Genomic DNA, 53,928 nt, shown 5'->3' on the forward strand with positions numbered 1-53,928 from the left:
ATGGCCGGATCGAGCAGCGCACGGTCACGGTCGCGCGCGAGGTCGATTGGCTGAGCGGCGCACGGCGCTTTCCCGGCGAAGTCCGCCTGCCCGCGGTCGCCGCCATCGTTCGGGTGGTCGGCAACGTCGAGCTGAAGGATCGCTGCCGCACCGATACGCTCTATTACATCACCTCCGCCCCGCTCGCCGCCCAGGCGGCGGCCGAAGCCGTGCGTGGCCATCGTCCGCCACTTCGCCATCAACCTCGTCCGCAAGGCCGCCGAACCCACCCGGCCACGCTCCGGGTTACGGCGTGCCACCAAAAAGCCGGCCGCCACACCAAGACCCACCAGCATCAAGCTCCGACGGAATCTGGCCGGCTGGGACACCGATTACCTCGACGCTATCCTTGCCGTTAAAATCCGTTAACCCGGATTCGGAGCCCCATGAGCCCGGTGTAGCGCTCGCCTTCGCGCAAGGTGTCTAGCATGCTAGGTTCCTGGGATCGCAAAAGGCTTCGCGACCGGCCGGCCGCCTGCGGAAATCTTCACGATCCTACAAAAAACTTCAAGAATCGAACGTTGTCTTAAAAAACCTTCACGCTGGCCCAGCCCTGGACAGCACGGTCTGTCTGCAGCAATCCCAATCCTATGCCGCGGGGTGGCTTTGGTGCACGGATGGCAGCGAGGGCGCACTGGGCCTCTTCGCGACCTTGGTTCAGGTGGGGCGACGGAGTTCGGGCGCGCTTGATCGATCATCCGATTCAGGATGGTGACGCCGATGGTGGGCCTCGGCTTGCTGGCCAAGCAGCGTGCGGGCACGAAGCTGGCTACCAAGGATGCGCTTGTAGCGCGCCATCGCGGTTTCCGCCTTGCTCCGCCTCCCATAGTTGCCGGCAGGGATGCGGCCGTCTTCGAAACACTTGATTTTATCGGCCTTGCGATGGGAACAGGCTCTCCGATTCAAGCATATTACGGGGAGTGTCGGGAATTTCGTGCTCGGCGGGGTTATCCTGAAGCAGAAGGAGACCCAATATGTCCCGACGCAAAGACCCGATGATCCCCGACGCGATCCTCGACCAGCTTCTGGCGGGGGCGGATGCCAAGACGGCGTTCGACCAGAACGGCTTGCTCGACCAGCTGAAGAAAGCCCTGACGGAACGGGCGCTGAAAGCGGAGCTGGATCATCATCTGGCCGGTGACGAGAGCGGCAACCGTCGCAACGGCTACGGCCGCAAGACGGTTCTGACCCAGGGCGGGTCGATGGACTTGTCGATCCCGCGTGATCGGGCGGGAACATTCGATCCGGCGCTGATCGGCAAATACCAGCGGCGATTCCCTGGCTTCGACGAAAAAATCGTGTCGATGCACGCGCGGGGCATGTCGACGCGGGAGATCACCGGGCACCTGCGGGAGCTCTACGGCATCGAGGTGTCGGCCGACCTGATCTCCACGGTGACGGACGCGGTGATCGAGGAAGTGACGACGTGGCAGAACCGGCCCTTGGAGACGATCTATCCCCTGGTGTTCCTGGATGCCATCCGGGTCAAGATCCGGGACGAAGGCTTGGTGCGCAACAAGGCGATCCATGTGGCCATCGGCGTGCGGGCCGATGGCGCCAAGGAGGTGCTGGGCCTGTGGATCGAGCAGAATGAAGGCGCCAAGTTCTGGCTGCGTGTCCTGAACGAACTGAAGAACCGCGGCGTGGAGGACATCCTGCTGGCCGTGGTCGACGGGCTGAAGGGTTTCCCCGAGGCGATCGCCGCTGCCTATCCCGAGACGATCGTCCAGACCTGCATCGTTCATCTGTTGCGCCACAGCATGGAGTTCGCGTCCTGGAAGGACCGCAAGGCCATCGCCGCCGCGCTGAAGACGGTCTACGACGCCGTCGACGACAAGGCCGCCGAGGCGGCTCTGACTGCCTTCGAAGACGGACCCTGGGGCGAAAAGTATGCAGCCATCGGCAAGGCGTGGTGGCGGGCGTGGCAGGAGGTCATTCCCTTTTTCGCCTTCCCCCGCGAGGTCCGGCGCATCCTCTACACCACCAACGCCATCGAAGCCTTGAATTCCAAGCTGCGACGGGCGGTGCGGGCCAGGGGGCATTTCCCCAATGACGAGGCCGCGCTGAAGCTCCTGTTTCTCGTCTTGAACCGCGCCGAGAAAGATTGGAAGATGCCGCCGCGAGAATGGACGGCCGCCAAGGCACAGATGGCCGTCATCTTCGGTGAGCGGTTCGCAAAGGCTATGAACGCCTGATACTCAATCCGCCCCGCCGAGCACGAAATTCCCGACACTCCCCGTGGCCTTCGTCATCGACGCCTTCGCCCGCCGCATCGTGGGCTGGCGGGTGTCCAGCGCAGCCCACGCCGCCTTCGTGCTGGATGCTCTGGAGCAGGCGCTCCACGACCGTCGGCCGATCAAGGGCAGCGGCCTCATCCATCACTCCGACCGCTTGAATCCGCCCAGTAGGCGTCCCTGGATTACCGGGATCTGTTGCGGGCGGCCGGGATGCGGCAGTCCATGTCGCGCAAGCGCTGCTGCCACGACGATGCTGCCATCGAGAGCTTCTTCCACACACTCAAGGTCGAGTTGGTCCACCGTACTCGGTCCGAAACCCGCGACCAAGCGCGCCGGGAGGTCTCTGCCTACATCGAGACCTATTACAATCGCCAACGCGCCCATTCGGCGATCGGATACATCACCCCCGAACAAGCCGAGCTAAGATCTCCGTAAACCCGTCTCCACCGAGCCGGGGCAACTCCACACCTTAATACCGCATGGCGATGGACAGGCGGTTGTCGCCGGGCTGGGCGATGAATCTTGCGGACTCATAGCTCGGGATGCCCATCATCGTCGCGGCGTCGTTGGAAACGCCGTAACCTTCGACAGGGTAGCCGATGGCGTTGCGCGTGAAGCGGCGGTCGCCATCCTCGTCGTGATAGAGGGCGATGGCGTAGGACCGGCGCAACGGCACCGCGATGCACAGGTTGGTCGTGCCAAGCGTGGCGGCGACGCGCACGCGTGCCAGCTTCTTGCCCGACGCCAGGAAATCAGCGGGATTGTCGCCGTACACCGTGAGCGTCAGCATCCCGTCGGAACTGCGCAGCCCGGAAACCGCCACATGCAGGCGAACCGGGTTCGCGCCGCTGGAGCATGATGCCCCTTCTCCGGTGAAGTCTGGCTGTCCGGCGGACGCCGGCCCGGCCGAGGTGGTTCCAAGCCCGGCAGAAAGCACCAGAACCCCAAGCAGGAAAAGCCTCAATCGCATCACGCTAGTCTCCAGTCGTCGCGAATCGCGACGGTTTGGCGTGGTCCGGCCCGTCCCCGGCGTTGACCCGCAGCCAGTCGGCCAGCAGCCGGGCGTTGTGGAGGCCGGGGCGGGAATGTGAGAGGTCGAAGGTCCTCGCCACGGCCTTTTCCTGGACCTCGCGCCAGGGAGACGGATCCGCCACCAGAGCCTCCAGGGCGGTGGATAAGCCGGCCAGGTCCGACAGGACCGGCCCGAGCGTCCAGAAGAGATAGCGCGGGTTGTCGCGCCATGCCGCCCCATGAGCGTCGAGGAACAGGCACGGGCGCGGCGATGGCAGCAGGAACTCGTAGACTTGGCTCGACACGTCGCCGATGTAGACATCGGCGCCGAGGGTGTAGGTCATGTCGATGCTGCGCTCGCTGCCGAGATCGATGATGATGTTCGGCAGCCCCTTGTATCTGGAAAGATCCGCCTGCGCGCGGTTCGCCGGAGGCGGGAACAGGCGGACGTGGGGGGCGAAGATCAGGTTGTAGCGGTCGCTGGCCGCGAAGAAATCGAGCAGCGCGAAACCGAACCGGCGCCACGACGACAGCTTTGGGCGGAAATGGGGGTTGTAGAGGACCGTCGGGCGGCCGTTTGCGAACAGCGGCCGGTTCGTCCGTTGCAGGCGCTCGACGATGTCGAGCTTGGTATAGGAGCCGACCGCGTGATGGCCGGAACGGATCAACCCACCCTCCAGCAGCCAATCGGCCGTCTTCGGGCTCGGAACGAGGGCGAAGTCGAACCGGGCGATGCGCCGGTCCACCGTCGCCGCCCGGTCCCCCGCGCCATGGGAGGTGTGGACGAATTTGGGCCGGTGGACGCCGAACCCCTTCAGGGCGATGCTGGTCCTCTCGGGCACGACGATGGCGTCGTAGCCGTCGAACAGCGCCCGGTTGTGCCAAAGGGCCGGCAGCTTGGGGGGCAGACCGCTCCGGCGGAACCGGTCGTACAGCCGGACCGGCCAGGGCTGCGCCAGCAGGCGGTGGCTCACCCGCGCGTCCGGGTAGAGGCGCTGGAGGTCGCGGACGAAGTCGAGGTGCCCCGGCGTCGAGGCGACGATTTCCACGGCAAACCCCGGCATCGTGGACAGCTCGAAGGCGATCGGCAGGCTGTGCAGAATCTGGTGGTGCTGGGCGTTGTAGAGAAAGCAGACGTTCACGGTTCCCGGCCTCTCGTGCATTCCATATCCTTCTCCACCCCCGTCCCGGCGTCCGGTCAGGCGGTCCGCGCGCGGAACCAGCGCAGGACCGGAATGAGGAACGCGACGCCGGTCAGCGCCGCGGCGAACAGCCGCGCCCAGCCTGCCCCGACCAGCCCCCAATGCTGGACTGACAGCAGGAGCACCGGCAGGTAGAGCGCCGCGCTCCACAGCCGGGCGTGCAGCGCAGCGCCAGCCTCCCCGCCGCTGATCAGGACCGGCTCCAGCGGAAAGGCTGCGACGGAAACCGCGGCCGCCGCGACGAGCCACAGCATGACCGGGTAGGCCGCCACGAAATCCGGCCCGAGCACCGCTCCGAGCAGCCAGTCACCGCCGCCCCAGGCCAAAACAAGGCTCAGGACGCCTCCCACCCCGGCAATCAGGGCGGAGCGCTGGATCAGGGCGCGCATAACATGGTGCTCGCCGTCCGCACACAACCTCGCCAACTCCGGATAGATGGCCGGAACCAGCAGCTTCGCCGGCTTGGTCAGCGCCTCCCCGATCTGCCGGGCCACCCGAAACAGCGCCGCGTCGGCTGCTCCCAGCAGCCCGCCCACGACCAGCGTGCTGATGTGGGTGAAGACCAGTTCGAGCGTGATGCCGAGGTTGGTGGACCAGACGAAGCCCCAGATGCCGGGAAACCCTGCCGTCCACGCGCCGCCGCGCCAGCGGTATCCGTCCAGCAGGCCGCGCCTCTTCAACTCCCGCCGACCGACATGGAACAGGTGGAGCCCCGCCGCCGCCGTGCCCAGGTACCACACGGCCAGGAACCACTCCAGCCCGCCGCCGGCCAGCCAGACCAGCGCGCCGGCCAGCAGCCGCACCAGATTGCCCAGGCTGCCCTGCATGGACAGGAGGTCGAAGCGGTCCACCAGACGCAGCACGCCCGTAGGGGTGGCCGTCACCATGAACAGCATGGAGGTTGCATAGAGGATGACGGTCGACTGCCGGTCCGCCGGCCACCCGAACCAGGAGCCGGCCAGCCAGACCAGGGCCAGCGACAGGAGCATCCCGACGACGGCACTGAGCCCGTCCAGCGCGACGGTGAAGCGCAGGAGGCGCTGGAAGTCCGTCAGCCGCCCCTCCCGCACCGCCGGGGTGCCGTAGCGCAGCACCGCCTGCCAGGACTGGAACTTGGCAATCTCCCCCATCGCCTGGGTGAAGCTGTGGATCAGGACCAGCGTGCCGAACTGTTCCGTGCCGAGCCCGCGCGCCGCCACGGCAATGGCGCCGAGGCTGAAAAGGGCATTGAGGCCCTTGCCGCCCAGCAGGATGCCGGCGTTGGCAAAGACCTTTTTCAGCCGTCCGTCGCCGTTCCATGGAATGCGGTGCGGCGCCGGCGACGCTTTCGGAAAATCGGAAGCCATGAGACCTGTCCGTAGCGGGATCGCTGCCCCTTGCGGTGTAACGTCCGTTACGTTACGGTAATCAGAACGATACATTCGGACGAGCCGAGCACGCAATGGAGATCCGCGTCGCCTGATCGGGGGCAGCCAGAAACGCTGGGCGTGCAGCCAGCCCATCCCGCAGGAAAGCGACGGATCCGTCACAGCGCCTGACATCGGCTCTTGCGATTCTGCAAGAGCGGAAAGAATTTGTAATGTTGATACGCTGCCAGTTCCTAATCTCCGCCGCGTTGTTCGGGGCGGTTGTCCGGGCATCCGCTCCGGCCGTAGCGCAGAGTGGCGACGTGGGCGCCGGTGCGTTCATTCAAGGGTTGGGCGATGAAGCCACCCGGACATTTTCCGCCAAGGGCCGGACGCGCGAACAGATGCTCGAACGCTACCAGGCACTGCTGCACAAGGGCTTCGACATCCTCTACATCGGGCGCTGGGTGCTGGGCCGTTACCGGAACGCGGCGACGGAGCAACTGCAGGCGGACTATCGGAACCGGCGGCAGCAGGGCCGGTACAGGATCATCGATGTGATGGTCGAGGGCATCAGCATGGGGATCACCCAGCGCCGGGAATTCGGCTCGGCCATCCAGCAGAACGGCGGCAAGGTCGACGGGCTGCGCCAGGCCCTCCGCCAGAAGCTGGGTTGAGGATCGTGACGATGCCGTCCCCGACGCCATCCATCTGTCCTATGCCTCTGCGCAAGGCGGACTTCGCAACGTTGACCGAGGCGCTGGACTATGCGTCGGGAAGCGAACGCGGCCTCAACTTCTATTCGGGCAACGGCCAGCTCCTGGAAAGCCTGCGCTATCGGGACCTGCGCGACCAAGCCCGATCACTGGCCCGCCGCCTGCTGGCGGCCGGCTTCGTGCCGGGCGAGGAACGGATCGCGCTCGTCGCCGAAACCGGCGGCGATTTCGTGCGCTTCTTCTTTGCCTGCCTCTACGCCGGCATCGCGCCGCTGCCGCTGCCGCTGCCGATGGCCTTCGGCGGGCGCCAGGGCTATGTCGGCCACATCCGCCGCATGCTGGGCGCGGCGCGGGTGTCCGGGTTGTTCGCCCCGGCGTTCCTGGCGGACTGGGCGTTGGAAGCGGCCGAAGGGCTGCCGCTGCGCGTCGCCGGCGGCTTCGGCGCGCTTGACGGGCACATGGAAACCGCCGACGCGCTGCCGGCCATCGGCCAGGACGACGTCGCCTATCTGCAATTCTCGTCGGGCAGCACCCGCTTTCCCTCGGGCATCACGGTCACCCATCGCGCGCTGATGGAAAATGCGCGCGCGATCGTGAGGCATGGCCTGCAGATCGTCGAGGGCGACCGCGGCGTCTCGTGGCTGCCCTTCTACCACGACATGGGGCTGGTCGGTTTCCTGCTCGCTCCGCTCGCCGCCCAGATCTCCGTCGATTACCTGCCGACCGGCGAGTTTGCCCGGCGGCCGTTGACCTGGCTGTCGCTGATCGCCCGCAACCGCGGCACGCTCTCCTACAGCCCGAGCTTCGGCTACGAACTGTGCGCCAAGCGCGCGGCAGCGACCGTCCCGGAGGGGCTTGACCTCTCGTCGTGGCGCGCCGCCGGGATCGGCGGCGACATGATCCGTCCGCAAGTCCTCGCCGGATTCGCCCGGAGCTTCGCCCCCTGCGGCTTCGATCCGCGCGCCTTCGTCCCAAGCTACGGGATGGCCGAAACCACCCTGGCGGTGAGCTTCGCTCCCCTGCGGACGGGAGTGGAGGTGGACCGGGTGGATCTGGACGTGCTGGAGGGCGACGGACTCGCCGCGGCGCCGCGGGCGGCCGGAGGACGGACGCGCGACTTCGTCCTGTGCGGGCCGCCCTTGGCGGGCCACGAGGTCGAGGTCCGGGATCCCGGCGGAGCGCCCCTCGGAGAGCGCCGCCTGGGCCGCCTCTTCGTCCGTGGCCCGAGCCTGATGCACGGCTATTTCGACCAGCCCGAGGAAACCGCGCGGGTCCTGTCGGCCGACGGATGGCTCGACACCGGCGACCTCGGCTACCGGGTCGGTGGAGCACTGGTGATCACCGGGCGCGCCAAGGATCTCATCCTCATCAACGGCCGCAACATCTGGCCCCAGGATCTCGAATGGAGCGTGGAGCGCGCGGGCGGACTGCGCAGCGGCGACGTCGCCGCCTTCGCCATCGAGCAGGACGAGGCGGAGCGCATCGTCCTGCTCGTTCACTGCCGCACGTCCGACCCGGACGCGCGGCGGGCGCTGAAGTCCACCGTCGCCGGCACCCTGCGCGCGGAACATGGCGCCGAAGCGCAGGTGCTGCTGGTTCCGTCGCACAGCCTGCCGCAGACCTCGTCCGGCAAGCTCAGCCGCAGCCGGGCCCGCCAACTCTTCCTCGCCGGAGCGTTCGGAGACGGACTTTGATGCGCATCGCAGCGGTCACCGGCGGCACCGGCTTCCTGGGGCACGCGGTTGTCGCCGCCCTGGCCCGAAGGGGATGGCGCGTCCGCCTGCTCGTCCGGCGCAGCGCCGGGCATTGGCCATGCCCCGACCAGGAGCTGGAACTGGCGTTCGGCGATCTCGCGGACGGCGGGGCGCTCCGTCGCCTGGTGCGCGGTGCCGACGCCGTGGTGCATCTGGCGGGCCTGATCAAGGCACGCGCGCCGGCCGACTTCCTGACGGTCAACCGCGACGGCGCCAGCCGCCTCGCGGCGGCGGTGGCGGCGGCGGCTCCCGCCGCACGGCTGGTCCATGTCTCCTCGCTGGCGGCGCGGGAGCCGGACCTGTCCGACTATGCCGCAAGCAAGCGCGCCGGCGAGAACGCCATCCGCGCGAATTGCGGAAGCGCGCCCTGGGTGATCGTCCGCCCGTCCGCCGTCTATGGGCCACGGGACGCGGAGACCCTGGCCGTGTTCCGCGGAGCCAGCGGTCCCGTGCTGCCGCTGCTCCACGGGCCGGACGCCCGCGTCTGCCTCATCCACGCGGAGGACGCGGCGGCAGCGGTCGCCGCGCTGTGCGCCGACGGCCCACCAAGCCGCATCTTCGAGCTCAGCGACGCGCGGCGTGACGGCTATTCCTGGCGTACCGTCCTAGACGAGGCGGTGCGGGCGGTTGGCGGGGCGCCATGGATCGTCCGCCTTCCGACGCCGCTGGTCCGGCTGGCCGGCTCGGCAGCGGGTCTGGCAGGGCGGCTTGCCGGCCGCGCGTCGATCCTGACGCCGGGCAAGCTGCGGGAGATGCTGCATCCGGACTGGTCCTCGGCCAACGACCGCCAGCCCCCGCCGGCGGTCTGGACGCCGCGCATCCCCTTGCCGGAGGGGTTCGCCGGCACGGTCCGCTGGTATCGCGACGCCGGGTGGCTGCGATGATTCCGGCCCCCTTCCCGGCGCTTCCCAAGGAACCCCGTCCCGGCCGCGCGAGGCGGTCCGGGGCCGCCGCACTCGACCAACAACCGGTGCATGCCCAATGATCAGAACTAGCGACATCGTTGACGTCATCGTCGGTATGGTCACGGCCTTGCCGCAGGCCCCTCGGGAGGTGGACGCCGGGACGAACATCGCGCGCGACCTCGGCCTCGACTCCCTTGCCGTCATGAACTTCGTCATGCAGCTCGAAGATCGGTTCGACGTCTCCATTCCCATGGACAGGCTGGCCGGGATTCAAACCATCGGCGATCTGGCCGTCGCCATCGCGGATCTCAAGGGACGCTGACCTGAATGACCATTCTCGATAAGTTCCAGCCCCTCCAGGGAGCCTACGATGCCGTTCGGGCTGCCGGCCAGGATCCCTTCACCGTGTGCTTCGACGCGGTGCTGTCGCCGAGCGAGGCGACGCTGAAGGGGCGGCGGGTCATCCTGCTCGGCACCAACAACTACCTCGGCCTGACCTTCGACGGAGAGTGCATCGAGAGCGCCGTCGAGGCACTGCGGCAGGGCGGCACCGGCACCACCGGCTCGCGCATCGCCAATGGCACCTACGACGACCATGCGGTGCTGGAGCGGCGGCTGGCGGAATTCTACGGCTGCCGGTCGGCGATGCTGTTCTCCACCGGCTACCAGGCCAACCTCGGCATCCTGTCCACCATTGCCGGGCGCGGCGACCACATCCTGATCGACGCCGACAGCCATGCCAGCATCTACGACGGCTGCCGGCTGGGCCAGGCCGAGGTCATCCGTTTCCGCCACAACGACCCCGACGACCTGGCCCGCCGCCTGAACCGGCTGAAGGGCGCGCCCGGCAACCGCCTCATCGTGGTCGAGGGCATCTATAGCATGCTCGGCGACACCGCCCCACTGGCGGAGATCGCCGCCGTCAAGCGCGAATGGGGCGCCCATCTGCTGGTCGACGAGGCCCATTCGCTGGGCGTGCTCGGCCGCAACGGGCGCGGCTTGGTCGAGCAGGCCGGAGTGGAGGCGGACGTCGACTTCATCGTCGGCACCTTCAGCAAGAGCCTCGGCGCGGTCGGCGGCTTCTGCGTCTCGGATCTGCCGGACTTCGACGTGCTGCGCATCGCCTGCCGGCCATACATGTTCACCGCGTCGCTGCCGCCGTCGGTGATCGCCTCGGTCACGCGGGCGCTGGCCCGCATCCAGGAGGAGCCCGGTCTGCGCGCCCGTCTGACCGGCAACGCCGAGCGCTTCTACCGCGGCCTGCGGGCCGAGGGCTTCGTCCTCGGCCCGCAGGCCGGCCCGATCGTCTCGATCCGCATGCCCTCGACGGAGGTCGCCATCGCCTTCTGGAACGCACTTCTGGAGGCGGGGGTCTACCTGAATCTCGCTCTGCCGCCGGCCACGCCGGACAACGCGCCGCTGCTGCGCTCCAGCGTCAGCGCCGCCCACAGCGAGGCCCAAATCGGAGCCGCCCTCGCCGCCATCACCGCCATCGGCCGCGAGTTGGGCGTCGTCGCGGCGCCGGCCAGCCGTGCCGAGCCGCTCCGGCCCCAGGGGGACGGACCCCGGCGGGCTTCCATGGCGGCCGCCCCCATTCCGGTAGCCCCGGCTGCAGTTGCGGAGACCACGCTGTGAAGGCGATCGTCCTCAGCGCCGGGCAGGGGAAGCGGCTTCTGCCGTTGACGGAGGCCCGGCCGAAATGCCTGCTGCCCTTCGCCGGCCGTCCATTGCTGGAGTGGCAGCTCCGCGCACTGGCGATGCAGGGCGTCACCGAGGCGGTGGTCGTCGTTGGCTTTGCCGCGGCGGCGGTTGAGGAGGAGCTGGAGCGGCTCGACCTGCCGGGGCTGCACGTGCGCACCCTGTTCAACCCCTTCTACAGCGTCGCCGACAACATCGGCAGTTGCTTCGTCGCCCAGTCGGCGATGACCGGCGACTTCCTGATCCTCAACGGCGACACGCTGTTCGAGCCGGCCGTGCTGGGCACGCTGCTGTCGCGGGCGACCGCGCCGGTGACGGTCACCATCGACCGCAAGCCGCGCTACGACGCTGACGACATGAAGGTCAGCCTGGCCGCCGGCCATCGGCTGCGTGCCATCGGCAAGACCCTTTCGGCGGACAGCGTGGACGGCGAGTCCATTGGGATGCTGCTGTTCCGCGGAGACGGCGGGGCACGATTCGTCGACTCGATCCAGTCCGTGCTCCGGGAGCCGGACGGACGCTCGCGCTGGTACCTGTCTGCCGTCGACCGGCTGGCGCGGACCGATGGCGGGGTGGTGGAGGCCGTGTCCATCGAAGGGCATCAGTGGGGTGAGGTCGATTATCCCGCCGACGTCGCCTGCGCCCAGCGGTTGATCGAGGGGTGGATCGCGGCCGGTCGCTTCGCGCTGCCCACGGCGGAGCAGCGGCTGTCGGCGTGAGCACCGCGCGACGACCGTGACGGTGTCGAAGGGAAAGAGGCCATGACGAACGCGACGATGCGGACATTCGGACATCCGCGAACTCTGGTGGCGGAAACCGCCCATTGGGCGGTGCTCGTCCGCCCGCGGCAGGTCGCCCTGGGAGCGCTGGTCCTGGTCTGCCGGGAACCGGCGACGGCCTTCGGGCAGGTGAGCGCCGCAGCATTCGCCGATCTGCGGGAGGTCGTCGCCGGCACCGAGGCGGTGCTGGGGGATTTCGTGTCCTACGAGAAGATCAACCACTTGATGCTGATGATGGTGGACCCGGACGTCCATTTCCACGTCATCCCGCGCTATCGGGAGACGCGCCGCTTCGATGGGCTGGAGTTCCCGGATCGCGGCTGGCCCGGCCCGCCCGCCCTCGGCCACTTCGTCGAGCCGCCGCCCGCGACGCTCGACCGGATCGTGCAGGCGCTGCGCGAGCGGTGGACCGGTCTTGCCGTCTAGGATTCGCCGCCCGTGCGCCTGATCGACCGGTACATCCTGCGCCAGACGGCGACGCCGCTCGGCGTCTCGCTGGGCGTCGTGCTGGCGGTGCTCGTCCTCGAACGGGTCCTGCGCCTGTTCGATCTGGTGGCGCAGCACGGCAAACCGTTCGGCCCGGTCCTCACCATGGCCGTCAATCTGGTGCCGCATTATCTGGGGCTGGCGCTGCCAGCCGCCTTCTTCACCAGCATCTTCCTGGTGACGGCCCGCTTCAGCGAAGACTGCGAACTCGATGCGCTGCGCGGCTGCGGGCTGTCGATCCGGCGTTTCGCCCGGCCCCTGCTCGGGCTCGGGTTGCTGCTGGCCCTGTTCGGCATCGCCCTCCATGGCTATATCCAGCCCTACTCCCGCTACGCCTACCGCGCGATCTTCCATGCCGTGACCAACGCACCTTGGGACGCGTCGCTCGTGACCGGCACCTTCATCGACGCGGACGACGGCTACACCCTCTACGCCGACCGGCTGGATAGCGTCAGCCAGCGGCTGGAGCGCGTCTTCGTTCACGAGCGGCAGGAGGGCGGGGGGGAGGTCACCACCACGGCGCGGAGCGGCGACCTGCAGGTGAACGATGACGGCACCCGTATGACCATCCTGCTTCAGGACGCCGTACAGATCCGCCGGACCCCGGACGGGCACGACGCGGTTCTGGCGTTCGACCGGCTGCTGCTCGGCCGCCCCTTCACCCTGGAAGTGCCGCTGTTCCGCGGGCGCGGCGAAAGCGAGCGCGAACTGACGCTGACGGAACTGCGCGACGCCTGGACCGATCCGCCACCCACGATTCCGCGGGCGCGGCTGACGGCCGAGTTCCACGCACGGCTGGTCCGCTCGGCCTCCCTGCTCGTGCTGCCCATGCTGGCCGTTCCGATGGGGATGGCCGCGAAGCGGAGCTTCCGGTGGCAGGGGATCGCCGTGGCGGCGGTCATCCTGCTGCTCTACCACCACGCCGTCCAGTTCGGCGAAAGCCTGGCCCATCTCGGGCGGGTCGATCCGCTGCTCGGCCTGTGGGGGCCCTTCGCGGTCTTCGCGGCCGGCTGCTGCGCCCTCTTCGTGAACACGGAACGCCGGGCCGGGGCCAACCCGTTCGACGCGCTTTACGAAGGCGTCGAGAGCCTCGCCCGACCGGTCCGCCACTTCGTCCGCCGCCTCGTCCGGTCCAGGAGGGCGCCGACGTGACGCTCGTCCGCTACGTTTCCAAGGCCTTCGTCGGGCGTTTCCTGGCCGTGCTGCTGGCCTTCGCCGCGCTGCTGCAACTGCTCGACCTCCTCGACAAGATGAGCGCGGTGCTGGAGCGCGGGCAGGGGTCCGCCGACCTGCTGACCTATGTCGGGCTGCGCCTGCCGCTGTTCGTGAACCAGCTCGTACCGCTGGCGGTGCTGATCGGCGCGCTCACCGTCTTCCTGTCGCTCGCACAGCGCAACGAGATCGTCGCCCTGCGCTCGGTGGGCGCCTCGCCGTGGCGGCTCCTCGGGCTGCTGGTACCCGCCGTGACCGTCATCGTCCTGCTGCACGGCCTGCTGCTCGACCAGGGGGTGCCGCGGGCTGAGCTGGCCCTTCAGGACTGGTGGGCGCTGCGCCCGGCGCCCAGGGAGCGGACCGAGGCCCCCGCCAAGCCGGTGTGGATGCTCGCCGGTGGCGGCATCGTCTCGATCACGACGGTGGAGGACAACGGACACCGCCTCGCCGGCGTGACCATCGTGCCGCGCGACGAGGAAGGACAGGCGACCGGCCGCACCGTCGCGCGCAGCGCCGAATGGGAGGACGGTCGCTGGGTGCTTCGCGACGCCGAGGTCCTGACGCTGAGGAACGGCATCCAGAGGACGGAGCATCGCGATGCGCTGCCCTGGCCGGACGGGCCGTCCCCCGCCAATGTCGCCTTCGCCGCCAACCCCACGCAGTTCCTGCCGCTCCGGCGGATCCGGGCCATCCTGGAAGGTGCGTGGTCCGGCACCAGGCATCGCGCTTATTACGAGACACAGATGCAGAAGAGCTTCTCCATGCCCGCCTCGTCCTTCGTCATGCTTCTGCTCGCCCAGCCGGCGTTGCACGGCATCCGCCGCAGCCGGCGGTTCGGGTCCGGGCTCGCCGTCGGCCTTCTCCTCGGGTTGGCCTTCCTGCTCTGCCAGGGACTGCTGTCGGCGCTGGGGGAGGCGAACACGCTCCCTCCCGCCGTCGCGGTCTGGTTCCCGCTGGTGCTGTTCGCCGTCATCGGCGCCGCCGTTCTTGTCTCGCTGGAGGAGTGAGCGATGCTCGACCAACCCGTGGGAGCTGCGCGATCGTCCATTCCCGGCCGGCGGGTTGCGGCCGTGGAGTCCGGGCCGGAGGCCGCCATCGAGATCGTGCCGGTCGCCGGTCGCGCCGCCATGGAGCGATTCATCCGGGTGCCCTTCGCGCTGCATCGCGACGATCCCCTGTGGGTGCCCCCGCTGCTGATGGAGCGCCGCGCCGCTCTGTCCGCGGCCGGCAACCCCTTCTTCCGCCACGCGGACGCGGCTTTCTGGATCGCGCGGCGGCATGGCCGCGACGTCGGCCGGATCAGCGCGCAGATTGACCGTCTGGGGGAGGCTGGCACCGGCCATTTCGGCCTGCTCGCCGCGACGGACGACGAAGCCGTCGTCGGAGCCCTGGCCGCGACGGCGGAGCGGTGGCTGCGGGAGCGGGGTGCCCACCGCGTCCTCGGCCCCTTCAACCTCTCGATCAACGAGGAGACCGGACTGCTGGTCGAGGGATTCGACACGCCGCCGATGCTGATGATGGGGCATGACCGCCCCTATCTCGGCCCGCTGCTGGAGCGCGTCGGCTACGCCAAGGCCAAGGACGTTCTCGCCTATCTCAGCGACGATCCCGGCCTGCCTGCCGGTTTGGCGGCGATCCTCGGGCGGCCGCTGCCGCCCAACGTGCGTGTCCGCCGGCTGCGCATGGCCGATTACCGGCGCGAGGTCGGCCGGCTGACCGACATCTTCAACGACGCCTGGAGCGGAAACTGGGGCTTCGTCCCGCTGACCCCGGACGAGGTCGACCACATGGCCCGGCAGATGAAGCCGCTGATCGACGAGCGGCTGGTCTGGTTCGCCGAGGTGGACGGGGAGCCGGCGGCCTTCGCAGTCTGCCTGCCCAACCTGAACGAGGCGATCCGCGATCTCGACGGCCGGCTTCTGCCCTTCGGCTGGGCCAAGCTGTTGTGGCGGCTGAAGCTGTCCGGCGTGCGCAGCGCCCGCGTCCCGCTGATGGGGGTGCGGCGCCGCTACGCCGACAGCCTGCTGGGCGGCCTGCTCGGCTTCCTGATCATGGCCGCGATCCGCCGCGAGGCGGCGGCGCTGGGCCTGCGCCGCATCGAGATGTCCTGGATCCTGGAGGACAACCAGCCCATGCGCCGCATCGCCGAGGCCGTCGGGGGGCGACCCTACAAGACCTATCGCATCTATGGGAAGGCGCTGTGAGCAGCGTCCCCTCCACCGAACGCCCCCCCACGGCGAATCTCACCGCCATCGTGCTGGCGGGCAGCCGCGGCGCGGCCGATCCGGTGGCCGCCGCCGCCGGTGTGTCCCATAAGGCGCTGGCCCCGGTGGCGGGGGTTCCCATGCTGGTCCGCGTCCTGGAGACGCTGGCCGCCGTCCCCCGCGTCGGCCGCGTGGCCGTGGTGATCGAACGCCCCGGCCTCGTGCTGGAGGATCCCGCCTTCGCCGGCTTCCTGGCGCGGGGCACGCTGGAGGTCGTTCCGGCGGCCTCCTCGCCGAGCCGCAGCGTGCTGGCCGCCCTGGAGGCGGTTCCCGACCCTTTCCCCTGCCTCGTCACCACGGCCGACCACCCGCTGCTGACGCCGGCGATGGTCGAGCATTTCTGGACCCAGGCACCGCCCGACGCCGATGCGGCCGTCGGGCTCGCCCGGGCGGAGACGATCCGCGCCGCCCACCCCGACACCCGGCGCACCTATCTGCGCTTTGGCGACGGCGCCTGGAGCGGCTGCAACCTTTTCGTCCTGCGCACGGAGACCGCGCTCTCGGTCGTGTCGTTCTGGCGCCGGGTCGAACAGGACCGCAAGAAGCCCTGGCGCATGATCGGGCTGCTTGGTCCCGGCATGCTGCTCTCCTATGTCCTGGGACGCCTGAGGCTCGGGGCGGCACTGGCGGCACTCGGCCGGCGCACCGGCACGCGGCTTGCCGCGGTCGAGATGCCCTTCGCCGACGCGGCGGTCGATGTGGACCGGCCGGACGACCTCGCCCTTGCCGAGGCGATCCTGGCACGGCGCGTCACCGGGCAGGTCGGGGCACCTCAGGGTCGGGCCGCCACGTCGTGATGTCCGCAAACCATCGCATAGCGTGCTTCGGTGCGAAAGCCGCCAGCGTCATAGCCACGGACCTGGGCCGACAGGCGCCAAGCGCCGTCACCCCGCCGTTCGACCGTGAACTGGATCCAGCGGGCCGGGTCCGCCCGCCCGCTTGGCGCCGCCGAGGCGGATGCCACGCCGAACAGCGGGATCGGGTTGCCGGGGCCGGGCAGGGAGGCGATGTGATCGCGATGGTGATGCCCGTGCAGCACCAACTCGGCGCCCGCCCGCGCCAGCACGTCCTGGACGCGGCGGCGATCGGTCAGCGCCTTGCGTTCCGACCGGCCGATCCGGAGCGGCGGATGGTGCATGAGCACGACGCGGAACAGCCCCCGCCGGTCCAACTCGGCGAGGATCGCCTCCAGTCGTGCCGCCTGTCTGGCCCCAACGCTGCCGATGGCCAGAAGCGGCGGGCTCGGCACAGCCGTGGAGACTCCCACGAAGGCGACCGGTCCCCGGACACGGACGAACGGAAATCCCTCGGCCGGCGCGTCGCCGCTCATCCACGGCTGCCAGCGGCCAAGTCCGGACTCCCAGAGCACCGCGACGGTGGCGTCGTGGTTGCCCGGCACGACGGTGACACGGTTCGGCGGCCCCGCCTGCGCCAGCCAGGAGCGCGCCTGCTCGAACTCGTCCGGCAGGGCGATGTTGGTCAGGTCGCCCGTCACCGCGACATGGTCCGGGGCGTGCGCGGCGACGTCGGCCATCAGCGCTGCCAGGATCTCCGGCCGGTGGATCGCCTGCCGCTTGCGCCGCCAGGACAGCAGCCCCAGCGACCGCTTGCCGGCAAGCGCCCGCAGCCCGGCCGGCCAGCCGGAGGGCAAGGGCAGGTGAGGGTCGGAGAGATGAGCGAAGCGGAAACCCGTTGGCATGATGAGGAAGACACCTGGTGAGCGACGTCGTTGACCATGCATGGACCGCCACGGACGGCCTTGTCGAGTCCGCAGAGCCCCCCGTGGCTCTGCTCTTCGGCGCGTGCCCGCTGCGACTGTGGGGCATGACCTCCGCGGAGCGGTTGGCGCGCTCCCTGCGCCGCGCGGGCGTGACCGACATCCGGCCCTGGACCGGCACCGTGGTTCCGGGCCGCCGGCATCTTCTGGTGCGTGACGACCATGTCTACGATGCGGTGCTGATCGCCGACCTCGCCGGCGCCCGCAACGTCGCGCTGGCCAGCGGGGACGGCCGGCCGGTCGCCGCCGCTGTCGACGCGGAGACGGCGGAGTCCGCCGTCGCAATGCTGATGCAAGGGGCGCCACTTCCCGCCGGGGTGCGCGCCGTCACCCCGGCGGATCTGAGCTCCGCCTACAACAACGCCCTGCGCAAGCGCGAGGCGCCTTATCTGCTGCCGCTCACACCCGAAACGCTGACCGACGTGGAGCGGCGCATGTTCGCCGGCTCCTACAAGGGCGTGACCGACCTCGTCACCAAGCATGTCTGGCCGGCACCGGCCCTGCGGGTCACGCGCTGGTGCGCCGGACACGGCATCACCCCCAACGCGGTGACGTGGCTCAGCCTCGTGCTCGTGCTGCTCGCCATGCTGGCTTTCTGGCAGGGCTGGTTCCTGTCCGGCCTCGTGGCGGCCTGGGGCATGACCTTCCTTGACACGGTGGACGGCAAACTCGCCCGCGTGACGCTGACGTCGACGAAGCTCGGCAACGTTTTCGACCACGGCATCGACCTGATCCATCCGCCCTTCTGGTATTGGGCCTGGATCGTCGGGCTGGGCGCCGCCGGCCTGCCGCTGTCCGATCCCGGGCTGGTGCTGGCCGTCGTGGCCGGTGGGTACGTCCTGCAAAGGTTGCAGGAAGGGCTGTTCATCGCCCTGTTCAAGCTGGAGATCCACATCTGGCGGCCCTTCGACAGCTGGTTCCGCCTGATCACCGCGCGCCGCAACCCGAACCTGCTGCTGTTGAGCGCCGGGGCGCTGGCCGGCCGCCCCGACCTCGGGATGCTGGCCGTCGCCGTCTGGACGGTGGCCTCGCTGCTGGTCCACACGGTGCAGATCCTCCAGGCGCTGCGCGCGCGCCGGAAGGGGCGGTTGCAGTCCTGGCTGGCCCGGTGATGCGGGTCGGCCTGATCATCAACCAGGCCAGCCGGCGCAACCGCGACGGCGGCTTCGGCCGGAGCGTCGCCGGGTTCGACGATCTGCCGCGGGCCGAGCCGCGGACCGTCGCGGAGCTGGAGGATGCTCTGGCGGAGTTCCGTCGGCTCGGGGTGCGTGTGGTCGCGGTGAGCGGCGGCGACGGCACCCTGCGCGAGGTGCTGACGGCCCTGCCGGGCGCCTACGGCGACGAGCAGCCGGACATCGCTCTGCTGCCGGCGGGCAAGACGAATCTGGCGGCCCGCGTCCTCGGCCGGGCCGGCACGGGAGCGGCCGGCCTGCGCCGCCTCGTCGCCGCCGCCCGAGATGGAACCCTGACTCGGGTCGAATGGCCGGTGCTGGACATCACATGGCGCGGCGGACCGGAGCGCCGGGTACGCGGCTTCCTGTTCGGCGCCGCCGGCTTCGCGGCGGGCACCCGGATCGCAAACAGCCACATCCACCGGGCCGGCGTCCACGACGCCGCGGCGGTCGCCCTGTCCATCGCAGCCACCGCGGCGTCCACCCTGTTCGGACCACGCCGTCACGTCTTGCTGGAAGGGGAGGAGATGAGCATTGCCACCGACGACGCGCCGGGACGGTGCGGGCGCCGCTTCCTGACGTTGGCGACCACGCTCGACCGTCTGGTTCTCGACCTGACGCCCTTCTGGGGAGAGGGGGAAAAGCCGATCCGCTGGCTCGACGTTCCGGGCAGGCCGCCGCGGCTCATGGCGGCGCTGCTGCCGGCGCTGCGCGGACGGCCGCGCCCCTGGATGATCGACGCGGGCTACGCCAGCGGTCGGGCCGACCGGCTGGCCATCGCGATGGCGACCCCCTTCGTGGTCGACGGCGAGCTATTCGATCCGGGGCCGCAGGGCGTTCTTCTGTCCGCCGGCCGGCGCGCCGGGTTCGTGGCACCATGACCCCGCCGCTCAATCGTCTGGTAGCCGAGGAGTTGGACCGTCCCGTCATGGCCGAGGCGCGGGTGATCGCCAACGCGATCCTGGCCCGCCATGGGGATGGTGTAGCGGCCGTGCTGTTCTATGGCTCCTGCCTGCGTACGGGGGACACCGGCGGCCTGCTCGACGTCTATGTCCTGACCGACGACTTGCGGCGTTACCATGGGCGGCTCTGGCCGGCGCTGCTCAACGCGGCGCTGCCGCCCACCGTGTCCTACCTGGAGACCGCGGGGGCGGCGGGGCTGGTGCGGGCCAAGGTGGCGGTGATGGGAACGGCGGCCTTCGGGCGCGCCGTGCGCGGCGAGGGGATCGACACCACCGTCTGGGCACGCTTCTGCCAGCCGGCTGCGCTGCTGCATGCGCGCGACGCGGCAAACCGTGCGGCGGTGGTCGAAGCGGTCGCCCAGGCGGTCGCGACGGCCGCCCGCTGGGCCGTCCGCCTGGGGCCGGCGCATGGCCTCCCGGCGGAATACTGGACCGCCCTGTTCCGGCATACCTACGGGGCCGAACTGCGCGCCGAGCGCAGCGACCGCGCCACGCTCGTCCACGACTGGGCGGCGGAGCGCTATGCCCATGTGCTTCCGCTCGCGTTGGCACACGGCGGCATCGCGGTGACGGCGTCATCGGGCGGGGAGCTGCATCCGGTGGTTCACGACCGCGGCAAGGCGGGCAGTGCCTGGAAGAGGCGGCGGCGCATGGGCAAGCTGTTGAACGTTCTGCGTTTGGTGAAAGCCGCCTTCACCTTCGACAACGGGGTCGATTACATTCTCTGGAAGCTGGAGCGGCACGTCGGGCGGCCGGTGCCGATCTCGGCCTGGCAGCGCCGTCATCCGCTCCTCGCCGCGCCGCTGCTGCTCATGCGCCTGTACCGGGACGGCTTCATCCGTTGATGCTCCCGGAAGGTCCTTGCTGATGGGCTGCCCGGTCGGCAAACCTTGCGGGCCGCCTTGCGGACGCGGCATTGACCGGGTCGGCTGGAGATCTCGGTCGGGGGCACGAACGGAACGGCGCTACGCCTGTTTCCCTCTGGAGAGATCATTCCCATCAGCGGGGGCTCCAGCATGAACGGAACATCATTCTTCATTGCCAATCTGCCCAGTGAAAACCCCATATTCGCCAATGAGCTGAAGAGATCAGTCTTTCATGGCAGGGGCATTGTGAAAATTTTTTCATTAAATTTTAAGAGGCTTGCGATTGACATGACCTTGAATGCCTAATAGGAACGCGCCGTGCACTCCAGAGCCTTGAAAAACACCCACTTTGATTGGTTGATCTTGTCGAAACACAGACTTTGAAAAATGGTTTGATCCCAGGGCACCCGAGCATGGTAACAACGACCCAGCGACGCAGCAGGCCGCGCGGCGAATCCAGACGCTGCGAGATTCTGGATGCCGCGCTCCAGGTGTTTCTGGAAAGCGGCTACAACGGCGCGACCATCGACCTCGTCGTCGCCAAGGCGAACGCATCGAAGGCCACGATCTACAATCACTTCGGCGGCAAGGACGGCTTGTTCAGCACCATCGTGAAGGAGCGGACCGAGCATATCCTGTCGTGTATCTTTGTCCAGGACATCAGCGACATGGATGTCCCCACCGCCCTCTCGCAAATCGCCCGGCAGCTGTTGACCGCGACAATGACGCCGGATGCGCTCGGCATCTATCGCCTGATCCTGTCGGAAGGCGTGCGTTTCCCCGAACTCGCCCAAACCTTCTACCGGATCGGGCCGGAGCAGATCACCGCGCATCTCGCCCGCATCCTCGTGGGTTGGCGCGAGCGTGGCCTGATTGTCGTTGACGATCCGGAATGCACGGCGAGTCAGTTCCTGACGATCGTTCTTGGTGAAATGCATCTGCGGGCGGTCGCCGGCCTACTGCCGGCCGATCTGGAGGCGGCCATTGACCGCAACGTCTGCAACGCTGTCGAACTATTTTGGAGGGGCATTCGGCGGGAGGACCGTTTGTGATCTTGCCCCGGATCGATGGACACGGGTTTACGCAGATCTTAGCTCGGCTTGTTCGGGGGTGATGTATCCGATCGCCGAATGGGCGCGTTGGCGATTGTAGTGTGTCTCGATGTAGGCGAAGACCTCCCGGCGCGCTNGTGTGTCTCGATGTAGGCGAAGACCTCCCGGCGCGCTTGGTCGCGGGTTTCGGACCGAGTACGGTGGACCAACTCGACCTTGAGTGTGTGGAAGAAGCTCTCGATGGGAGCATCGTCGTGGCAGCAGCGCTTGCGCGACATGGACTGCCGCATCCCGGCCGCCCGCAACAGATCCCGGTAATCCAGGGAGGCCTACTGGGCGGATTCAAGTGGTCGTCGCAACAGCCTGACACAGGAGGTTGCGATGAAGAAGCGGAAGCGGCGCTCGGATCGATCTGGACGAGTTTCTCAGCGGTCACCTGGTCGGCCCCCCCTCGGCACAGCGTGAGGATCGCCGGCGGTTCTGGGCGGCGATTGCGATGGGACAATCGAGAGAGAATGCGGCATCCCTGGTTGGCGTGTCGCCCGCGGTGGTGGGACGTTGGTTCCGAGAGGCGGGGGGTATGCCACCAGCGAAGTTTGCATCGTCGGCGAAGCCGCCGTCGAAGCGGTATTTGCAATTTGCGGATCGGGAGGAGATCGCGCTGCTGCGGGCCCAGGGGCTTGGCGTGCGGGAGATCGCTCGGCAACTGGGACAAGCCGCCTCGATTATTTCCCGGGAGCTGCGGCGCAATGCCGCCACCCGATCGGGCGGGCTGGAGTATCGGGCGACGACCGCGCAACGGCATGCCGATCGTTCAGCTCGCCGGCCCAAGCCGGCCAAGCTGGTGATCAATCCAACTCTACGCGACTATGTGCAAGAGCGTCTGGCCGGCATGGTGGTTGCTCCGGGCGGCATGGCGATCCCCGGGCCGGCCGTGACCTGGAAAGCGCGTCGTCACGGCCGCCGGTACCAGGGCAATCCTTACACCGTCCAGATCGCCCTGACCGTTCCCGGCGACGAACTGGTCGTGCACAGCGACAAGCCCGGAAGCCATGGCCATGAGAGTGCCGATGCGGCAACCCGCGACGCCTTCGACGCCGCGCGCCGCGCGCTGGAGCGTTTCGCCGAACGGCATCGCCATGAGATGAAGACCCACGCTTCCGACGCCGTCCCGCCGTAAACGGTCCGGCCACCGGCCATTCCAGTCCGATCCATCCAGCGCCACGCCCGTCCGCCCGTTTCGGACGGGCGTGGCGATTCGCCTTTTCCCTCCGACCCCATGGCATAAAACAATATAGAAATGTACAATAATTTGAACATCGCGCGCAAATAACAAAATGATTTGATTTTACCTACTTGATAAGTAGGAATAAGTGGTGTTCAATCCTGCCGATCCCCGTCGCAGGAGACCGGAGTCATGACGATCGACACCCCCCTATCCATGGGCCAATCCGCTGACCCGCCGTCTCTCGACCAGCTGGTCGGGGTGATCGGCGACAATCTGCGCGGCTTCCGCCGGCGGCAGGGGCTGTCGGTCGACGGGCTTGCGCAACTGTCCGGTAGCGATCCGCAACTCCTGGCAGCGATCGAAGAGGGGCGGCACCGTCCCGACATCGGCACGCTGTGGACGGTCGCCAAGGCGCTGGACCTGTCCTTTTCCAGCCTGCTCAGCACCGGCGGCGACGCCGGCACCACGGTGATCCGGCGGGCCGAGCAGCGCAGCCTGACCTCCCGCGACGGCCTCTTCACCTCGCGGGCGCTGTTCCCGCTGAAGGGCGAGCGGCAGGTGGAGTTCTACGAGCTGCGTCTGGCCCCCGGCGCCGACGAAGCGTCCGACGGCCATTCCGCCGGTACGGTGGAGAACATCCTGGTCGGGCGCGGCCGGGTCGACATCGCCACCGCCGACGGCGAGCACCGGCTAGAGGAGGGCGATTCGATCCTGTTCGAGGCCGACGTCCCCCACCGCTACCGCAACGCCGGCGAGGACGAGGCGGTGCTGTATCTCGTCATGTCCTACATCCTCTGACTCGAAATTCTCTGGCCTTGGGGAGAGCGTCGATGCCGGATACCGTCCTGCCTGTTCAGCGCGATCTGCTCGATCCGGACGTCGTCGCGCTGGGCGCGCTGGCCGCCCGCACCGGTCTGGTCCCCGCCGACCCGTTGCGCCAGCCTCTGGCCGAAGCGCGCGACGCGGCGGAGCGCTACCACGCCTTCCTCAATGGCCCGGCATTGCCCGCCGACATCCGGGAGGTCGCGGCGGACGGTCCCGCCGGCCCCTTGCGCCTGCGCCTGATCCAGCCACCGGGGATGTTGGAGGAGGGCCGGCCCCTGCCGGTACTGATCTATTTCCATGGCGGCGGCTTCGCCGTCAATTCCATCGACACCCATGACCGGCTGCTGCGCCTGCTGGCCCGGCACAGCGGCGCGGCGGTCTGCGCCGTCGCCTACAGCCTCGCGCCGGAGCGGCGTTTCCCCCATCAGCGGGGCGAGGCGCTGGCCGCCCTGCGCTGGGTGGTGCGCCACGGCGCCGATCATGGGCTCGATCCGGAACGGATCGCTGTCGGCGGCGATTCGGCGGGGGCCAACTTGGCGCTCGGCCTCGCGCTGGACGCACGGGAGGAGCCGGGGCCGCCGCTGTCCTTCGGCTTGCTGCTCTACGGCATGTTCGCCCACGACTTCGACGGCGAATCGCACCGGCTGTTCGGCGACGGACGCTTCGGGCTGACCACCGAGCGGATGCGCTGGTACTGGCGGCAGTATCTCGGCCATGGCGGGGTCACCCGCGACCCGGCGGCGGCTCCGCTGCAGGCCGACCTGCGCGGGCTGCCGCCGCTGCATGTGGCGGCGGCCGGCCTGGACTGCCTGCGCGACGACAGCCTGCGCCTCGCCCAACGGCTGGAGCAGGCGCGGATCCCGCATCGGCTGGTGCTGCATGATGCGCTTCCCCATTCCTTCGCCAGCATGACCCGCCATGTCCGCAAGGCGGAAGAGGCGGTGCTCCTGGCCGCCGATGCGGTCCGCCGGCACCTGCGGCATTGAGCCGCCTGGCTGGGCGGGCCGGCGCCTGACCCTTGCCGATCCCGCTTGCCCCCGCAGCGCACACTATGGTTGCATCGACCGGCGTGGTTGGTTGGGGTGCAAGAGATGATCGAAAGCGGTTCCTCGGTTCTGGAGCGCCATAATGTCAGCGTGATCGGATCGAGGGCGGAGACGCTGGTCCTCATCCCCGGCTTCGGCACCGAACAATCGGCCTGGCGCCATGTCGTGGAGGCGTTCCGCGACCGCTACCGCATCGTGCTGTTCGATCTGGCGGGCGTCGGGCCTGGAAGCCAGGCGCATTTCGACCATGTCCGCTACGGCTCCCTGGACGCCTATGCCCGCGACGTGGTCGCCGTCCTCGAAACGCTGCGGGTCGACCGTGGCCTCTGCGTCGGCCATTCGGTGGCGGGGATGGTGGCGGCACTCGCCTCCGTCAAGGCTCCGCACCTGTTCGGCAAGCTGATCATGCTGGGAGCCTCGGCCTGCTATCGCAATGTCGGGGACTATCGCGGCGGGTTCGAGAGCGCCGACATCGACGGCCTGATCGACAGTGCGACCCGGGACTACATGCAGTGGACGGCGCGTTTCGGGCAGATGGTCGTCTCCCGCCCGGCCGAGGATCCCACGGTGCGGGAATTCGTTTCCACCTTGCGGGCGATGCGTCCGGACATGGCGCTTTCGCTGCTGCTGACCATCTTGCGCAGCGACGTCCGAAACCGCCTGGGCGAAGTCACGGTGCCCGCCGTCATCCTGCAGGCGCGGCAGGATGCGGCGGTGGCCCGGGAGGCGGCCGAGTATCTGCACGACCGGCTGGCGGGCAGCGTCCTGGAAATCCTCGACGCATCGGGGCATCTGCCCCACATGTCGGCCCCGGACACGGTGATCGCGGCACTCGGCCGCCATCTCTCCTGACTCCGCTAATTTAGTGTTATCTTTGCGGGAATCCTGTTTCGGGCGGCGAAAACCTAAACCAAGGTATAGGGTGGTTCCACTTAAACACTGGCAGGTCCAATCAGCGTCTAGTGGTTTGCGGCATATCGTCGCGTTTACCCTGTGGGGACAAGTCGGGCGGACGTTCCTTTTCCGTAGGGCCTTCTCCGGGAGGCCGTCTCCATGGGGCCCGGCGGGCCCTCCGGAGAATCGGAGGCGGAAGGTCGTACCCAACCCCACGGAGACGCCCATGGCCTCGGCCCATCAATCCAATCTGCCGCTGCGCTACGTTCCGACGCCGGAAGAGCCGGAGGTGCTGGTCCTCGGGTCCGGAAGCGGCATGGTGGGAATATCGCGCATCCGCTGTGTGAACGGCGGCGTCGGCCATTTCAGTCCGGCACCGGAAGACGCGTTCCTGGTCAGCCATCACCTGTCCAACTTCCATTCCGACGTGTGGGTCGACGGCAAGCTGGTGCAAAAGCCTGCCAACATCGCCGGTCTGACGTCGATCCACGACTACCGCCGCAAGATCGACTGCCACATGCACACGGCCTTCGACACCCTGACCTTCCATCTGCCCTGGGCCGCGCTGGAAAGCGCCTGCCCGGACTCCCAGGGCGGGAGGCTTGAGGATCTGTCCGTCGCCTCCAGCAGCCCGATGAACGACCCGACGGTCCGGGCGCTGGCGTCGACCATCCTGCCGACGTTGGATTATCCGGAGCGGATCAGCCTTCTGTACCTGGACCATGTCTGTTCGGCGCTGGCGACGCACATCGTGACCGCCTACGGCCGGGTGCGGGAGGCCAAGGCCGGCGGGACGCTGGCGCCCTGGCAGGAAAGGCGGGTGAAGGAGATGATCGCCGCCAACCTCGACGGCGAAATCCGGCTGGCCGATCTCGCCGCCGAATGCCGCCTGTCGGTGGGGCATTTCGTCCGCGCCTTCCGCCGCACCGCCAACACCACGCCCTACCAGTGGCTGCTGCAGCGGCGGATCGACCATGCCAAGACCCTGATGCGCGACGGATCGCAGACGCTGGCCGACGTGGCGCTCGCCTGCGGCTTCGCCGATCAGAGCCACTTCACCCGCACCTTCAGCCGTCTGGTCGGTTCCTCGCCGCACAGCTGGCGGCGCTGCAACGCGGCGGCCGATGCCGTCCTGCCGCCGGGCCGGGCACCCTCCGCACCCGCCGGGATTCCCTACGCCTGACGGCCCGGGCGGCATGCCGCGGCAAATTCCCCGTCTGCGGTGAAATGCCGCTATCCTGCCGATGCCGCATCGGGGGAAAGGTCGTTTCATGGAGTCTTGCCTGGACCATCTGACGGAGACCGGTTCAGGGACCCATGTCCTGGGCGGCGACGGGGAAACCAGGCTGCTGCGGGTGACCCGGCCGGGACAGGCCTTTCCGATCCTGGCAAGGATGGCGGACCGGGACGGGCCGGCCGACGCGGTGTTCGACCGCCTGCGGCGGGAGCATGGGCTGTCCCGCCGGCTCGATCCGGCTTGGGCGGTCAAGCCGCTCGACCTGCTGCGCCATGGCGCAACGCCGGTGCTGACCCTGGCCGATCCGGGCGGGCAGCCGCTGTCGATGCTGGAGCTTCCGGCCCCATCCGTTTCGGACGCGTCCCTGCGCCAGCGCCTCGTCCTTGCCGCCCGCATCGCCGGAGCGGTGGCGCAGCTGCATCGCCGCCGGCTTCTGCATGGCGATCTGCGGCCCTTCAACCTGCTGGTCGCGGAGGACGGGACGGTGCGCCTGACCGGCTTCGGCCGGGCGTCCGACCTGTCCGAATCGCAACGGCAGGAGGTCGAACGTCCGGCGGCGCTGCTGCCCTACATGGCGCCGGAGCAGACGGGACGGATGAACCGGCCGGTCGACCGCCGCAGCGACCTCTATGCCTTGGGCGTCACGCTCTACGAGCTGTTCACCGGGGAGCTGCCCTTCGCCGCCCGCGACCCCATCGAATGGGTGCACAGCCATCTCGCCCGCGCGCCGGCCCCGCCGACGCTTCACGCCCCCGACCTGCCGCCGGCCATCGCCGACATCCTGCTGCGGCTTCTCGCCAAGTCCGCCGAGGACCGTTACCAGACCGCCGACGGCCTTCTCCGCGACCTGACCCAGGCGCTCCAGCTCTGGGAGACGCAGGGTCGCATTCCCTCCTTCCCGGTCGGGCGGCGCGACCTGCCGGAAGGATTGGACCCGCCGCCGTTCCTCTATGGGCGGGACGAGCCGGTCGCAATCCTCCAATCGGCCTTCGAGCAGGTCGCCGGCCGCGGACGGATGGGTATCGTCCTGATTTCCGGCCGGTCGGGCGTCGGCAAGTCGGCCGTCGTCCAGGCGCTGGAGGAGCAGCTGGTGCCGCCGCGCGGCCTGTTCGCCGCCGGCAAGTTCGACCAGGGCAAGCGCGATCTGCCCTATGCCAGCCTTGCCGAGGCTTTCCGCGGGCTGGTCGCACGCATCCTGGCCCTGCCGGTCCCGCACCGCGACCAGTGGCGCCGCGAGGTGGCGGAGGCGGTGGGCGACGGCGGCGCGCTGATGACCGCCCTGATCCCCAACCTCGGCCTGCTGATCGGCGAACAGCCGGTGGTCGCCCCGCTGCCGCCGCAGGAAGCGCAGAACCGCTTCGACCTGCTGTTCCGCCGGGTCCTCCAGCTCTTCGCCCGTCCCGACCATCCGCTGGTCCTCTTCCTCGACGATCTGCAATGGCTGGACCGGGCGACGCTGGACCTGCTCGACCGGCTGGTCGCCGACGGCGGCATCGGCCATCTGCTGCTGGTCGGCGCCTACCGCGGCGACGAGGTCGGGGCGGATCATCCGCTGACGGTCCTGATGCGGCGGATCGGGAATTCCGCGTCCGAGCCGGCCGGGGCCGGGATGGAGGCCAGGGAAATCGACTGCCGCGAGATCGCGCTGGGACCGCTGACGTCCGACGAGCTGCGCCGGATGGTCGCCGACAGCCTGGACCGCAAGCCGGACGAGGTGGCGACGCTGGCGGCGTTGCTGGAGGAGCGCACCGGTGGCAACGCCTTCTTCGCCGTGCAGCTGCTGACCGCGCTGGAGCGGTCCGGCAGCCTGTGGTTCGACCGCGGGGCGGGGCGCTGGGACTGGAATCTTGCAACGGCGGCGACGGCGCGGTCGGGCGCCGGCATCGCCACGCTGATGACCGAGAGGCTGGGCCGTTTTCCGGCACGGGCGCGTGACCTGCTGGCCCGCCTCGCCGCGCTGGGCGCCAGCGCGCCCCTCTCCACCCTGGCGCTGGCCGCCGGCCTGACGGAGGCGGAGACGGAGCGGGAACTGGGACCGGTGCTGGCCGAAGGGCTGCTCCTGCGCACCGACGTGGGCCACCGCTTTCTTCACGATCGCGTGCAGGAGGGCGCTTATGCGCTGGTGCCGGCGGAAGGGCGAGGGGCGCTCCACCTCGGCATCGCCCGCGCCCTGCAGCGCGGCTTCGCCGCCGACCTGTCGGGTGAGCGGCTGTTCGCGCTGGTCGGCCAGTATGACCGGTGCCTGTCGCTGGTCCAGGACGGGCGCGAACGGGAGGAGGTGGCGACGCTCCACCTCGCCGCCGGCCATCGGGCCAAGGCCGCCAGCGCCCACGGGGCGGCGCTCGCCTATGCGCAGGCCGGCCTGCGCCTGCTGGAAGGCAGCCAATGGGAGCGGCGGCACCGGCTGACCTTCGCGCTGGAGCATCTCCAAGCGGAGTGCGAGTTCCTCAGCGGCGACCTGCCGCGGGCGGAGCTGCGTCTCGTCGCGCTGGTGGGACGGGCCGGCTGTCCGGTCGACCGGGCCGCCATCACGGCGCTGCTGGTCACCGTCTATACGGCCATCGACCGCAGCGACCGCGCCATCGAGGCCTGTCTCGCCTATCTGCGCGGCGCCGGGATCGACTGGCCGGCCCATCCGCCGGCGGCACTGGCGCAGGAGGAATATGCGCGGCTGCGCGCGGCCATCGGCGACCGGCCGGTCGCCTCGCTGGCGGCGCTGTCCGCCGTCGGCGATCCCGACAGCCGGGCGACGCTGGACGTGCTGGCCGCGGCCTTGCCGCCGGCCTTCTTCAGCGACCGCAACCTGGTGTGCCTGATCCTCTGCCGGATGGCCAATCTGACGCTCCGGCATGGGCGCAGCGACGCCTCGGCGCTGGGCTTCGCCTATCTCGGGATGATGGCCGGCCCCTGTTTCGGCGATTATGCCGCCGGCTACGAGTTCGGCCGCCTCGGCTACGATCTGGCGGAGCGGCAGGGGCGGACCCGCTACCGGGCGCGGGTGCTGATGACCTTCGCCTATCATGTCGTGCCCTGGACCCGCGACATCCGCAGCGAGCGGCCTTTGCTTCTGCGCGCCTTCGAAGAGGCGCGGGAGGCCGGGGACGTCACCTATGGCGGCTTCACCAGCGTCACGCTGGTCACCAGCATGCTGGCGGCCGGCGACCCGCTGGCGACGGTGCAGCGCACGGCGGAGGCGCGGCTGGCCTATGTGCGGCAGGTGAAGTTCGGGCTGTGCGCCGATATCCTGACCACGCAGATACAATTTCTGCGCGCCTTGCGCGGCCGGACGGATGCGCTCGCCTCCTTCGACGGGCAGGGCTTCGACAATGCCGCGTTCGAGGCGCGGCTGCTGGCCAATCCCAGCCTGGACATCGCCACCTGCTGGCACTGGATCCGCACGCTCCAGCTCCGCTGCATCGCCGGCGAGATGGCCGCGGCGGTCGAGGCGGCCGAGCAGGCGGAAGGGCTCCTGTGGACGACGTCCGGCCATTGGGAGATGGCGGAGTTCCATTTCCACGCCGCCCTGGCGCGGGCAGGGGCGATGGATGGGGCAAAGCCGGAGGAGTGCGCCCGCCATGCGGCGGCCCTGGTCCGGCATATCGACCAGTTGCGCGAATGGGCGGGCCACAGTCCCGACAGCTTCGACGCGCGTTTCGCCCTGGCCGAGGCGGAGGCGGCGCGCACGCAGGGGCGGACCGAGGATGCGATGCGCGGCTACGACCGCGCGGTGCTGGCGGCCCGCCGCACCGCCCTGCCGCATGTGGAGGCACTGGCCCATGAATGCGCCGCCGGCCTCTACCGCCGGATGGGCATCGCGACGCTGGAACTGGCCTGTATCCGCAACGCCGCGGAACGCTACGCCGGCTGGGGCGCCGCGGCCAAGCTGCGGCAACTCGCCCGGCGCTATCCTTTCCTTGCCCTGGAGGCGGCCGATCCGGCCGCCCCGGACGCACCGCGCGGTTTCGACGGCGTGGATCTGGCGTCGCTTCTGGAGACGCTGCGCACCGTTTCCGACCAGGCCGGGGTGGAACAGCTGACCACCACGCTGCTGACCCTGGTGCTGGAGCATGCCGGCGCCAGCCGCGGCCTGCTGATCCTTGCCCGCGGCGAGCGTCTGCGGGTGGAGGCGGAGGCGACCACCGGGCTCTATGGCGTGTCGGTCCGGCTGGTCCAGGAGGATGCCGAGCGGTTCCCGCTGCCCCACGCCATCATCCATGGCGCCATCCGCGACCAGGAGGCGGTGATCGTCGACGATGCCCGCGCCGACGGCCCGCTGTCGGCCGATCCCTATTTCCGCGGAACGGAGGCGCGGTCGATCCTGTGCCTGCCGCTGGTCCGCCGCCGCCGCGTCGTTGGGCTGCTGCATCTGGAGAACGCGCTGGCGACCTACGCCTTCACCCCGCAGCGGGTCGATGTGCTGACCTTGCTCGGCGCCCAGGCCGCGGCGTCGCTGGAGACCGCGACGCTGGAGGAGAAGGACGCGCTGCTCAGGGAAATCCACCACCGCGTGAAGAACAACCTGCAGCTCGTCACCAGCCTTCTCAACCTGCAGTCCCGCCGCATCAAGGACGAGGCGGTGGCCGCCCTGTTCGCCGACAGCCGCGACCGCGTGCGCTCGATGGCGCTGGTGCATGAGAGCCTCTATCGCCTCGGGAACTTCGCCCGGGTGCCGATGCGGGAGCATCTGGAAGCGGTCTGCGCCCACCTGCTGCGCGCCTATTCCCGGCAGGCCGGAGCGGTGCGGCTGGAAACCGAGCTGGCCGACCTGAAGCTGGACATCAACCGTGCCGTACCCTGCGGGCTGATCGTCAACGAACTGGTGTCCAATGCGCTGAAGCATGCCTATCCCGGCGGGCGGGGCGGGCTGCTTCGCGTCGTCCTCACGGTGGACGGGCAGGAGTGCCGGCTATCCGTTCGCGACGACGGCGTGGGCTTGCCGGGCGGTTCCGTTCCCGATAACATGGACTCGGTAGGCCTCCAGCTTGTTTCGGACTTGACCAATCAATTGCACGGTTCTCTACAATACAGCTACAACAGAGGTGCGGAATTCATCGTTACCTTTCCTTTGAAAGGGAACAATCGGGGACATCAATGATCGCGGCACGGATCCTGATCGTTGAAGATGACCGCATCGTTGCGCGCGATATCCAGCATCAACTTTCCCGTATGGGTCACGTGGTCGTCGGAATGTCGGCCAGCGGCGAGGAGGCCGTGCGGCTTGCCTGCAGCCAGCAGCCCGACCTCGTCCTGATGGACATCCGCCTGGAAGGGGAGATGGACGGGATCGAGGCGGCGCGGCGGATCCGCGATGCCCGCCGCATTCCCATCGTCTTCCTGACCGCCTACGCCAATGACGAGATCGTGCATCGCGCCAGCCTGACGGAGCCCTTCGGCTATCTGCTGAAGCCCTTCGAAGAGCCGCAGATGCGCACCGTGATCCAGATGGCGCTGTACAAGCATGCCAGCGACACCAGGCTGCGCATCAGCGAGCGGCGCTATGCCGCCACGCTCGCCAGCATCCGCGACGGCGTCATCCTGTGCAACCGCGATGGCCGCGTCGATTTCATGAACAGGGCGGCGGAGACGATGACCGGCTGGACCGCGGCGGAAGCGGCCGGGCGGCCACTGTCCTCCGTCTTCGTCGCGGTGGACGAGGAAACGCAGGAGCCGCTGGAAGACTTCTCGGCGCTCGTCCTGCGCAGCGGTGATTTCGCCCCGCCGGAACGGCAGTCCCGGCTGCTGCCCCGCGGTGGGGGCGCGTCTCCCGGCCTTTCCGCCGGAATCGTGGTGGAGGAGCGATGCTCCGCCATCATCGACGACCGTGGGGAGCCGGTGGGCTCGATCCTGGTGTTCCGTGACCTGACCCAGCGCCGCCAGATCGCCGAAGCGCTGCGGACGGCCCAGGCCGACCTCGCCCATATCGGCCGGCTGACCATGATGGGGGAACTGGCCGCCGCAGTCGCGCATGAGGTGAACCAGCCGCTGATGGCGATCGTCACCAATGCCGGCACCTGTCTGCAGCATCTGTCGCAGCCGCAACCCGACCTCGACAAGACCCGCATGGTGGTGAGGCGGATCGTCCGCGACGCCCAGCGGGCCGGCGACGTCGTCCGCAGCATCCGCGCGCTGGCGCGCCGGACCCCGGTCGATCCCGGCTGGGTCGACATGAGCGCGCTGATCGCCGATACGCTGGAGCTGGTGCGGGCCGAGCTGCGCCGTGCCCGCATCATGGTGGAAACCGACCTGCAGGCCGGGCCGCCCTGGGTCCATGGCGACCGGGTGCAGTTGCAGCAGCTCGTCCTGAACCTGGTGATCAACGCCATCGAGGCGATGGCCTCCGCCCCTGCGGCCGGCCCGGGCACCGAACCGGCCGAGCGGCGGCTGCGCATCGTCACCGCCAGCGAGGACGGATGGTTCACCGTCCGGGTCGAGGACAGCGGGCCGGGCCTTCCCGAAACCGATGTCGAGGCCATCTTCCGCGCCTTGTACACCACCAAGCCCGACGGGTTGGGGATGGGGCTGTCGATCAGCCGGTCGATCGTCGAACTGCATGGCGGCCGGCTGACCGCGACGCCCGGCACGCCGGGCGGGAGCGTGTTCGAATTCGTGCTGCCCGTATCGCCCGGAGTGCAGAGATGATGAGGAAGGCCGAAGCCGCGCCGGCAGGGGAAACCGTCATCATCATCGACGATGACGAGGCCGTCCGCGAAGCGCTGGAGGGGCTGCTCGATTCCGTCGGACTCCAGGTGAAGAGCTATGGGTCGGTGCAGCAGTATATCGACCACAGCCCGGTCGTCGATGTCGGCTGCATGGTGCTGGACGTGCGGCTGCCGGGGCGCAGCGGCCTGGATTTCCAGGCGGAACTCGCCCGTGCCGGCAACAGCCTTCCCGTGATCTTCATCAGCGGACACGCCGACGTGCCGATGTCGGTCCGCGCCATGAAGGCGGGAGCCTTCGAATTCCTGACCAAGCCGGTGCATCACCAGGAATTGCTCGACGCCATCCACGCCGCCATCGCCGCCCATGGCGAGCGCCGGAACCAGGAGCGCGGCCTGACCACCCAGCGCGCCCGTTTCGACACGCTGACCGCGCGGGAGCGCGAGATCACGCTGATGGTGGTGTCCGGCCTGCGCAACAAGCAGATCGCCGACGACCTCTGCCTCAGCGAGGCGACGGTGAAGCTGCACCGCGGCCAGGCCATGCGCAAGATGGCGGCCCGCTCCGTCGTGGAACTGGTGCGGATGGTCGACAGCCTGATGGTGCCGGCGAGCGCCCGGACCCAGTGACGATGGCCCGGCCGGGGTCCGGTCGGGAGCGCTTATGGCCTTTTTCCTATTTGGCCGCCATGAACGGCTGGAAAGCTGCCGGATGATGGAATCGTCCAAGAACCCGGCGGTCGCCGGCAATGATCTTGGCCGGCGATGCAGGCCGTTGAACGAAGCTTTCGACGCGATTGTCGCCTCTCGATCAATCCGTATGACTGAACCAAATACCCGAGGCGGAATCCGGAATTGCTTATAACAATTCCTTAACATTTCTCCCGTTTTTCCCTTGCCGAGATGGTTGCCCAAAAGGGCAGGCGCTTCAGAACAAGAACAAAGCGCTCAAGGCAGGATCGAAATCGGGGGTCTGGTATGAGGATCGGGGCTTTGTCCCTTGCGGGGAAGACTGTGGCTCTTTGCGGAGGCGGGCTGATATTGCTTGCCTTTTCCACATTCGGCGTCAACGAATTTCTGCTGACCCGCTATGCCGACCGGGTGGCGATGGAGCGGCAGGAAACCAACATGCGCGTCGCCTGGGACGTGCTGAACCAGTATGGACGGGCGTTCGATGCGCATGACGGGGCGCTCTATGCCGGAGACCGTGCCCTGAACGGCTTCTTCGAACCGGTGGACCGGGTCAAGCGTCTGGTCGGCGGCACGGCGACGCTGTTCATGGGCGACCGGCGGGTCGCCACCAACGTGCTGGCGGCCGACGGCAGCCGCGCGGTCGGCACGACGCTGGCGAAGGGGCCGGTCTACGACGCGGTGCTGGGCCGCGGCATGCCCTATCGCGGGCAGGCGGAGATCCTCGGCACGCCCTTCTACACCGCCTACGACCCGATCAAGGCGCCCGACGGCCGCGTGGTCGGCATCCTGTATGTCGGCATCCCCAAGGCGGAATTCTTCGCGACGATCCGCGACACCCAGGCGATGATCGCCGCCATCGGCGGGGCCGTGACCCTGCTGGTCGCGGTCGGCTGCCTGCTGCTGGCGCGGCGGATGTTCCGGCCGCTGTCCGGCATCCGCGGCGCGATGGAGGAGCTGGCGCGCGGCACCCTGTCGGTCGCCATTCCGGCGCTGGACCGCAAGGATGAGATCGGCGGCATGGCGAAGGCGCTCGCCGTCTTCAAGGACAATGCGCTGGAGGTCGCCAAGCTGCACGAGGCCCAGGCGGAGGAGCGCGCCCGGTCGGTGCGGGAACGCCGCGCGGCGATGGAGGAGGTGGCGCAGTCCTTCGAAGGCTCGCTGCTGGGCGTCGTCGGGGTGTTGAGTGCCACGACCACCCAGCTGCAGGCCAACGCCCTGCGCCTGCACGACATCGCCGAGTCCGGCAGCCGGCGTGCCGACATGGTCAGCAGCGCGGCCGGCGAGGCGAGCGACGACGTCCGCACCGTCGCCGGCGCCGCGGAGGAGCTGAGTGGGTCCATCGGCGAGGTCGGCCGGCAGGTCGAGGAGTCCGCCCGCATGGTCCGCGCCGCGGTGGAGGAGGTGACCCGCACCAACCGGACGATGGACGGGCTGGCCGCCGCCTCCGGCCGGATCGGCGAGGTGGTGACCCTGATCCAGGACGTCGCCGCCCAGACCAACCTCCTGGCCTTGAACGCGACCATCGAGGCGGCGCGGGCGGGGGAGGCCGGCAAGGGCTTCGCCGTCGTCGCCGGCGAGGTGAAGACGCTGGCCAACCAGACCGCGCGCGCCACCGAGGACATCGCCCGGCAGGTGGCGGAGATCCAGGCGGTGACCGGCCATGCCGTCGAGGCGATCGAGGGGATCGGCCGCAAGGTCCTGTCGGTCAGCGAGTTGGTCGGCCGCATCGCCGTCTCGGCCGACCACCAGGGCGCCACGACCGCCGACATCGCCCGTTCGGTCCAGAGCGCCGCCGACCGCACGACCGAGGTCACCCACAACATCGAGGAGGTCTCGCAGTCCGCGCACGAGACCGGAACGATGGCGTCGGAGGTCCGTGCCGCAGCCGCCGACCTCGGCCGTCAGGCGCTGTCCCTGCGCGACCAGGCGGAAGCGTTCCTCCGCCATGTGCGGGCGGCCTGAGGCGGCGCCCTGAGAGGACGCCCAGCCGGCGTCACTTGATGGCCAGCAGGATGACCCCGGCGGCGATCAGCACGACGCCCAGCCAGTTCGGCCCCGACAGTTTCTCGCCCAGGAACAGGACGCCGAACAGGGCGACCAGCACGACGCTGAGCTTGTCGACCGGCGCCACCTGCGAGGCAGGGCCGAGCTTCAGCGCGCGGAAATAGCACAGCCACGACGCCCCGGTGGCGAGGCCAGACAGGACGAGGAACAGCCAGGTCCGGCCCGACACCGCCGATGGCGACAGCGACTGGCCCGAGGCGACGACGATGCCGATCAGCATCAGGAAGATGACGGCGGTGCGGATCAGCGTCGCCATATCCGAGCCGACGCCTTCGACGCCGACCTTGGCGAAGATGGCGGTCAGCGCGGCGAATCCTGCCGACAACAATGCCCACACCATCCAGGACGGAAACAGGCCATCGGTCATTCTCTCGATTTCCTTCAGAGCTTGTTCGTGGCAGGCGCATCCTTGGGCCTGCTGATCGGGATGCCGGTTCAAGCTGAATAGGAGTGTTGCGGCGGGGGGCGGTCTGGCAGGTCTGGGACCCTCGCTCCGACCGCCTGGCTGCGCACTCTATGGGCACTGCCGTTCGTCCCGCAAGCACCACGCCAGCGTCCTGGGACGCGTTCTCGGATGTCGAGGCATTCGTCGAGGAGGTGCTGAGCGAGCCGACAGCGATGGCGGCCGACGGCAGTGGCCCAACCCGTTCCGGGCCCAAGCCGGCGCTCACCGGAGCAGCGTTGCGCAAGGCGATCCTGGCGGTCTGGTGCGTGTGCTTTTGTGGCCTTCAATGGCGCGCCGTCGACCGGCTCTCCGGCATCACCGTCCAGCCGATCGCCCGCGGCCGCGACGGGATGTTCATCCACACCGAAATCGCCTGGGTGGTGGAGCGCTCCAGGAAATCAGCGCGCAAATGCTACGAACAAGCTCTAAATATGCCGGCAGCCGCTGCTGCTTATTGAACGCAGGACGGTCTGTACCGTCGCCACTGCAGGGTTGGCGTTTCTCGGGCGCCACACGGCATGCAGTTCCACGATTGGAAGCGCGTCGGTTGCAAGCGACCGCAGCACCACTCCCTGGAATCCCAGATTGAGCGCCGCGCGCGGCACGAGCGCCAGCCCGATACCCGCCTTCACCAGTCCCAGGATCGTATGGATCTGGCTGATGTGCTGTGCATAGCGCGGACGGACCCCGGCGCTGGTGAACAGGGTGGCGAGCAAATCGTAGAAGTAGCGGGCTTCGTATGGGGAATAGGCGACCATCGGCTGCTGGTCGAGGTCGGTGATGGAAACCTCTGGAAACGCGGCCAGAGGATGGCCTTCCGGTGCGGCCAGCACCAGCGGTTCCCGCACCACGCACAGCGAGTCGAATTCACGGCGGTTGTAGGACGGACGGATCAGTCCGATGTCGATGCGCCCGGCCGTCAGTGAGTCCAGCTGGTCGGCCGACACCATTTCCTTCAGGTCCAGATCGATCCCCGGCGCCCTCTCCCGGAGCGTCTGGATCAGCTGCGGCAGAAATTCATATCCGGAGGCAGCGGTGAAGCCCAGTGTTACCGTTCCCTCCTCACCGATCGCCGTTCGCCGGGCGGCCAGTGCAGCCCCTTCCACCAGCCGGAGAAGCCGCCGCGCTTCCGGCAGGAAATTATGTCCCGCCCTTGTCAGGGTGACCGACCGACTGGTGCGGTCCAGAAGCCGGACGTCCAGCGCATGTTCGAGCAGCTGGATCTGCCGGCTGAGCGGCGACTGCGTGAGGTTCAGACGCGCGGCGGCCCGGCCGAAATGCAGCTCCTCGGCGACCGCAACGAAGCATCGGAGATGGCTCAGTTCGAACATCGATCTAAAAATGGCATCGATCATTGCTCAGAACAACTCATTAAGCATCGACAGTCCGTGTAACTTATCATCAATCCCACGAACAATAACGTGCCGCCGACCACAGGCACGACGCGCGCGAAATCGCCAAGTGGAGGAAATGTCGATGAAGTATCGTCGTCTGGGCGCGGCTGTCGCTGCCCTGGCGCTGTGTGGCGCTCTCATTCCCACGCTCGTGCAGGCCCAGTCGTTCGACCGCCCGGTGCGCATCGTCGTACCCTTCGCGCCCGGCGGAACGTCCGACATTCTGGCCCGCCTCATCAGCCCCAAGCTGTCAGAAGCGGTCGGCCAGCCGGTGGTGGTGGAGAACAAGCCGGGTGCCGCGGGCAACATCGGTGCCGACGCCGTGGCGAAGGCCCGGCCGGACGGTCACACGCTTTTGCTGATGGACATCGGCTCGCTGGCGGTGGCTCCCAGCCTGTTCTCCGACCTGTCCTACGATGTGAAGAAGGACCTGGAACCGGTCGGAATGGTCATGTTCGGTCCTTATGTGCTGGCGGTGCATCCTTCTGTGCCGGCCAAGACCGTTCCGGAGCTGGTCGACTACGCCAAGGCCAATCCGGGCAAGCTTGCCGTCGCCAACTCCGGCGTCGGTGCGCTCAACCACATCACGTCGGTCGCCCTCGCCCGCGGTCTCGGCATCGACTGGAAGGCCGTACCCTACAAGGGTGGTGCCGCGGCCTCGCGTGCAGTCGTTTCCGGCGAAAGCACGGTGATCATCAACGGCGCCACGGCGACGCTGCCCTTCGTAACGTCCAAGCAGCTCGTCGGCATCGCCGTCACCGGCGATGCCCGGCTGCCAGCGCTGCCGGAGGCGCAGACTTTCAAGGAGGCCAAGCTCCCGCTGGCAGACGCCGGGACATGGCAGGCGCTACTGACCACCGGCAAGACGCCGGCGGCCGTGGTCGCACGCCTGAACGCCGAGCTTCAGAAGATTCTGGCCATGCCCGAGATCAAGGAAAAGGTCGCCGAACAGGGCGGAATGGTGCGCCCCGGCACGCCGGACGAGGTCAAGGCGTGGCTCGCCACGAACATCGAGTCCTGGGGTGGCATCGTCCGCGCCGCGGACATCAAGTCCAACTGACAAGCCCACCGGACATTCGCCATGCCCCAATTCGAGATATCCCACGTCCGGCCGCAGGGGCGGCGGCTCGACTGGCCCGACCTTCTGTTCGGCACCTTCCTGATCGCGGTGTCGGCTGGCGCCTTCGCCGCAACCGCCAAGCTTTCCGGCGGTTCGGCGGCAGACATGGGGCCGGGCTACATGCCGCGCGCCATCGCGCTGATCCTGCTCGGCTTCGGCCTGTTCTTCACCGGCCGCGGCCTGATGCGCAGTCATGCCGGCATCGAGCGGGTGCAGGCGAGACCGATGCTGGGTATCGCCGTCGCCGTCGGCACCTTCGCGCTCCTGATCGAGGGAGCCGGTCTGGTCGCGGCCTCCTTCGCCGCGGTCCTGCTGGCCGCCGCCGCAAGCCGCGAGAGCCGGCTGTTCGAAGTCATTCTGTTCGGCCTGTGCGTCGCCGCCGGGGCGGTCCTTCTGTTCGTGAAGGCGCTCGCCCTGCCGGTTCCGATCTGGCCCTGGTAGGCGCCCAATGGAGCTGTTCGACAATCTCCTGCTCGGCCTGTCCACGGCCCTGCAATTCAACAATCTCCTCTATTGCCTGATCGGCGTCGTCATCGGTACGGCCATCGGCGTTCTGCCCGGCATCGGTCCCATTCCGACGGTCGCCCTGCTGCTGCCCTTCACCTTCGGGCTGCCGCCGGAATCGGCGCTGATCATGCTGGCCGGCATCTTCTACGGTGCGCAGTATGGTGGCTCGACCACCGCCATCCTGGTGAATGTGCCGGGCGAGACGTCGTCGGTCGTCACCTGCCTGGACGGTCACGCGATGGCCCGGCAGGGACGGGCGGGCCCGGCGCTGGCGATCGCCGCCGTGTCGTCCTTCTTCGCGGGAACCGTCGCCACCGTCGTGATCGCGCTCCTCAGCCTGCCCTTGGCGGCGCTGGCGCTGAAATTCACCGCGGTGGAGTATTTCAGCCTGCTGGTCCTCGGCCTGCTCGCCGCGGTGATCCTGGCGCATGGCTCGGTCTCGAAGTCGCTGGCGATGGTGTTCCTCGGGTTGCTGCTGGGAACCATCGGCATCGACGTGAATTCCGGGGCCGCGCGCATGACCTTCGGCATTCCGGCCCTGTCCGACGGGCTCGATTTCGTCCCGGTGGCGATGGGCATGTTCGGGCTGGCCGAGATCATCGCCAACCTCGAACGCAACGAGGTCCGGCAGGTGGTCAGCCAAAAGCTGCGCGACCTCGTGCCGACGCGCGCCGACCTCAAGGCGGCCTTCCCCGCCATGGTTCGCGGCACCGCCATCGGTTCGGCGCTGGGCGTGCTGCCCGGCGGGGGGGCCGCCCTGCCGCCCTTCACCGCCTATGCGCTGGAAAAGAAGATCGCCCGCGATCCCCAGCGTTTCGGCAAGGGCGCCATCGAGGGCGTCGCCGGTCCGGAGGCGGCGAACAACGCCGGGGCGCAGACCAGCTTCATCCCGCTGCTTACCCTCGGCATTCCCGCCAACGCCTTGATGGCGCTGATGATCGGCGCGCTGATGATGCAGGGCATCCAGCCCGGCCCGCAGGTGATGACCGAACAGCCCGCCCTGGTCTGGGGGGTCATCGCCAGCATGTGGACCGGCAACCTGATGCTGCTGATCATCAACCTGCCTCTGGTCGGGCTATGGGTGTCGATGTTGAAGATCCCCTACCGCCTGCTGTTCCCTGCCATCGTCCTGTTCTGCTGCATCGGCACCTACGGCATCTCCAACAGCGTCTTCAACGTCTGGCTCATGTTGGGCTGCGCGATGTTGGGGTACTTCTTCATCAAGGTGGGGGTGGAGCCCGCGCCGCTGCTGCTCGGCCTCGTGCTCGGTCCGCAGCTGGAGGAGAATTTCCGCCGCGCCATGCAGTTGGCCGATGGCGACCCGTCGGTCTTCCTGACCCGCCCGATCAGCGCCGTCCTGCTCGCGGTCGTCGCGGTCCTGCTGCTCGCCATGCTCTCCCCCGCCGTCCTGCGCAAGCGTACGCAAGCGCTGGCGGAGTAGGCGGGCATCCCTTCCAACGTCCATCGGAAGGACGCCGTCCCATGGAACTCCGCACCAATTCCTTCAAACGCGCCATCCAGGCCGGCCGCAAGCAGATCGGCTTCTGGAACAGCATGGCAAGCCCCACCGCCACCGAGATCCTGGCTGGCTCGGGTTTCGACTGGCTGCTGCTCGACGCCGAACATGCGCCGAACCACGTGCCGGGCATCCTGGCCCAGCTGCAGGCCATGATGGAGAACGAGACGCATCCGATCGTCCGCATTCCGGACAACGATCCGATCGTCATCAAGCGCTATCTCGACATCGGCGTGCAGTCCTTCCTGATCCCGATGATGGAGACGGTCGAGGAGGCCAAGGCCGCGGTCGCCGCCACGCGTTTCCCGCCCGACGGCATCCGCGGCTTCGCCGGGGCCAGCCGCGCCTCGCGCTTCGGCCGGGTGAAGGACTATCACCGCCGCGCCCACGAAGAGATCTGCGTGCTCGTGCAAATCGAGACGCGCAAGGGGCTCGACAATCTGGAGGCCATCGCCGCTGTGCCCGGCATCGACGGGCTGTTCATCGGTCCGGGCGACCTGTCGGCCGACCTCGGCTGTCTGGGCGATCAGGGCAACCCGGAGATCGTCGAGCTGATCGAGAAGACCATCGGCCGGATCGTCGCGGCCGGCAGCCGGGCCGGCATCCTCACCGCCGACGAGACACTGGCGCGCCGCTATATGGCGGCCGGCTGCGTCTACACCGCCGTCGGCATCGACACCGGCCTGTTGGCCCGCACCACGGAGGCGATTGCCAGGAAGTTCACGGACTGAGCAAGACATCGGAGATGACCGCCGGTCACCAGCGGTAGCCGTCAAAGAAAACAAAGTAAAACAGGGAGGAACCATGAAGAACTTGCCGTTTCTGACCATCGCCGCGGTCGCCGCGATGCTGTCGGCACCGGCCTTGGCCGAATACCCGGACAAGGCGCTGACGATGATCGTGCCTTTCCCGCCGGGCGGCGCGTCGGACACCACGGCGCGGCTGATCGCACCGAAGCTCACCGAGGCCGTCGGCCAGCCGGTCGTCATCGAGAACCGTCCGGGCGCCAACGGTTCGATCGGGGCGGCGCAGATCGCGCAGGCGAAGCCGGACGGCTATTCGCTGCTGGTCGCCTCGATCGGCGTCTACGCCATCAATCCGGTGCTCTACAAAGGACTGAAATATGATCCCAAAAAGAACTTCGACCTGCTGACGGTGGCGGTGCGCACGCCCAACGCGCTGGTGGCCACGCCCAATCTTCCGGTGAACACCGTCGCGGAGCTGATCGCTCACCTGAAGAAGAACCCGGAGAAGGTGACCTTCGCGTCCTCGGGTACCGGATCCTCGGACCATCTGACCGCGGCGCTGTTCTGGCAGCAGACCGGCACCACCGGCCTTCATGTGCCGTACAAGGGCGGCGGACCGGCGATCACCGACCTGATCGGCGGACATGCGGAGGTGTCGTTCCAGAATCTCGGCGTGGTCACTGGCCATATCAGGGCCGGAAAGCTGAAGCTGCTGGCCGTCACCAGCGACAAGCGCATCCCGGCCTTCCCCGAGACGCCGACCATGGCGGAGGCCGGCGTCCCGGGGGTCGAGGTCTATTCCTGGCAGGCCGTCGCCACCCCCGCCGGATTGCCGAAGGAGGTGAAGGCCAAGCTGGAGTCCGGTCTTACCGGCGCACTCGCCGCCCCCGAGGTCAAGGGCCGCTTCGAGGAGGCGGGCTTCGAGGTCGTCGGCACCGGCAGCGCCAAGTTCTCGCAGTTCCTCGACGCCGAGCTGGGGCGCTGGAAGTCGGTGGTCGAGGCCGGGAACATCACTCCGGATCAGTGAGGAAAATCCGATGGCGGCGTGTGCGCGCAACCCCAAGGATTTCTTTGCCGGCGTCATCTACATCGCCGTCGGGCTGGTGGCGGTGTGGATCGGTCGCGACTACGCGACGGGCACCGGCAGCCGAATGGGCCCCGGCTATTTTCCCGCCGTACTCGGCTGGCTGCTGGCCGCCTTCGGCGTGTTGTCGGTCCTCCGCTCCTTCGTCCAGGACGGCAGCCCCATCGGCACCGTCGCCTGGAAGGGGCTCGCGCTGGTGGCGGGTTCGACTGTCCTGTTCGGCCTGCTGCTCGAGTCGGCCGGGCTGATCCCGGCATTGCTGGCGCTGATCCTGGTCAGCGCCGCGGCCAGCCGGATGTTCCGCTTCGAGATCCGCGCCGCGGCGGGGCTGGTGGCCCTGCTGGCCTTCTGTGCGCTGGTCTTCGTCAAGGGGCTGGGCGTGCCGATGGCGCTGCTCGGCTCCTGGTTCACCGGATGAGCGGGGCTTCCCTATGGATATCCTGGCAAATCTCGCGCTCGGCTTCCAAACCGCGCTCGGCCTTTCAAATCTCGCCTACTGCCTGCTCGGCGTCTTCCTCGGCACCGCCATCGGCGTGCTGCCGGGGCTGGGGCCGGTCGCCACCATCGCCATGCTGCTGCCCGTCACCATCGGGCTGCCGCCGGAATCGGCCCTCATCATGCTGGCCGGCATCTATTACGGCGCGCAGTATGGCGGTTCGACCACCGCCATCCTGGTCAATCTGCCGGGCGAGTCCTCCTCAGTGGTGACGGCGCTGGACGGCTATCAGATGGCACGCCAGGGCAAGGCCGGAACGGCGCTCGCCACCGCGGCCCTCGGCTCCTTCTTCGCCGGCACGGTGGCGACGGTGCTGCTGGCCTTGTTCGCGCCGCCGCTGGCCGATCTGGCCCTGAAGTTCGGCCCGGCCGAATATTTCTCGCTGATGGTGCTGGGTCTGGTGGCCTCGATCGTGCTGGCGCAGGGATCGCTGCTGCACGCGCTGGCACTGATCGTCCTTGGCCTGCTGCTGGGGCTGATCGGCACCGACGTCAATTCTGGAACCGCACGCTACACCTTCGACTTGCCGCAGTTGTCCGACGGCATCGGCTTCGTGATCGTCGCGATGGGCATGTTCGGCATGGCCGAGATCATCGCCAACCTGGAGAACGAGGCGACGCGCACCACCATGGTGAAGAGCGTCACCGGCTTGCTGCCTTCGCGGGCCGACCTGAAGCGCATCGTGGCGCCGGTGCTGCGCGGCACGGCGCTGGGGTCGCTGCTCGGCATCCTGCCGGGCGGCGGGGCCATGCTGGCCTCCTTCGCCGCCTATTCCATGGAAAAGAAGGTCTCCCGCCATCCCGAGGAGTTCGGCAAGGGCGCCATCCAGGGCGTCGCCGCGCCGGAGGCGGCCAACAATGCCGGCGCGCAGACCTCCTTCATCCCGATGCTGACGTTGGGCATCCCGTCGAACCCGGTGATGGCGCTGATGATCGGCGCGATGATCATCCAGGGCATCCAGCCCGGCCCGTCGGTGATGACCGACCAGCCGGCTCTGTTCTGGGGTGTGATCGTGTCGATGTGGGTGGGCAACCTGTTCCTGCTGGTGCTGAACCTGCCGCTGATCGGCCTGTGGGTGCGGATGATCGCGGTCCCCTACCACCAGCTGTATCCAGCGATCCTGGTGTTCTGCGCCATTGGCGTGTTCAGCCTGAACAACTCGGTCTTCGATATCTTCCTGATGGCCGGGTTCGGGGTGCTGGGCTACGTCTTCCGCAAGCTCGACTGCGAGCCGGCGCCCATGCTGCTGGGCTTCATCCTGGGACCGATGATGGAGGAGAATCTGCGGCGGGCGCTGCTGATCTCCAAGGGGGATCCGATGGTGTTCGCGTCGCGTCCGATCAGCGCCGTCATGCTGGTGATGGCTCTGGCCCTGCTGGTGACGGTGCTTGCGCCCGCCGTCCGGCGCAAGCGCGAGGAAGCCTTCCAGGAGTGACCTTGCGGGTACGGTCAGTTTCCGGAGGCCGTTCCCAGCACCCGCTTCCAAGGAGTGACCGTCATGTCGCTGAAGAGTCTGACCGTCTGCGCAGCGTCCCTGGCGCTGTTCCCGACCATCGGCCGGTCCGTCCGGGCCGCAGAGTGATCCTCCGCAAGGCGGCGGTCTGCGTGGAATGACGCTTGTTGAATGACCCGTCCAGTGCCGGCCGGCACGCCGGAGGGCCGCGACACGGGACGCAGCCGCGTGCCGTGAGCCAGCAATCCATGCCCGAAATCTTCCAGTCCCAAAAATCTCCATGAAATCCGAGGAGGCATCATGAACACGCTCTCCAACCCCGGCCGGCGCCGCATCCTGCAGATGGCCGGCGCCGGTGCGGCGATGGCTGCCGGAAGCGCCTTCGCCCAGGCGATCCCGTTTGCGCTCAACCCCCGCTATCCCGATCCGGCCATCCAGATCCTGGACCCCAGCTTCGCCAAGTACCGCCTTTACAGCAGTTCGGTGGAGCAGGTGGCGACCGGCTTCCGCTGGGCCGAGGGCCCGGCCTATTTCCCGGATACGGGAACGCTCCTGTTCAGCGACATTCCCAACAACCGCATCATGAGCTTCGACGAGAAGACCGGAAAAACCACGGTGTTCCGCGAGAACGCCAACTACGCCAACGGCAACGTCCGCGACCGGCAAGGGCGGCTGGTCACCTGCGAACATTCGGTGACCCGGCGGGTGGTTCGCACCGAAAAGAGCGGCGAGATCACGGTTCTTGCCGAGTTCTACCAGGGCAAGCGCCTGAACGCGCCCAACGACGTGGTGGTCAAATCCGACGACAGCGTCTGGTTTACCGATCCCCTGTTCGGCATCAACGGAGAATGGGAAGGGTTCAAGGCCAAGCCGGAACAGGAAACCACAAACGTCTATCGCATCGCTCCCGACGGTCGCATCACGGCGGTGGTTACCGACCTTGTGAACCCCAACGGCCTCGCCTTCTCGCCCGACGAGAGCAAACTCTATGTGGTGGAATGGAAGGGGACGCCCAACCGCAGCATCTGGAGCTTCGACGTCGGCAAGGACAACACGCTGTCCAACAAGACCAAGCTGATTGACGCGTCCGATTTCGGTGCGCTGGACGGCTTCAGGGTCGACCGCGACGGGAACCTGTGGTGCGGCTGGGGAAGCAACGGTGCCCTGCAGGCCGAACCGATCCAGGCCGGCGGACGCATGGTCTATTCGCTGAAGGGGAAATCCGAGGATCTCGACGGGGTGATGGTGTTCAACCCCCAGGGCAAACCCATCGGCTTCATCACGCTGCCCGAGCGTTGCGCCAACCTGACCTTCGGTGGTCCGAAGAACAACCGGCTCTACATGGCGAGCAGCCACTCGGTCTACGCCCTGTATGTGGAGGCACACGGGGCGGTCTGACCGCGATTTTGATCGTGGTTGGCGAGGACGGCCTTTGGAATGCCGAAGGTCGCGGCGCATCCGCGCCTCCCACGAGGTCGGGGACAACGGCGTCCTCTGTGCGGACCATGTTCCCCTCTCCGGCGTGGATCCGGATCGCAAGCACTTCTGCTCAATCTGCCTTGGATACATGCCGGCCCTGCTTCAGGCGGCCTGATCCGGGGTCCTGCAACCGCAATCAGGTTCAACCGAAAAAACTGAGGATCGGAGACATCATGAGCAAGATCGGGTTTATCGGACTCGGGATCATGGGGACGCCGATGGCGGGCCACCTTCTGGCGGCGGGCCACGCGCTGTTCGTCCACACCGTCGGTCCTGTGCCGGACGTCCTGACCGCCGGCGACGCCGCGGTCTGCGCCTCTGGCAAAGAGGTGGCCGAAAAGGCCGAGATCGTCTTTATCATGGTCCCCGATACCCCTGACGTCGAGAAGGTCCTGTTCAGCGCCGATGGCGTCGCCGAAGGCCTGAGCGCCGGCAAGATCGTGGTGGACATGTCCTCCATCTCTCCGGTCGCCACCAAGGAATATGCCAAGCGCATCAACGATCTCGGTTGCTCCTACCTCGACGCGCCAGTATCGGGCGGGGAGGTTGGCGCCAAGGCCGCCTCGCTGACCATCATGGTCGGCGGCCCGCAGGAGGCCTTCGAGACGGTCAAGCCGCTGTTCGAGAAGATGGGCAAGAACGTCACGCTGGTCGGCGGCAACGGCGACGGCCAGACGACCAAGGTCGCCAATCAAATCATCGTGGCGCTGACCATCGAGGCGGTCGGCGAGGCCCTGCTGCTCGCCGCCAGGGCCGGTGCCGATCCGGCCAAGGTCCGTCAGGCGCTGATGGGCGGTTTCGCCAACTCCCGCATCCTGGAGGTCCATGGCGAGCGGATGATCAACCGCAACTTCACCCCCGGCTTCCGCATCGAGCTGCACCAGAAGGACCTCAACCTGGCGCTGGCCACCGCCCGCTCGCTCGGCGTCAGCCTGCCCAACACCGCCACGGCCCAGGAGCTGTTCAACGCCTGCGCCGCCCATGGCGGCAAGGCCTGGGATCATTCCGGTATGGTCCGCGCGCTGGAGATGCTCGCCAACTTCGAGATCGGTCGGGAAGCCTGAGAGCTTGTTCGTGGCAGGCGCATCCCTGGGACTGCTGATCGGGATGCCGGTTCAAGCTGAATAGGAGTGTTGCGGCGGGGGCGGTCTGGCAGGTCTGCGGCCCTCGCTCCGACCGCCTGGCTGCGCACTCTATGGGCACTGCCGTTCGTCCCGCAAGCACCACGCCAGCGTCCTGGGACGCGTTCTCGGATGTCGAGGCATTCGTCGAGGAGGTGCCGAGCGAGCCGACAGCGATGGCGGCCGACGGCAGTGGCCCAACCCGTTCCGGGCCCAAGCCGGCGCTCACCGGAGCAGCGTTGCGCAAGGCGATCCTGGCGATCTGGTGCGTGTGCTTTCGTGGCATTCAATGGCGCGCCATCGACCGGCTCTCCGGCATCACCGTCCAGCCGATCGCCCGCGGCCGCGACGGGATGTTCATCCCCACCGAAATCGCCTGCGTGGTGGAGCGCTCCTTCAGCTGGATCAGTCGCTGCCGCCGATTGAACACCATCGTCGAGCGGACAAAGGACCATCTCGTTGCCTTCGGCCAGATCGCCGTCATCTCAATCCTCTCCAGGCGTCTGAAGCGGCTCGTTCCCCAGGACGTCAGCGCGTAAATGCTACGAACAAGCTCTCAGCTTTCCTGCACCGGCTACGGCAGGGCCGGCGACAGCGGGGCGCCGATCCTGCAGGAAACGCTGCGGTTTCGGAATGCCCGTTCGGTCAGGGACGCCGTCCGTCGCCGCCCATCCCAGGGCATGGCCGCCATTCCGGGCGCATCGCATCAGCGGCACGGAAGTTTTTGCAAGTGAGAATGAGTAGCGTTAGCATGCGCGTCGCGGGCCGCTGCCGGTGGGCAATCCGGTCCCGCCGTCCGGCGCGGGTCCGATCCCGTGCCTGCCGCCGCCGGCCATCCCGCCGCCGCCCAGGCCGCGTCGCCGGTGGAATCCAGATCATTTCGGGAGTTGTGATGACCATCGTGACGCGCCGCAGGGACCTGTTGACCGCAGGTCTGGCGATCGGGGTTTCCGGTCTTGCCCCCTTCCTGATGCCGCGCATGGCCTTCGGCCAGACCTCTCCGGTCCCCACCACCATCCGCCATGCCCAGGGCGAGACGACGCTGCCCGACGCGGTGAACAAGGTCCTGTGCTTCGACATGGCGTCGCTGGACACGCTGGACGCCCTGGGCGTTCCGGTGGCGGGCGTGCCGACCGGGGTGAAGCCCGCCCATCTCGCCAAGTACGACGGTCCGGTCCATGTGAGGATCGGCACGCTGTTCGAACCGGATTACGAGGCGGTGAACGCCGCCCAGCCCGATCTGATCATCGTCGGTGGCCGCTCCGCCCCGAAATACGCCGATCTGTCGGCCATCGCCCCCACCATCGACCTGACGGTGAAGACGGACCGCTTCATCGACAACGCGCTGGACTGTGCCGATACGCTGGGCCGCATCTTCGGCAAGAGCGCCGAGGTGAAGGCCCGCGCCGACCGGCTGCGCGCCTCGGTGGCCGAGGTGAAGGCCGCCGCCGCCGGGGCGGGCAGGGGCCTGCTGATTCTGACCACCGGCGGCAAGATCAGCGCCTATGGCCCGGGATCGCGGTTCGGCGTGCTCCACACCGAATACGGCGTGGCGCCGGCGGCGGAGAGGCTCGACGCCGCCAACCACGGTCAGGCGGTCAACTTCGAATTCATCCTGCAGACCAATCCCGACTGGCTGTTCGTGATCGACCGCGATTCCGCCATCGGGCGGGAGGGGCAATCGGCCAGGCAGTTGCTGGACAACGACCTCGTGCGACGGACCATCGCCTGGACGAAGGGGCGGGTGGTCTATCTGAACGCGTCGAACTGGTACCTGATCGGCGGCGGGCTGGCCGCCATGCAGCAGGATGCCGACGACATCAAGGCGGCCCTGACGGGAAAGGCGTGACGATGCCCGCCTTCGCCATCGCTGCCGGCGGCGGATCGCCGGCATGAAGGGGCTCGTCCTGGCCGCCGCCGGCGTCACCGCGCTGGCGGCGGCCAGTCTGTTCGTCGGCGTCAGCGACGTGACGGTCGGCGCGCTGCTGGGCGGCATGTCCGACGAAGCGACGCAGGTGATGCTGGTCAGCCGGATCCCGCGCACGCTGGCGCTGCTGCTGGCCGGGTCGGGAATGGCGGTGTCGGGCCTGATCCTGCAGATGCTCGCCCGCAACAGGTTCGTGGAGCCGTCGACCGCCGGAACCGCGGAATCGGCGGTGTTCGGCATGCTGATGGTGACGCTGCTGGCGCCGGGAACGCCGATGCTGGGCCGGATGCTGGTGGCCGGCGCCTGCGCGCTGGCCGGTACCGCGCTGTTCCTCGGCATCCTGCGGCGGATGCCGTTGCGCTCACCGCTGGTCGTGCCGCTGGTCGGCATCATGCTGGGCGCCGTCATCACGGCCTCGACGGAATTCGTCGCCTACCGCTTCGACATGATGCAGTCGGTGCGCGCCTGGGAGACCGGCGATTTCTCCGGCGTGCTGCGCGGGCGGTACGAACTGCTGTGGATCGGCGCCGCGCTGACCGCCGTCGCCTATGCCGCCGCCGACCGCTTCACCGTCGCCGGGTTGGGCGAGGACTTCACCACCAACCTGGGCCTCAACCACCGGCGCGTGGTGTCGCTCGGGCTGGTCATCGTATCGCTGGTGACGGCGGCGGTGATCGCCACCTGCGGCATGATCCCGTTCCTGGGCCTGGTCGTGCCCAACCTCGTCAGCCTGACGCGCGGCGACAACATGCGCCGCTCGCTGCCCTGGGTGGCGTTGTCCGGCGCCGGCCTGGTGCTGGCCTGCGACATCGCCGGCCGGCTGGTCATCCGTCCCTACGAGATCCCGATCGGCACGACCATGGGCATCGTCGGCAGCGCGATCTTCCTCTATCTGCTGCTGCGGAAGAACGCCCATGCCGGCTGACTGCGAAGCGGTCGGGCGCCGTTCCCTGCCGCCGGCCCTGCTGATCGCGGGGCTGGGCGGGCTGACCCTGTTGTCCGTCGTCCTGTTCCTGACGCTGGGGGCGAAGGGAAGCTGGAGCTTCATCCTGGCCTTCCGCGGCACCAAGGTCGCGGCGATGCTCCTGGTCGGCTATGCCATCGCCGTCTCGACGGTGCTGTTCCAGACCATCACCAACAACCGGATCCTGACCCCGTCGATCATGGGGTTCGATGTCCTCTACCGCCTGATCCAGACGGTTCTGGTCTTCCAGCTGGGCTCCGCCGCGGTTACGGCCTTCGATCCGCGGCTGCGCTTCGGGATCGAAGTCGGGGCGATGGTGGCCTTCTCCTGGCTGCTCTATCGCTGGCTGTTCTCGGGAAGCATGCGCGGGCTGCATCTGCTGATGCTGGTCGGCATCGTCTTCGGCGTGCTGTTCCGCAGCCTCGCCGGCTTCCTTCAGCGGGTGATCGACCCCAACGAGTTCCTGGCGGTGCAGGACCGGCTGTTCGCCAGCTTCAACCGGGTGGACGGCCGGCTTCTGCTGGTGTCGGCGCTGGTGGTGCTGGCGGTGTCGGTCGCGGTCTGGCGCAAGGCCCGCGTGCTGGACGTGCTGGCGCTGGGGCGGGATGCCGCGATCAACCTCGGCGTCGACCACCGGCGCGAGGTGATGCAGGTGCTGGCGATCGTGTCGGTGCTGGTCGCCGTCTCCACCGCGCTGGTCGGGCCGGTCACCTTCTTCGGGCTGCTGGTCGCCAATCTGGCCTATCTGCTGGTCGACACCAACCGGCACCGGCTGGTCCTGCCGGTGGCGGCGCTGGTCGCCATGCTGGTGCTGATCTGCGGCCAGATCGTCCTGGAACGGCTGCTGGGCTTCAACGGAGCGCTCAGCATCGTCATCGAGTTCCTGGGCGGCATCGTCTTCCTGGTCATCCTTGTGCGGAGAGCGGCCCGATGATCGAGGTCCGGAATGCCAGAAAATCCTATGGCGAGACCGTGGTGGTCGACGACGTGTCCATCACGGTGCCGGCCGGCGGCGTGATCTCGCTGATCGGCGCGAACGGCGCCGGGAAATCGACCCTGCTGTCGATCATCAGCCGGCTTCTGCCGGCGCCGGCCGGCACGGTGATGGTGGAGGGGATGGACGTCACGACGACGCCCGGCGACGTGCTGGCGCGGCGTCTGTCGATCCTGCGCCAGGACAACCAGATGACGGCGCGGCTGACCGTGCGCGACCTGATCGCCTTCGGCCGCTATCCCCACAGCAAGGGCCGGCCGACGGTGGAGGACCGGGGGCATGTCGAGCGGGTGATCCGTTACCTGGAGCTGGAGGCGGTCGCCCACCGCTTCCTCGACGAGCTGTCGGGCGGCCAGCGCCAGCGTGCCTTCATCGCCATGGTGCTGTGCCAGGACACCCGGTACATCCTGCTCGACGAGCCGCTGAACAACCTGGACGTCAAGCATGCGGTGGCGATGATGAAGCTGTTCCGCCGCACCGCCGACGCGTTCGGCAAGACCATCATCCTGGTGCTGCACGACATCAACTTCGCGTCCTGCTATTCGGATCGGATCGTGGCGATGCGGGACGGCCGCATCGCCTTCGAAGGCCCGCCGGAGGAGATCATCACGCCGGCCGTGATCCGGGAGGTCTATGGGGTGGAGGCCGCCATCCAGGAGATCGACGGCAAGCGGGTGGCGCTGTATTTCCGCTGAGTCAGGCCGGTCGGCGCGCCGGCCCGCGTCAGTCGTCCCAGGGCTTCGGCACCGGCCGGGTGTCGGGCGGCAGCAGGTCGTTGGTTTCCCAGCTCAGCATCAGCAGCAGAACCCATTCGGCCCGGTTGGAGAAGCCGTATTGCGGTCCGCTGGAGGAGACCAGGGTGCCGGACGTCTTGTCGTAGGCGGTGGCCGCGATCTTGGCGACGCCCTGCGTCAGTTCCTTCTTGAACAGCGAGATCTCGGGCGTGGAGGAGGTGCCGCTGACCGGCATCGGGATGTCGATGCTGGGAATGCCGAGCAGGGAACTTTCGCTGTCCACCGACAAGGCGCCGACGCGCAGTTCGACGATGGTGGCCGCCGCATCCCGCGTCGGGGCCATGGCGGCGCCGTAGCGCAGCAGGGCGTCGCGGACGGCGGAGATGGCGTATTTGGTGTCGTAGCCCTCGACCCCGGCGGCATCGACATAGACACTGCCCTTGACCGCCAGCCGGCCGGCCAGACGCTCCGCCGCCTGATCCGCCGCGGTGGAGATCAGAAGCTGTTCGGTGGCGGAGCGGGCGGGCGTGGTGACGTGGGACGTGGAGCAGCCGGCCAGACCAAATCCGGCAGCCGCGAGTAGAGCGGGGGCGGCGATCCGGTACAGCCGGCGCCAGGATCCGGTCGTCGCTGGTCGTGGCGCATGAAATGAAATAATCCGCTTCACTAACATTATCCGGTTCCTTGACCTCCACCATTGGCCGTCATGAAAGCTGCGGCCGCTGCCCACGGCCGCCTATCCAGGCCTGCCGCGAACGCTTCGGTCAACGGCGCAGAGGTCCAGGTCGCGCGCTATGCGTTTGGGGCCGACCGCCGGGCAGGACCGCAGCCAAGGTCAAGGGACTATGCAAATCGGATAGGTCGATATTGATAATCATTCTCATTTTTGCTATCAGCAACGGGATGGGATTCCTCATCTTCACCGCTTTGGGACGGACATGGCATCCGACATGCGCCGCCTGCTGGTCGACGGACTCTTCCGGCAGCACAATTCCGGACTCCTGCGCTTCCTCGCCCGTCGGCTCGGCTGCCGGGACCGTGCGGCCGACGCCGCGCAGGAGGTGTATCTGCGTCTGCTGCGCTTTGCCGGATCGGGATCGATCGCCCATGAGACCTCCTATCTCTATGCCGCCGCCGCCAACGTGGCGGCCGACCTCACCCGCGCCCGCATCACCGAGGAGCGGCGGACGGCGGGCGACCTGCCGGACTGCCTGCCGGACCCGGCCGGGGCTGCCGAGACGGAGCGGCCGGACGATGCCGCGGCGGCACGGCAGCGGCTGCGGCTGATGCAGGCCGTGGTCGACGAACTGCCTCCCCGCTGCCGCGAGGTGTTCCTGCTCAACAAGATCGACGGGCTCAGTCACGGCGAGATTGCGAATCGCCTTGGAATTTCCCGCAACATGGTGGAAAAGCACATCATCAAGGCGCTGCTTCATTGTCGGCGGAGACTGACCGAGGGCACCGGCGGCGGGGCCGGCCGATGAGCGGCCCCAGAGGCATTCCGTCCGCGGAGGTCACGGCCGGGAGCACTTCCCGCGTCCGATGCGGCATGGTTCCAGCGAGTGTCAGGAACAGGCGATGACCTCCGATCACAGAACCGCATCGGGTGCGCTCGGCCAGGAGGCCCTGGACGAAGAGGCGGCGCGGCGTCTCGTGCGCCTGCAGTCGGACGCGGTCACCGACGCCGAGCGGCGCGACACCGACGCATGGCTGGCGGCCAGCCCGGACCACCGGGCCGCCTTCGACGCCCTGCGCGAGGTCTGGAGTGCGCTGGACGGCATGCCGGATCCGCGCCCCGCCGGTGCCGCCGGCCTTGCCGCCTCCGCT

At 68.3% G+C, this 53,928-nt stretch carries 49 protein-coding genes and 4 pseudogenes; 45 read left to right on the forward strand and 8 right to left on the reverse strand.

All coding sequences use genetic code 11. The features are described 5' to 3' along the window. The 4 genes and pseudogenes from JHL17_RS35225 to JHL17_RS38075 form a co-directional block, all read left to right on the forward strand. Window positions 1-408, forward strand: a pseudogene (locus tag JHL17_RS35225) (ISAs1 family transposase); the annotation flags it as partial. A 605-nt stretch (window positions 409-1,013) separates the two neighbouring features. Then, window positions 1,014-2,234 (forward strand): IS256 family transposase, encoded by a 1,221-nt coding sequence (locus tag JHL17_RS35230; protein WP_200199325.1) that lies wholly within the window; start codon window positions 1,014-1,016, stop codon window positions 2,232-2,234. A 43-nt stretch (window positions 2,235-2,277) separates the two neighbouring features. Continuing rightward, window positions 2,278-2,434, forward strand: a pseudogene (locus JHL17_RS38070) (DDE-type integrase/transposase/recombinase); the annotation flags it as partial. A gap of 52 nt (window positions 2,435-2,486) precedes the next feature. After that, window positions 2,487-2,711 carry an integrase core domain-containing protein gene (locus tag JHL17_RS38075; protein ID WP_425599675.1) on the forward strand — a complete coding sequence of 75 codons (225 nt, stop codon included), beginning with the start codon at window positions 2,487-2,489 and terminating at the stop codon, window positions 2,709-2,711. Between the two features lie 34 nt (window positions 2,712-2,745). On the opposite strand, the gene JHL17_RS35240 is transcribed toward JHL17_RS38075, so the two are convergent. From JHL17_RS35240 to JHL17_RS35250, 3 genes are read right to left on the reverse strand one after another with little or no spacing between them, the layout of a single operon-like run. Continuing rightward, entirely contained in the window at window positions 2,746-3,246 is a 501-nt protein-coding gene (locus JHL17_RS35240; protein WP_200199327.1) for a DUF2141 domain-containing protein, read from the reverse strand. Between the two features lie 4 nt (window positions 3,247-3,250). After that, window positions 3,251-4,450: a sensor domain-containing protein gene (locus JHL17_RS35245; protein ID WP_200199328.1), complete on the reverse strand. Its 1,200-nt coding sequence runs from the start codon at window positions 4,448-4,450 to the stop codon at window positions 3,251-3,253. Window positions 4,451-4,485: 35 nt separating this feature from the next. Further along, a complete protein-coding gene (locus JHL17_RS35250) occupies window positions 4,486-5,835 on the reverse strand; it encodes a lipopolysaccharide biosynthesis protein (protein WP_200199329.1) in 1,350 nt (449 codons plus the stop codon). 404 nt (window positions 5,836-6,239) lie between these two features. On the opposite strand from JHL17_RS35250, the gene JHL17_RS37490 reads away from it, so the two are divergent. From JHL17_RS37490 to JHL17_RS35305, 11 genes are all read left to right on the forward strand, one after another. Next, window positions 6,240-6,512 (forward strand): ABC transporter substrate-binding protein, encoded by a 273-nt coding sequence (locus tag JHL17_RS37490; protein ID WP_247894047.1) that lies wholly within the window; start codon window positions 6,240-6,242, stop codon window positions 6,510-6,512. Window positions 6,513-6,523: 11 nt separating this feature from the next. After that, on the forward strand, window positions 6,524-8,245 hold the full coding sequence (locus JHL17_RS35260) for a fatty acyl-AMP ligase (protein WP_200199331.1): 1,722 nt from the start codon (window positions 6,524-6,526) through the stop codon (window positions 8,243-8,245). Further along, window positions 8,245-9,189 carry an NAD-dependent epimerase/dehydratase family protein gene (locus tag JHL17_RS35265; RefSeq protein WP_200199332.1) on the forward strand — a complete coding sequence of 315 codons (945 nt, stop codon included), beginning with the start codon at window positions 8,245-8,247 and terminating at the stop codon, window positions 9,187-9,189. The genes JHL17_RS35260 and JHL17_RS35265 overlap by 1 nt, the downstream gene beginning before the upstream one ends. 97 nt (window positions 9,190-9,286) lie before the next feature. Further along, on the forward strand, window positions 9,287-9,532 hold the full coding sequence (locus JHL17_RS35270) for an acyl carrier protein (protein WP_200199333.1): 246 nt from the start codon (window positions 9,287-9,289) through the stop codon (window positions 9,530-9,532). A 5-nt stretch (window positions 9,533-9,537) separates the two neighbouring features. Continuing rightward, on the forward strand, window positions 9,538-10,845 hold the full coding sequence (spt, locus tag JHL17_RS35275) for a serine palmitoyltransferase (RefSeq protein WP_200199334.1): 1,308 nt from the start codon (window positions 9,538-9,540) through the stop codon (window positions 10,843-10,845). After that, the gene (locus JHL17_RS35280) at window positions 10,842-11,627 is read left to right on the forward strand and encodes an NTP transferase domain-containing protein (protein ID WP_200199335.1); all 786 of its coding nucleotides are present in this window, start codon (window positions 10,842-10,844) and stop codon (window positions 11,625-11,627) included. The genes spt and JHL17_RS35280 overlap by 4 nt, the downstream gene beginning before the upstream one ends. Before the next feature lie 42 nt (window positions 11,628-11,669). Next, on the forward strand, window positions 11,670-12,113 hold the full coding sequence (locus JHL17_RS35285) for an HIT family protein (RefSeq protein WP_200199336.1): 444 nt from the start codon (window positions 11,670-11,672) through the stop codon (window positions 12,111-12,113). A 12-nt stretch (window positions 12,114-12,125) separates the two neighbouring features. Beyond that, a complete protein-coding gene (locus tag JHL17_RS35290; RefSeq protein ID WP_200199337.1) occupies window positions 12,126-13,325 on the forward strand; it encodes an LptF/LptG family permease in 1,200 nt (399 codons plus the stop codon). Further along, on the forward strand, window positions 13,322-14,392 hold the full coding sequence (lptG, locus tag JHL17_RS35295; RefSeq protein WP_200199338.1) for an LPS export ABC transporter permease LptG: 1,071 nt from the start codon (window positions 13,322-13,324) through the stop codon (window positions 14,390-14,392). Before JHL17_RS35290 ends, lptG begins: the two co-directional genes overlap by 4 nt. A 3-nt stretch (window positions 14,393-14,395) precedes the next feature. Then, entirely contained in the window at window positions 14,396-15,589 is a 1,194-nt protein-coding gene (locus tag JHL17_RS35300) for a GNAT family N-acetyltransferase (protein ID WP_247894048.1), read from the forward strand. After that, window positions 15,586-16,446, forward strand: coding sequence for an NTP transferase domain-containing protein (locus tag JHL17_RS35305; protein WP_200199339.1), 861 nt, complete (start codon window positions 15,586-15,588; stop codon window positions 16,444-16,446). The genes JHL17_RS35300 and JHL17_RS35305 overlap by 4 nt, the downstream gene beginning before the upstream one ends. Here JHL17_RS35305 and JHL17_RS35310 read toward each other — a convergent pair. Continuing rightward, window positions 16,422-17,348 (reverse strand): metallophosphoesterase family protein, encoded by a 927-nt coding sequence (locus tag JHL17_RS35310; RefSeq protein WP_200199340.1) that lies wholly within the window; start codon window positions 17,346-17,348, stop codon window positions 16,422-16,424. The two genes, JHL17_RS35305 and JHL17_RS35310, sit on opposite strands and share 25 nt — an antisense overlap. Window positions 17,349-17,365: 17 nt before the next feature. On the opposite strand from JHL17_RS35310, the gene JHL17_RS35315 reads away from it, so the two are divergent. The 4 genes from JHL17_RS35315 to JHL17_RS35330 all read left to right on the forward strand — a co-directional run bounded on the left by JHL17_RS35315 (window position 17,366) and on the right by JHL17_RS35330 (window position 21,478). After that, on the forward strand, window positions 17,366-18,538 hold the full coding sequence (locus JHL17_RS35315) for a CDP-alcohol phosphatidyltransferase family protein (RefSeq protein WP_345773945.1): 1,173 nt from the start codon (window positions 17,366-17,368) through the stop codon (window positions 18,536-18,538). Beyond that, entirely contained in the window at window positions 18,538-19,479 is a 942-nt protein-coding gene (locus tag JHL17_RS35320) for a diacylglycerol kinase family protein (RefSeq protein WP_200199341.1), read from the forward strand. The genes JHL17_RS35315 and JHL17_RS35320 overlap by 1 nt, the downstream gene beginning before the upstream one ends. Next, window positions 19,476-20,405 (forward strand): hypothetical protein, encoded by a 930-nt coding sequence (locus JHL17_RS35325; protein ID WP_200199342.1) that lies wholly within the window; start codon window positions 19,476-19,478, stop codon window positions 20,403-20,405. The genes JHL17_RS35320 and JHL17_RS35325 overlap by 4 nt, the downstream gene beginning before the upstream one ends. 434 nt (window positions 20,406-20,839) lie before the next feature. Continuing rightward, window positions 20,840-21,478 (forward strand): TetR/AcrR family transcriptional regulator, encoded by a 639-nt coding sequence (locus JHL17_RS35330; protein ID WP_200199343.1) that lies wholly within the window; start codon window positions 20,840-20,842, stop codon window positions 21,476-21,478. Between the two features lie 27 nt (window positions 21,479-21,505). Here JHL17_RS35330 and JHL17_RS35335 read toward each other — a convergent pair. Next, a pseudogene (locus JHL17_RS35335) lies at window positions 21,506-21,795 on the reverse strand (integrase core domain-containing protein); the annotation flags it as partial. A 64-nt stretch (window positions 21,796-21,859) separates the two neighbouring features. Here JHL17_RS35335 and JHL17_RS37495 point away from each other — a divergent pair. The 9 genes and pseudogenes from JHL17_RS37495 to JHL17_RS35380 all read left to right on the forward strand — a co-directional run. Further along, a pseudogene (locus JHL17_RS37495) lies at window positions 21,860-22,496 on the forward strand (transposase); the annotation flags it as partial. 399 nt (window positions 22,497-22,895) lie between these two features. Further along, the gene (locus tag JHL17_RS35345; RefSeq protein WP_200199345.1) at window positions 22,896-23,504 is read left to right on the forward strand and encodes a helix-turn-helix domain-containing protein; all 609 of its coding nucleotides are present in this window, start codon (window positions 22,896-22,898) and stop codon (window positions 23,502-23,504) included. A 32-nt stretch (window positions 23,505-23,536) separates the two neighbouring features. Continuing rightward, window positions 23,537-24,517, forward strand: a complete 981-nt coding sequence (locus JHL17_RS35350) for an alpha/beta hydrolase (protein WP_200199346.1) — start codon at window positions 23,537-23,539, stop codon at window positions 24,515-24,517. Between the two features lie 105 nt (window positions 24,518-24,622). Continuing rightward, the gene (locus JHL17_RS35355) at window positions 24,623-25,429 is read left to right on the forward strand and encodes an alpha/beta fold hydrolase (RefSeq protein WP_200199347.1); all 807 of its coding nucleotides are present in this window, start codon (window positions 24,623-24,625) and stop codon (window positions 25,427-25,429) included. Between the two features lie 268 nt (window positions 25,430-25,697). Then, a complete protein-coding gene (locus JHL17_RS35360; protein ID WP_200199348.1) occupies window positions 25,698-26,654 on the forward strand; it encodes a helix-turn-helix transcriptional regulator in 957 nt (318 codons plus the stop codon). Window positions 26,655-26,742: 88 nt separating this feature from the next. Next, window positions 26,743-31,803, forward strand: coding sequence for an AAA family ATPase (locus JHL17_RS35365; protein ID WP_200199349.1), 5,061 nt, complete (start codon window positions 26,743-26,745; stop codon window positions 31,801-31,803). Next, entirely contained in the window at window positions 31,800-33,347 is a 1,548-nt protein-coding gene (locus JHL17_RS35370) for a response regulator (protein ID WP_200199350.1), read from the forward strand. The genes JHL17_RS35365 and JHL17_RS35370 overlap by 4 nt, the downstream gene beginning before the upstream one ends. Continuing rightward, on the forward strand, window positions 33,344-33,994 hold the full coding sequence (locus JHL17_RS35375; protein WP_200199351.1) for a response regulator transcription factor: 651 nt from the start codon (window positions 33,344-33,346) through the stop codon (window positions 33,992-33,994). The genes JHL17_RS35370 and JHL17_RS35375 overlap by 4 nt, the downstream gene beginning before the upstream one ends. A 411-nt stretch (window positions 33,995-34,405) precedes the next feature. Next, the gene (locus tag JHL17_RS35380) at window positions 34,406-36,019 is read left to right on the forward strand and encodes a methyl-accepting chemotaxis protein (RefSeq protein WP_247894049.1); all 1,614 of its coding nucleotides are present in this window, start codon (window positions 34,406-34,408) and stop codon (window positions 36,017-36,019) included. Between the two features lie 31 nt (window positions 36,020-36,050). Here the strand turns inward: JHL17_RS35380 and JHL17_RS35385 are convergent, their stop codons facing one another. Beyond that, the gene (locus JHL17_RS35385) at window positions 36,051-36,488 is read right to left on the reverse strand and encodes an EamA family transporter (protein ID WP_200199353.1); all 438 of its coding nucleotides are present in this window, start codon (window positions 36,486-36,488) and stop codon (window positions 36,051-36,053) included. Between the two features lie 149 nt (window positions 36,489-36,637). Here JHL17_RS35385 and JHL17_RS35390 point away from each other — a divergent pair, with 149 nt between their 5' ends. Further along, a complete protein-coding gene (locus tag JHL17_RS35390) occupies window positions 36,638-37,024 on the forward strand; it encodes a hypothetical protein (protein ID WP_200199354.1) in 387 nt (128 codons plus the stop codon). Here the strand turns inward: JHL17_RS35390 and JHL17_RS35395 are convergent. Next, the gene (locus tag JHL17_RS35395) at window positions 36,992-37,921 is read right to left on the reverse strand and encodes a LysR family transcriptional regulator (protein ID WP_247894050.1); all 930 of its coding nucleotides are present in this window, start codon (window positions 37,919-37,921) and stop codon (window positions 36,992-36,994) included. The genes JHL17_RS35390 and JHL17_RS35395 overlap by 33 nt on opposite strands. A gap of 121 nt (window positions 37,922-38,042) precedes the next feature. Between JHL17_RS35395 and JHL17_RS35400 the strand changes: the two genes are divergently transcribed. From JHL17_RS35400 to JHL17_RS35465, 14 genes are all read left to right on the forward strand, one after another. Continuing rightward, window positions 38,043-39,020, forward strand: coding sequence for a Bug family tripartite tricarboxylate transporter substrate binding protein (locus tag JHL17_RS35400; protein WP_200199355.1), 978 nt, complete (start codon window positions 38,043-38,045; stop codon window positions 39,018-39,020). A 21-nt stretch (window positions 39,021-39,041) separates the two neighbouring features. After that, entirely contained in the window at window positions 39,042-39,521 is a 480-nt protein-coding gene (locus tag JHL17_RS35405; protein ID WP_200199356.1) for a tripartite tricarboxylate transporter TctB family protein, read from the forward strand. Window positions 39,522-39,528: 7 nt separating this feature from the next. Continuing rightward, on the forward strand, window positions 39,529-41,028 hold the full coding sequence (locus JHL17_RS35410; protein ID WP_200199357.1) for a tripartite tricarboxylate transporter permease: 1,500 nt from the start codon (window positions 39,529-39,531) through the stop codon (window positions 41,026-41,028). Between the two features lie 41 nt (window positions 41,029-41,069). Then, the gene (locus tag JHL17_RS35415) at window positions 41,070-41,834 is read left to right on the forward strand and encodes an HpcH/HpaI aldolase family protein (protein ID WP_200199358.1); all 765 of its coding nucleotides are present in this window, start codon (window positions 41,070-41,072) and stop codon (window positions 41,832-41,834) included. 73 nt (window positions 41,835-41,907) lie between these two features. Continuing rightward, window positions 41,908-42,876, forward strand: coding sequence for a Bug family tripartite tricarboxylate transporter substrate binding protein (locus JHL17_RS35420; protein WP_200199359.1), 969 nt, complete (start codon window positions 41,908-41,910; stop codon window positions 42,874-42,876). Window positions 42,877-42,886: 10 nt separating this feature from the next. Next, on the forward strand, window positions 42,887-43,351 hold the full coding sequence (locus JHL17_RS35425; protein ID WP_200199360.1) for a tripartite tricarboxylate transporter TctB family protein: 465 nt from the start codon (window positions 42,887-42,889) through the stop codon (window positions 43,349-43,351). 13 nt (window positions 43,352-43,364) lie between these two features. Further along, window positions 43,365-44,864 (forward strand): tripartite tricarboxylate transporter permease, encoded by a 1,500-nt coding sequence (locus tag JHL17_RS35430; protein ID WP_200199361.1) that lies wholly within the window; start codon window positions 43,365-43,367, stop codon window positions 44,862-44,864. Between the two features lie 318 nt (window positions 44,865-45,182). Beyond that, complete coding sequence (locus JHL17_RS35435; protein ID WP_425599676.1) at window positions 45,183-46,280, forward strand: SMP-30/gluconolactonase/LRE family protein; 1,098 nt, start codon at window positions 45,183-45,185, stop codon at window positions 46,278-46,280. A 254-nt stretch (window positions 46,281-46,534) separates the two neighbouring features. Next, window positions 46,535-47,425 (forward strand): 2-hydroxy-3-oxopropionate reductase, encoded by an 891-nt coding sequence (locus JHL17_RS35440; protein ID WP_200199362.1) that lies wholly within the window; start codon window positions 46,535-46,537, stop codon window positions 47,423-47,425. Window positions 47,426-47,556: 131 nt separating this feature from the next. Then, complete coding sequence (locus tag JHL17_RS35445) at window positions 47,557-48,021, forward strand: hypothetical protein (RefSeq protein ID WP_200199363.1); 465 nt, start codon at window positions 47,557-47,559, stop codon at window positions 48,019-48,021. 353 nt (window positions 48,022-48,374) lie between these two features. After that, window positions 48,375-49,331: a siderophore ABC transporter substrate-binding protein gene (locus JHL17_RS35450; protein ID WP_200199364.1), complete on the forward strand. Its 957-nt coding sequence runs from the start codon at window positions 48,375-48,377 to the stop codon at window positions 49,329-49,331. Between the two features lie 43 nt (window positions 49,332-49,374). Beyond that, a complete protein-coding gene (locus tag JHL17_RS35455) occupies window positions 49,375-50,334 on the forward strand; it encodes an ABC transporter permease (RefSeq protein WP_200199365.1) in 960 nt (319 codons plus the stop codon). After that, a complete protein-coding gene (locus JHL17_RS35460; RefSeq protein ID WP_200199366.1) occupies window positions 50,324-51,307 on the forward strand; it encodes an iron chelate uptake ABC transporter family permease subunit in 984 nt (327 codons plus the stop codon). The genes JHL17_RS35455 and JHL17_RS35460 overlap by 11 nt, the downstream gene beginning before the upstream one ends. Next, window positions 51,304-52,062: an iron ABC transporter ATP-binding protein gene (locus JHL17_RS35465; RefSeq protein WP_200199367.1), complete on the forward strand. Its 759-nt coding sequence runs from the start codon at window positions 51,304-51,306 to the stop codon at window positions 52,060-52,062. The genes JHL17_RS35460 and JHL17_RS35465 overlap by 4 nt, the downstream gene beginning before the upstream one ends. Window positions 52,063-52,090: 28 nt before the next feature. Here the strand turns inward: JHL17_RS35465 and JHL17_RS35470 are convergent, their stop codons facing one another. Then, entirely contained in the window at window positions 52,091-52,774 is a 684-nt protein-coding gene (locus JHL17_RS35470; RefSeq protein WP_200199368.1) for a DUF6655 family protein, read from the reverse strand. A gap of 265 nt (window positions 52,775-53,039) precedes the next feature. Here JHL17_RS35470 and JHL17_RS35475 point away from each other — a divergent pair, with 265 nt between their 5' ends. After that, entirely contained in the window at window positions 53,040-53,585 is a 546-nt protein-coding gene (locus JHL17_RS35475) for a sigma-70 family RNA polymerase sigma factor (RefSeq protein WP_200199369.1), read from the forward strand. 94 nt (window positions 53,586-53,679) lie between these two features. Beyond that, the coding region (locus JHL17_RS35480; protein WP_200199370.1) for a FecR/PupR family sigma factor regulator at window positions 53,680-53,928 on the forward strand (249 nt) is incomplete at its 3' end.

Source organism: Azospirillum endophyticum, assembly GCF_016595245.1.
GTDB lineage: Bacteria > Pseudomonadota > Alphaproteobacteria > Azospirillales > Azospirillaceae > Azospirillum > Azospirillum endophyticum.

Bases quoted from the DNA above. Each gene is read 5' to 3' on its own strand.
- JHL17_RS35230 (WP_200199325.1), top strand. From the start codon at position 1,014: ATGTCCCGACGCAAAGACCCGATGATCCCCGACGCGATCCTCGACCAG.
- JHL17_RS38075 (WP_425599675.1), top strand. From the start codon at position 2,487: ATGCGGCAGTCCATGTCGCGCAAGCGCTGCTGCCACGACGATGCTGCC.
- JHL17_RS35240 (WP_200199327.1), bottom strand. From the start codon at position 3,246: ATGCGATTGAGGCTTTTCCTGCTTGGGGTTCTGGTGCTTTCTGCCGGG.
- JHL17_RS35245 (WP_200199328.1), bottom strand. From the start codon at position 4,450: ATGCACGAGAGGCCGGGAACCGTGAACGTCTGCTTTCTCTACAACGCC.
- JHL17_RS35250 (WP_200199329.1), bottom strand. From the start codon at position 5,835: ATGGCTTCCGATTTTCCGAAAGCGTCGCCGGCGCCGCACCGCATTCCA.
- JHL17_RS37490 (WP_247894047.1), top strand. From the start codon at position 6,240: ATGCTCGAACGCTACCAGGCACTGCTGCACAAGGGCTTCGACATCCTC.
- JHL17_RS35260 (WP_200199331.1), top strand. From the start codon at position 6,524: ATGCCGTCCCCGACGCCATCCATCTGTCCTATGCCTCTGCGCAAGGCG.
- JHL17_RS35265 (WP_200199332.1), top strand. From the start codon at position 8,245: ATGCGCATCGCAGCGGTCACCGGCGGCACCGGCTTCCTGGGGCACGCG.
- JHL17_RS35270 (WP_200199333.1), top strand. From the start codon at position 9,287: ATGATCAGAACTAGCGACATCGTTGACGTCATCGTCGGTATGGTCACG.
- spt (WP_200199334.1), top strand. From the start codon at position 9,538: ATGACCATTCTCGATAAGTTCCAGCCCCTCCAGGGAGCCTACGATGCC.
- JHL17_RS35285 (WP_200199336.1), top strand. From the start codon at position 11,670: ATGACGAACGCGACGATGCGGACATTCGGACATCCGCGAACTCTGGTG.
- JHL17_RS35300 (WP_247894048.1), top strand. From the start codon at position 14,396: ATGCTCGACCAACCCGTGGGAGCTGCGCGATCGTCCATTCCCGGCCGG.
- JHL17_RS35310 (WP_200199340.1), bottom strand. From the start codon at position 17,348: ATGCCAACGGGTTTCCGCTTCGCTCATCTCTCCGACCCTCACCTGCCC.
- JHL17_RS35320 (WP_200199341.1), top strand. From the start codon at position 18,538: ATGCGGGTCGGCCTGATCATCAACCAGGCCAGCCGGCGCAACCGCGAC.
- JHL17_RS35325 (WP_200199342.1), top strand. From the start codon at position 19,476: ATGACCCCGCCGCTCAATCGTCTGGTAGCCGAGGAGTTGGACCGTCCC.
- JHL17_RS35330 (WP_200199343.1), top strand. From the start codon at position 20,840: ATGGTAACAACGACCCAGCGACGCAGCAGGCCGCGCGGCGAATCCAGA.
- JHL17_RS35345 (WP_200199345.1), top strand. From the start codon at position 22,896: ATGACGATCGACACCCCCCTATCCATGGGCCAATCCGCTGACCCGCCG.
- JHL17_RS35350 (WP_200199346.1), top strand. From the start codon at position 23,537: ATGCCGGATACCGTCCTGCCTGTTCAGCGCGATCTGCTCGATCCGGAC.
- JHL17_RS35355 (WP_200199347.1), top strand. From the start codon at position 24,623: ATGATCGAAAGCGGTTCCTCGGTTCTGGAGCGCCATAATGTCAGCGTG.
- JHL17_RS35360 (WP_200199348.1), top strand. From the start codon at position 25,698: ATGGCCTCGGCCCATCAATCCAATCTGCCGCTGCGCTACGTTCCGACG.
- JHL17_RS35365 (WP_200199349.1), top strand. From the start codon at position 26,743: ATGGAGTCTTGCCTGGACCATCTGACGGAGACCGGTTCAGGGACCCAT.
- JHL17_RS35370 (WP_200199350.1), top strand. From the start codon at position 31,800: ATGATCGCGGCACGGATCCTGATCGTTGAAGATGACCGCATCGTTGCG.
- JHL17_RS35375 (WP_200199351.1), top strand. From the start codon at position 33,344: ATGATGAGGAAGGCCGAAGCCGCGCCGGCAGGGGAAACCGTCATCATC.
- JHL17_RS35385 (WP_200199353.1), bottom strand. From the start codon at position 36,488: ATGACCGATGGCCTGTTTCCGTCCTGGATGGTGTGGGCATTGTTGTCG.
- JHL17_RS35390 (WP_200199354.1), top strand. From the start codon at position 36,638: ATGGGCACTGCCGTTCGTCCCGCAAGCACCACGCCAGCGTCCTGGGAC.
- JHL17_RS35395 (WP_247894050.1), bottom strand. From the start codon at position 37,921: ATGATCGATGCCATTTTTAGATCGATGTTCGAACTGAGCCATCTCCGA.
- JHL17_RS35400 (WP_200199355.1), top strand. From the start codon at position 38,043: ATGAAGTATCGTCGTCTGGGCGCGGCTGTCGCTGCCCTGGCGCTGTGT.
- JHL17_RS35405 (WP_200199356.1), top strand. From the start codon at position 39,042: ATGCCCCAATTCGAGATATCCCACGTCCGGCCGCAGGGGCGGCGGCTC.
- JHL17_RS35410 (WP_200199357.1), top strand. From the start codon at position 39,529: ATGGAGCTGTTCGACAATCTCCTGCTCGGCCTGTCCACGGCCCTGCAA.
- JHL17_RS35415 (WP_200199358.1), top strand. From the start codon at position 41,070: ATGGAACTCCGCACCAATTCCTTCAAACGCGCCATCCAGGCCGGCCGC.
- JHL17_RS35420 (WP_200199359.1), top strand. From the start codon at position 41,908: ATGAAGAACTTGCCGTTTCTGACCATCGCCGCGGTCGCCGCGATGCTG.
- JHL17_RS35425 (WP_200199360.1), top strand. From the start codon at position 42,887: ATGGCGGCGTGTGCGCGCAACCCCAAGGATTTCTTTGCCGGCGTCATC.
- JHL17_RS35430 (WP_200199361.1), top strand. From the start codon at position 43,365: ATGGATATCCTGGCAAATCTCGCGCTCGGCTTCCAAACCGCGCTCGGC.
- JHL17_RS35435 (WP_425599676.1), top strand. From the start codon at position 45,183: ATGAACACGCTCTCCAACCCCGGCCGGCGCCGCATCCTGCAGATGGCC.
- JHL17_RS35440 (WP_200199362.1), top strand. From the start codon at position 46,535: ATGAGCAAGATCGGGTTTATCGGACTCGGGATCATGGGGACGCCGATG.
- JHL17_RS35445 (WP_200199363.1), top strand. From the start codon at position 47,557: ATGGGCACTGCCGTTCGTCCCGCAAGCACCACGCCAGCGTCCTGGGAC.
- JHL17_RS35450 (WP_200199364.1), top strand. From the start codon at position 48,375: ATGACCATCGTGACGCGCCGCAGGGACCTGTTGACCGCAGGTCTGGCG.
- JHL17_RS35455 (WP_200199365.1), top strand. From the start codon at position 49,375: ATGAAGGGGCTCGTCCTGGCCGCCGCCGGCGTCACCGCGCTGGCGGCG.
- JHL17_RS35460 (WP_200199366.1), top strand. From the start codon at position 50,324: ATGCCGGCTGACTGCGAAGCGGTCGGGCGCCGTTCCCTGCCGCCGGCC.
- JHL17_RS35465 (WP_200199367.1), top strand. From the start codon at position 51,304: ATGATCGAGGTCCGGAATGCCAGAAAATCCTATGGCGAGACCGTGGTG.
- JHL17_RS35470 (WP_200199368.1), bottom strand. From the start codon at position 52,774: ATGTTAGTGAAGCGGATTATTTCATTTCATGCGCCACGACCAGCGACG.
- JHL17_RS35475 (WP_200199369.1), top strand. From the start codon at position 53,040: ATGGCATCCGACATGCGCCGCCTGCTGGTCGACGGACTCTTCCGGCAG.